Source organism: Mycobacterium sp. PTI7, from assembly GCF_056679845.1.
The window spans coordinates 1,876,691-1,932,688 of the sequence record NZ_CM155252.1 but is presented as its reverse complement, the minus strand read 5'-3'; the positions used below and the strand labels follow the sequence as shown (position 1 = coordinate 1,932,688).

Below are 55,998 nucleotides of genomic sequence, written 5' to 3'. Positions count from 1 at the left end.
AACGCCAGGGCCGCCGGCGAGGTCGAACTCGGGCCGCGCTGGCGTCGTCGGGTCGTCGCCGTCACCGAGCTGTCCGACGACGCCAAGCCGGCGATCCTGCAGCCCTACCTGCGGCGCTGGTACTGGGAGGTCAAGGGCCACGTCGGCGGGCTGTCGCCGACGTCGAGCGCCGACCACCTGCGGGCCGTCGCACCGTCGATCCCGGTGTTCGAGCTGGCTCAGGACCCGTCGCGCAGCATCTGAGCGATCGTGTCGGCGGTGGCCTTCGTCATGTCGCCCGACAGCTGGATCGACTGACCGTCGATCGGCGCGGTGATGCCAGGAGCGGCCAGCACCAGGCCGTCGCGCACGAACGCCACCTGCCTGCCGACGTGTGCGGCCGTGTACTGCGCGAAAGCCGCGCTCGACGGGGAGTCCATGACGAGTTGCACGCTGTAGAACTCGGACGTCGGCAGCTTGAGCGCCTTGGCGTTGGTGAGCCCGATCTCCATCGACACCGGTTCCAGTTGGTAGTGGGCCTTGCGCTCCACGTCGCACGCCGGCTGCGGCTCGGTGGGCGGCAACGGGGGTGGCGGCGGGTCGCACTGGCCGGGCTGCGCCTGAAAGGCCTCGACGACCAGCCGCACCGCGAGCGGCTTGATCACCAGCCGCGGCTCGGTGGGAGTGGGCGCGGCCGACGCCCGCGACGGCACGTCGCGCGGGTCGGGCTGCAGGAACGGCATCACCATCGCCGCGACCGTGGTGCCGATCATCGCGAGGATGCCGATCGACGCCAGGATCGCGATGGTGATCTTGCGGCGCGACCACCGGCTCGTTGACGTTGCCACCCGGCGAATCCTAGGAGAGCCGGCGTGACGGTGCGTCCGTCGACACGCTAGGCGGCGGGAACGGCGCCCGAGGCCGCCGAGACGACGCCCCCGCGACTCTGCTGGTCGATCGTCGACCAGGACACCGCGGCGGGCAGCGCACCCCAGGTGCTGTTGAACATGCCGACGATCACGGCCCGCCCGTCGTCCATGGGCACGTACACCGGGCCGCCGGAGTCGCCCTTCTGGCTGACGACGCCGTTGGTCATGGTGAACCAGCCGTTGTTGACCGACTCGATGGTGCCGCAGCTCTCACCGGTGACGACGCCGAAGTGGCAGACGCGCTGCCCCTGCTGGGGAACCACGCCGCCGTCGACGACGAGGGGCCGCCCACTCGGGAGCACGTCGTTGATCGCCACGTCGGGGGCGAAGGAGATGGTCTCCCAGTCCGAGATCACGTGGTCGGTGGAGACGGTGGCGCCGTCGGGGGTGTTGTCCGAGAACTGATTCTGGTTTCCGACGAAGACGCCACCGCGGTCGGTGACGGCGCCGGAGCCCCGGCAGTGTCCCGCGGTGTAGCCCGTCCGGGTCTGCATGTCGACGAAGCCCAACGTGCACAGGCTCTTGTCCTGCCTGATCTCCATGCCCGGGAACACCGGGGTGCCGGGATCGGCGAGGGCATTCGTCGTCGGCGCGAAGATCGCGGCGATCACTGCGGCGGTGGCGAGAGTCGACACTCGCAAACTCGGCTGACGCATCGCCGGCTCCGATCCGTGAGGTAGGGGGCTTTCCTACCCTACCCATAGCCAATCGAGACCTCAGCGTTACAGAAAAGATGCACGACCCGTCGGCGACCGGCCGGGCGCACCCGTCGCCGCAGGTCAGGAGTCGAAGCCGAGTCCCAGCGCGTCGAGGGTGCGCAACAGCGCATTCCGTCGCCCCGCGGAATGGTCGGCACGGTCGAGCGACCACCGGGTGGCCTGAATCCCGATGCTGGCCAACGGTTCCGGCGGGAACGGCAGCGGCTTGCTCCGGACCATCTCCAATTCGGTGCGCGGCGTCGGGGCGCCCGCGAGCAGATCCAGGCAGACGTCCGCGCCGAAGCGGGCCGCGCCGACGCCGAGTCCGGTGAACCCGTTGACGTAGGCCACGCGGCCCTCCCGCGCCAGACCCCAGTGCGCGCAGAACCTGGTGTTCGTGTCGATGGGCCCGGCCCAGCGATGGCTGAAGTGGACGTCGTCGAGTTGCGGGAACGTCAGGAAGAAGTGCTCGGCGAGCCTGCGGTAGGACTCCGGCCGCTCCTCGTACGCGGGATCCACCTTGCCGCCGAAGTTGTAGATCGCGTCGTAGCCGCCCCACACGATGCGGTTGTCCTCGGTGCGCCGGTAGTAGTGGAACTGGTTGGCGGCGTCGCCGATGCCCTGGCGGTTGCGCCAGCCCACCCGGTCCATCTGCGCGTCGGTCAGCGGTTCGGTGGCGAGGACGTAGTCGTAGACGGGCACGGTGTACAGCCGGTTGCGGCGCAGCAGGCTGGTGTAGACGTTGGTGGCGAGGACGGCCTGCCCGGCGGTCACGACGCCGTCGCCGGTGTCGATGCGCAGGTCCGCGCCGCCGGAGTCGAGGGCGCGGGCGTTGGTGTGCTCGAAGATCTGGACGCCGGCCTCGACGCAGGCACGGGCGAGTTCGAGCGCCAGCTTCGCGGGGTGGACGATCGCGCACGTGTCGGGCTCGAACAGGCCGGCCCGGTACGTCGGGGAGTCGATCTCGGCGCGGAGTTCCGCGGTGTCGAGGAAGGTGCCGTCACCGTCCGCGGCGGACGTCTCCAGCCAGGGCACCTGGTGCGGTTCGGTGGCGACCAGCAGCATGCCGCTGCGCTGCCACTCCACGTCGAGGCACAGTTCCTCGATCTCGGCCTGCATGCCGTCGAGGTTCTCCAGGCCCATCGCGGTGAGCACGTCGAACTCGTCGGGCCACCGGGTACGGCCGTTCTGCGCGCCGTGGGTGATGCTGGCCTCGACGAATCCGCCGTTGCGACCCGAGGCCGCCCAGCCGATCCGGTTGGCCTCGAGGAGCACGACGCGCCGGCCGGGATCGCGGCGCGCGGCGTGCAGCGCGGTCCACAGCCCGGCGTACCCGCCGCCCACCACGACCAGGTCGCACGCGAGGGCGCCCGTCAGCGTGGGGTGACGGGGACGGTCGACGTCGAGCCACACCGCCCCGGCGGCGCTGCCGGCCAGTGACCGTTCGACGAGACCGGGGTCGACATCGCCGTCGAAGACCGTTTCCACACCCCGAGACTACCGGCAGGTGCGTATTCCTGATCGAATCGGGGGATCGGCGACGGATTCCGTCGCTAGCCGGTCGTGGCGGGTGCGGCGATGTCGGGCTGGACGGTGGCGGGCGGCGCCCAGCCGGGCGGGCCGAACGCGTACCCGAGCCGGTCGCGCCACCGCGTGGCCCGCCGGACGTCCCGGGCGATCGATGCGTATTCGTGCGTCTGCAGCGTCCAGACGTTGAACGTGTCGATCTGCTTGGTCAGCCCGTAGTGCGGCCGGAACAGTTCGTCCTGGTACGTGCCGAACATCCGGTCCCACAGGATGAGGATGCCGCCGTAGTTCTTGTCCAGGTACTCCGCGTCCATGCCGTGGTGCACCCGGTGGTGCGACGGGGTGTTGAAGACGAACTCCAGTGGGCGCCACAGCTTGTCGATCCGCTCGGTGTGGACCCAGAACTGGTAGATCAGGTTCAGCGAGAAACTCGCGAACACCATCCACGGCGGGACGCCGAGCAGCGGCAGCGGAACCCACATCAGGATCTCGCCGCTGTTGTTCCACTTCTGCCGCAGCGCGGTGGCGAAGTTGAAGTACTGGCTGGAGTGGTGGGCCTGGTGGGTGGCCCAGATCAACCGGACCCGGTGGGCCACCCGGTGATAGGCGTAGAACAGCACGTCCACCCCGAGGATCGCGATCACCCACGTGTACCAGGCCGTCGACGGCAGCTGCCAGGGCGCGACGTAGGTGAACAGCGCGGCGTAGCCGAGCAGCGCGACGAACTTCCAGAACGCCGTCGTCGCGATCGAGACGAGGCCCATCGACAGGCTGGCCCACGCGTCGCGGCGCAGGTACGCCCCCGACGGCGCGCGATCGTCCTCGAGCTGGTCGAGCTTGCGCGCCGCGGTCCACTCGACGATCAGCAGCAGCAGGAAGAACGGGACGGCGAACAGCACGGGATCCCGCATCTGCGGCGGCAGCACGTCGAGGACGTCCCGGATTCCGGCCAGAGTGTCCACGTCGTCACCTCCGAGGGCAGAGCTTAGCGATCGGCGCTCACCGGAAGCTCAGAACGTCCTCGCCCCAGGCGGTCCGCAGCGATTCGTCGGGATCGTCGAGGACGGCGTCGCGCTTGTCGATGACGAGTGTCGCGCGGTCGTCGGGACGATACGGCCGCCAGACCGGGTCGTCGTCGCCGCCCGACGGCTCGCCGCTCGTCGCGAAGCTCAGCCAGCGCCGGCGGATCCGCTCGGACACCGCCATCCCGGCCTTGAGACCGCCGAGCTTGAACGTCGGGTCCCGCGGACCCATCACGAGGTTGCCCCACACGTAGGGCAGTTCGGTCGCGTGCGCAGCGCCGAGGCGGACCAGCCGCAGCATCGGGGTGGCCCAGTCGAAGCGGTACAGGTACACCGGCGCGACGGCCGCATGACCCTGGGCGAACCAGATGGACGGCATGCGGAAGCCGATGTCGCGTGCCACGCCCATGCCCGGCGTCTTGCCGCGGCCGCGGTAGGTGGACCCGAGTTGGGCCTCGGTGGGCAGACGCAGATCCGGTTGTTCGGCGCCGATCTGGTCGAACATCCGCTTGATCGCCTCCGGGGTGATCGGCATCAGCGGCGACTTCATGAAGCGGAAGAGTGCGGCCTCGTTCTTGTTGGTGCCGATGATCAGCGGCACCGGGTGCGTGCGGCCCGCGCGGGCGGCCTCGACCGGATACTCCGGAACCAGGTCACCGTCGACCATCGGTGCGAAGCCGAGCGTCCCGGGTGTGTCGACGGGCACCTCGTCGAAGACCCGCTTGCTCGCGGCGAGCACCTCGGCCAGCGGTACGTCCGGCAGGCGATCGGCCTCGTCCTCGCCGATGCCCAGCGCGTCGAGGAACCGGCGGCCCACGGTGCGGCCGCGCGCCGCGTCGTAGATGGACGTGACCGGTGAACTCTGCGCGATCGCGCCGTGGAACAGGCCCGCGGCAGCGGGACTGGCGAGCAGCGTCGTCACAACGCCCCCGCCGGCGGATTCACCGAACAGCGTCACCCGGCCCGGGTCTCCCCCGAACGCCCCGACGTTGTCGCGCACCCACTGCAGCGCGAACACCACGTCGCGCAGCCCGAGGTTCGTCTCGAACGTGGTGTCGGGCGTGCTGAACGCGGACAGGTCGAGGAAGCCGAGTGCGCCCAGCCGGAAGTTGACCGTGACGACGATCGCCTCGCCACCGCGGGCGAGTGCGCCGCCGTGGTAGAGGGATTGGGCGGCCGACCCCAGGATGTACGCGCCACCGTGCACCCACACCATGACGGGCTTGCGGTCGCCCGGTTCGGTGTCGGAGGACGCCCAGACGTTCAGCGTCAGGCAGTCGTCGCCCTGCGGCGCGCCGAGGTCGATGGGGATCCGCGGGTCGGTCGGCTGCGGACAGGCCGGCCCGACCCTGGTGGCGTCGGCGGGCTCGGTCCAGGGGTCCGGCGGCCGCGGTGCCCGCCAGCGCAGCGCGCCGACCGGGGGCGCCGCGTACCGAACGCCCTTCCAGGCCTTCACCGTGCAATCGTCGACGCCGCGCACCGGTCCGTACGCGGTGTCGATGACCGGGCCGCCCGCCGTCACCGGTTGCGACCCAGCGACGCCTCGCGATCGTCCGGCGAGAAGCCCGGCGCGGCCAACCCGGCGCTGCTGCGCCGCTGGCGCGACACGTAGGCGGTGGTCGCGCTCATGGCCGATGCGACACCCTGGTCGTTCGCGCCGTACGTCATCGAACGCGACTGGTCGAAGCCCATCTTCGCGGCGACGGCGACCGCGTCCATGTTGGCGCCGAGGAAGACGAAGTACCAGGAGTACTCCTTCTCCTGCCGCGCGATGGCGGCGCTGATCGCGTCGTGGGTCCACTCGACGCTCGAGTTCTCCATGCCGTCGGTCATGACGACCACGATCACGTGCCCGGGCCGCTCGTCCTCGGGACGGGCGGCGAGTTCGGCGCCGACGTCGGTGATCAGCTTGCCGAGCGCGTCGTACAGCGCCGTGGCGCCGCGGGGCTGCAGTTCGAGCGGCGGCACGTCCGCGATGGGCCGGTCCTGGTAGACGACGTCGTAGTGCGTGTCGAACTGCGCGAGCGTCACCGTGGCCTCCCCCGGTTCCTTGCGCTGGTCGGCGATGAAGGCGTTGAAGCCACCCTCGGTGTCGGTTCTGATGGACTCCATCGACCCGGAACGGTCGAGCAGGACGGCGACGAGGGTGCGCTGGGGATCGGTCATCGGGACTCCTTCGCAAGACGTGGACGGGGTGCCGTTCACTGAGACCCAGGTTACTCGCGGGCACCGACAACACCGCTGAACAGCACGTTCGCGGCAGCGGCCGGGCAAACACCTGGCGGCCGGCGGCGATGCGTGCCGACCGGTCGCCGCGACTAGGGGTCTAGGTTGGTGCGGTGCGGAAGTGGGTGCTGCTGGCCGCGGCCATCATCAGTGAGGTCGCCGCCACCCTGTCGTTGCGGGCGTCGCAGGAGCACGGCGCGTGGCTGGTCGTGGTGGTCGTCGGATATCTCGCGTCGTTCGCCTTCCTGACCCTCGTGCTGCGGGCGGGCATCGCGATCGGCGTCGCCTACGGAATCTGGGGCGCCGCGGGCACGGCCGCCACCGCGGTGCTGGCATCCCTGGTCTTCGGCGAGGCGTTCACGTGGGTGATCGCCGCCGGCATCGGGCTGATCATCGTCGGCGTGCTGTTCGTCGAGCTGGGCTCGCATCCGGCGGCCGAGGAGACGGCACCGTGACGTGGGTCGTGCTGTTCAGCGCCATCGGCATCGAGGTGTGCGCGACGCTCGCGCTGCGCGCCTCGGACGGGTTCCGCAAGAAGGCGTGGATCGCACCGGTCGTGCTCGGCTACCTGGCGTCCTTCTATCTGCTGTGGCTGACGCTGTCGCTGGGCCTGCCGGTGGGCATCGCCTACGGCATCTGGACGGCGTGCGGCGTCGCCCTGGTCGCCGTGGTCGCGCGCTACCTGTTCGGCGATCCGCTGACCGTCAAGATGCTGATCGGGATCGGCTTCATCGTCGCCGGCGTGCTCGTCATCGAGCTGGCGAGCGCCGGCCACTGAGTGCGCCGGACGCGGCGACCACCAGGATGCCGCAGATCGGCACGATGAGCAGCGCCCACCGCAGGCTGATGGCGTCGGAGACCGCGCCCACGAGCGGCGGTGCGCCGACGAAGCCGATCCGCATCAGCCAGGCGAGCGCCGTCAGCCCGCTCCCCGGCCGGAGTCCGGGCAACCGGTCCGCGCCGTGCATCGCCGCGGGGATCACCGTGGCGATGCCGATGCCCGCCGCGGCGAACCCGGCGATCGTCGACGGCACGCTCGGGAACAGCAGTGCCGCCCCCATGCCGGCCGCGACGATCAGACCGCCGACACGCGCGACGGCGCGTTCGCCGAAGCGGTCGACCACCCGGTCGCCGGCCAGCCGGCCGATGAACTGGAACGACAGCAGCGCGATGTAGCCGAGCACGGCGACGGCGCCGGCCGCCCCGAGGTCGTCGCGCAGGTAGAGGGTGGCCCACGAGCTGCCTGCGTCCTCGACGACGGCACCGGCCATCGCGAGGAGCACCAGCAGCAGCAGGATCCCGTACACCTTCGCCCCCACCCTGCCGGTTCGCTCCGCCGCGGCGGCCTGCTCGCCGTCGGCGTCGACGCCCTTGAGCAGGAAGCGGTAGGCGACGGCCGCGACCGAGGTGAAGACGACGGCGGTGACGGCCAGGTGGATCTCGCGCGGCAGGTGCACCGCGATCGCGCCGGCCGCCGTCGCACTGCCCAGGACCGCGCCCACCGACCAGATGGCGTGCAACGAGTTGATGATCGAGCGGCCGTAGGACCGCTGCACCCGCAGTCCCTGGGTGTTCTGGGCGACGTCGGTGACCGCGTCGCACGCCCCGCCCAGGAACAGGGCCACCGCCACCAGCACGGCCGACGGCGACACCGCCGCCACCGCCGTCGTCACCGCGATCCCCGCCGTGCCCGCGAGCGCCATCCGCGCCGAGGTGAACCGGCGGATCAGCGCACCCGCGGTGAGACCGGCGGCCAGGGCGCCCGCCGGGAACGCGGCGACGACGATGCCGTACGCGGTGTTGGACAGCGCCAGGTCGGTCTTGATCTCCGGCAGGCGTGGCGCGAGGTTCGCGAACAGGGCGCCGTTGGTGAGGAACAGCGCGGCGGTGGCCATCCTCGCCCGGCGGGTGGTCCGGTCCTGCGTCGATTCCACCGTGCCGCCGACCATGTGCGACGACGATACTGGGGCGGTGACCGATCAGCTCGCCCCGGCCGACGACGACCTGCTCGGCCTCTTCCCGCCGGGTTCGCGGCTCGCGGACGACGGCACGCTCGTCGTCGGAGGGTGCCGCCTCGACGAGATCGCCGACGAGTTCGGCACCCCCGTGATCGTCGTCGCCCGTGACGCGCTTCGGCAGCGCGCCCGTGACTACCTGTCGGCGTTCCGCAGCCGCTGGCCGAGGGCCGACGTCGCCTTCGCGTCGAAGTCGTTCCCCTGCACCGCCGTTCAGCGGGTCATGGTGGACGAGGGTCTGCACCTCGACGTGGCGGGCGGCGGCGAGGTCCTCAGTGCGCTGAAGGCGGGCGCGGACCCGGCCCGGCTGATCCTGCACGGCAACGCCAAGACCGACGAGGAGATCGCGCTGGCGGTCGACGTCGGCATCGGCCTGGTCGTGGTGGATAACTTCGACGACGTCGACCGCCTGGAACGCGTCGCCACCGCCGACCGGCCGCAGGCCTGCCTGGTCCGCGTCATCCCCGGTGTCGAGGCCACCACGCACGCCTCACAGGCCACCGGCCACGCCGGTTCGAAGTTCGGGCTGTCACCGGCGCAGGCGCGGATTGCGATCGACCGGATCGAGCGCAGCGCCGTGCTGCACATGGCCGGCGTCCACACCCACGTCGGTTCCCAGTTGCTCGACGTCGACCAGCTGGCGGCGGCGGTGCGGCCGATCGCCGAACTGGGGACGTTCGACGTGTACGACCTCGGCGGCGGGCTCGGCGTGCGCTACACCTACGGCGAGACGGCCCCCGACCTCGACGCGTACGCCGACGCGATGATCGGACGGGCGCGCGAGCTGCTGCCCGCCGGCGCCCGGATCATCGTGGAGCCAGGCCGCAGCATGGTCGGGTCGGCGGCGTGCACGGTGTACCGCGTGACGACGGTCAAGCGCGATGTGCTCACCCACGTCGCGGTCGACGGCGGCATGGGTGACAACCTCGAGGTGTCGCTGACCGGTCAGCGGTTCGAGGCGGCGATCGTGAACCGGGTTCGGCGCGGCGGCGAGAGGGTGTCGCTGGTGGGCCGGCACTGCGAGTCGGGCGACCAGCTCATCGACGGCATCGAACTCCCGGAGCCCGCCGTCGGCGACCTGCTCGCCGTCCCCGTCACCGGCGCGTACGTCTACACGATGTCCAACCAGTACAACGGCGCCCGGCGGGTGCCCGTGGTCTTCGCGAGCGACGGCGACGCCCGGCTGGTGGTCCGTCGCGACACCTGGGACGACCTGCTGGCCCGCGACGTCGAACCCTAGGTGCGGCCCGTACGCCCGCGAACCGGCAAGATCGTCTCCCATGAGCGAACTGCCCCCGACGTTGGTCGACCTGGCGAACCGGTACGGCGTGGCCACCGGCTTCGACGACTGGGTGGGCCGGCACCGCACGGTCGCCGAGTCCACGCTGGTCGCGGTGCTCGGCGCGCTCGGCGTGCCGGCCGCCGACGAGTCGGAGCGGACCGCGGCACTCGACGCCCACATCTCCGATCACTGGCGGCGGTGCGTCCCGCCGACCATCGTCACCCGGTCGGACCGGCCGTCGTCGTTCTGGGTGCACGTCGACCACGGCGCGCCGGTGGGCGTGTGGATCCGACTGGAGGACGGGTCCGTGCGCACGGGCCTGCGGCAGCTGGTGAACGACACGCCGCCCTACGACCTCGACGGTCGGGCCGTCGGCGAGGCCACCTTCGAGCTGCCCGCGGACCTGCCGCTCGGCTATCACCGGCTGCACGTCCAGGCCGGCGACCGCGAGGACGCCGCAACCCTGGTGGTGGTGCCCTCGACGCTGCGTCTGCCGCCGCGGCTCGGCGCCGGGCGGGCCTGGGGGCTGGCGACGCAGCTCTACAGCGTCCGCTCCGAGAGGTCCTGGGGCATCGGCGATCTCACCGACCTGACCGATCTCGCGGTGTGGTCCGCCGGGGTGCACGGCGCGGGCTTCGTGCTGGTCAACCCGCTGCACGCGGCCGCGCCGACGGCACCGATGGAGCCGTCGCCGTACCTGCCGACGTCGCGTCGCTTCGTCAACCCGATCTACCTGCGGGTCGAGGCGATCGCCGAGTACGCCTACGCCCGCAATCGCGGCAAGTTCCAGAAGTCGCGGATGGCCACCCAGGCCCGCGCGGGCGCCGCCGACCTCGTCGAGCGTGACGCCACGTGGAAGAGCAAGCGCCGCGCGCTGGCGAACGTCTACCGCGTGCCGCGGTCGGCGGGCCGCGAACTCGCCTACGCGGCGTACCGCCGGCGGGAGGGGCAGAGCCTCGACGACTTCGCGACGTGGTGCGCGCTGGCGGAGCGGCACGGCAACGACTGGCATCACTGGCCCGAGCCGCTGCGGCACCCGTCCAGCCCGGCCGTGGCGAACTTCGCGTCGGTGCACGCCGACGCCGTCGACTTCCACCGCTGGCTGCAGTGGCAGCTCGACGATCAGCTGACCTCCGCGCAGGCCACCGCCCTGCAGGCCGGTATGGCGCTGGGCGTCATGCACGACCTCGCCGTCGGCGTCGACCCGAACGGCGCCGACGCGTGGGCGCTGCAGGACGTGCTGGCCCTCGGCGTCTCGGCCGGGGCGCCGCCCGACGAGTACAACCAGCTCGGCCAGGACTGGTCGCAGCCGCCGTGGCGGCCCGACCGCCTCGTCGAGACGGCCTACGAACCGTTCCGCGCCGTGGTCCGCTCGGTCCTGCGGCACGCCGGCGGGGTGCGGATCGACCACATCATCGGGCTGTTCCGGCTGTGGTGGATCCCGCGTGGCGTCCTCCCGACGGAGGGCACGTACGTCCGCTACGACCACGAGGCGATGATCGGCATCCTCGCGCTCGAGGCGCAGCGCGCGGGCGCCGTCGTCGTCGGCGAGGACCTGGGCACCGTGGAGCCGTGGGTGCGCGACTACCTGTCCGACCGCGGGCTGCTGGGGACGAGCATCCTGTGGTTCGAACTGGACCGCGACGGTGGCGGTTCGGGCGGGCCGCTCGCGGCGGATCGGTGGCGGGAGTACTGCCTGTCCTCCGTCACCACGCACGACCTCCCGCCGACCGCCGGCTACCTGGCCGGTGAGCACGTCCGGATCCGCCGCGAACTCGGCCTGCTGGCCCGCCCGGCCGAGGAGGAACTCGCCGACGACCGCGCCGAGCAAGCGGCGTGGCTGGCCGAGCTGCGCCGCCTCGGGCTGCTCGGGGGGACGGAGGCGGACACCCCGTCGGTCGACGACGTGGTGCGGGCGCTCTACGCGTATCTGGGCCGCACGCCGTCACGGCTGCTGGCGCTGGCGCTTCCCGACGCCGTCGGGGACCTGCGCGCGCAGAACCAGCCCGGAACGGTCGACGAGTATCCGAACTGGCGCGTGCCGCTGGCCGGGCCGGACGGCCGCACGATGCTGCTGGAGGACGTCTTCGCCGACGCCCGCGCTGCGATTCTGGCCGGGGTGATGCACGATCAGGTAACGCCTGCGCACGAGTGACCGAAGTTCTCGTTGGGACTCAACTGCGATAGGTTCGCAGCGCATCGCGATACTCGGAGGTCACGTGAAGAAACTCGCCGTTCTGGGCGCAGGCGCCATCGCCGCGGCCACGGTCGCGCTCATCAGCCCCAGCATCGCGGAGTCCGAACCCGCCAGCGCGGCGTCGCTCAACGTGGTCGGCGAGCCGTTCGGCCGCGCCATGGCGATCCTCAAGAGCCAGGGCGTCAAGGCGTTCTTCGGCGGATCGGTGGGCAGTGACTACCCGCAGCAGGAGTGCATCGTCTCGCAGCAGAAGATCACCGGCGGCGGCCGCATGTACCTCAACGTCGACTGCACCGAGGCCGCCGTGCTGAACGCCACGGACAACACCCCCGCCGGCGCGGGTGCCGGTGGTGGCCCCCGGGTCGGCGGCAACGGCGTCACCACGGTGACGGCGACCCCGGTCGGCCCGCAGCCGGGGATGCCCGTCCCCGGCGCCTAGCCACGGCTCGCCCGCAGGTATCCGCTACCTGCGTTCCCAGATAACGTCGTAGACTCCGATCGTCCGTTCATCCGACGAGGAGTCTCACCATGCTGCGTCCCCAGCGGTTCGCCACCGAGATCGATCCCGGTCCGGTACAGATCCAGGCCAGGCAGGTCCAGTTCGACGTCGCCGGCACCGCGCTCGACTGGATCCCGGGCCATCCGGTGGCCTCGCACATGATCAGCCTGCTGAACATCGTCCTACCCGCGGCCGAGCGGTGGTTCGTCCAGACATACAACGAGGCGCTGCCGCTGGTGAAGGATCCGAAGCTCGCCGAGGACATCCGCGGCTTCATCGGCCAGGAGGCGACGCACGCCGACACGCACGAGCTGGTACTGCGCGAGTTCATGGAGAAGAGCGGCCTCGACGTCGCCCCCATGCTGGAACTGGTCGACTACATCTTCGAGAAGATGCTCGCCCCCACCGACAACCCCGACCCGAAGCGCCGCATGAACGACCTGTGTGACCGACTGTGGCTGATCGCCGCCATCGAGCACTACACCGCCGTCCTCGGTGACTTCTCCCTGAACTGCACGTGGGACGACTTCGACGCGGACCCGACGCTGGTGGACCTGTTCCGCTGGCACGGCAGCGAGGAGGTCGAGCACCGGATGGTGGCGCACGACGTCGCCGCCTACTTCCACGACAGCTACGTCGACCGCATCCGCGCGATGTCGATGGCCGTCGTCATGATGATCGCGTTCTTCCAGCGCGGCACCTGGTACCTGGTCGACAACGATCCGACCGCCCACGTCAGCTGGTGGCGCATGCAGCGCGAGCGCATGCGCGACTCCAAGCTGGGCCTGCTGCCGCGCTACCGGAAGCTGTTCGGCGCCAACACCTTCACCTACTTCCGGCCCGGTTTCACCCCGGAGCGGATGGGATCGACGGCGCAGGCGGTGGCCTACCTGGCGAGTTCGCCGGCGGCCCGGGCCGCCCACCTGTGATGGGGCTGCGCGACCGCCTGCGCGACCTGCCGTCCTCCCCCGGTGGCGACGGCCGGGCCTGGTCCATGGGATTCGCCCATGCCGCCGTGCACGGGCTGTTCGCGCTGTCCGGCGCGATCCGCAACATGGCGCCCCCGGCCGAGATCGACAGGGACATCCCGCTCGTCGTGGCCGACCGCACTGTCGTCGCCCACGACCAGGACGTGATCGCCCTGCGGCTCACCGCACCCGACGGGACGGAGGTGCCGCCGTGGCATCCGGGCTCCCACATCGACGTCCGGCTCCCCAGCGGGCGGCTCCGGCAGTACTCGCTGTGCGGCGATCCCGCCGACCGGCACGCCTACCGGATCGCGGTGCGCCGCATCCCCGCCGGCGGCGGCGGGTCGATCGAGATCCACGACGCCCTGCACGTCGGCGCCCGGATCACCACGAGCGGACCGCGAAACGCGTTCCCGCTCAGCGTTCCCGGTTACGGCTCGCCGACCCGTCGGGTCCGGTTCGTCGCGGGCGGCATCGGCATCACGCCGATCCTGCCGATGCTCGCCGCCGCCGAGGCACTGGGGGTGGACTGGTCGATGATCTACGTGGGGCGCAACGTCGACAGCCTGCCGTTCCTCGACGAGGTCGCACGTTTCGGCGACCGCATCCAGATCCGCACCGACGACGACCACGGGGTGCCGACCGCGGCCGACCTCGTCGGCGACTGTCCGGACGGCACCACGGTCTACGCCTGTGGGCCCGCCGCGCTGCTGACCAGCGTGCGCGCGCACCTCGTGGGCCGCGACGACGTCGAGCTGCACTTCGAGCGGTTCGCCGCGCCACCGGTGGTGGACGGCCGCCCGTTCAGCGTGGCCGTCCCGACGACCGGCGGCCGGGTGGCCGTCGCCGCGGACGAGACGCTGCTGTCGGCGCTGGTGCGGTCGGGCGTACACGTGCCGTACTCGTGCCAGCAGGGGTTCTGCGGCACCTGCCGGACACGGGTGATCGCCGGCGCCGTCGACCACCGCGACACGCTGCTCACCGAACCCGAGCGCGAGGCCGGGATGATGCTGGTCTGCGTGTCACGGGCGTCCGACGACGACGAGCTGGTGCTGGACCTCTGAGGCCGGGCCGGCCTCAGAGCCGCTCGAGCAGCCCGTCGAGCACCGGCAGCTGGCCCTTGAGCAGCTTGACTCGGGCCGCGTCGGCGGAAAGCCATGCGACGCGGTCGATCTCGGGGTACTCGCGGATGCGCCCCGAACCCTTCGGCCACTCCAGCTCGAACGTGTTGCTGACGCTGTCGGTGACGTCGAGGTCGCCGCGCACCGCGAATGCCGTCACCACCTTGCCGCCGGGCTGCCTGACGGGCGGCAGGTCGATGCGCGGCCCGTCCGGGGCGTCGAAGCCGATCTCCTCGCGGAACTCCCGCCGGGCCGCCGTCCACGGGTCCTCGTCGGGGTCGTACTCGCCCTTCGGGATCGACCACGCGCCGTCGTCCTTGCGCGCCCAGAACGGTCCGCCGGGGTGGCCGAGCAGCACCTCGACCCCGCCGTCGGCGATCCGGTACAGCAGCAGTCCCGCACTCAGCTTGGGCACGTCCACCCGTTCCTTCCCGTTGCGCCGAAACTGCGGTGGGACCGAGGTTTCGGCGTCCGACACGATCTCACAGCAGGCTCGGCGTGGTCAGTATCGCCCTCACCTGCGCGGCTTGGCACTCCCCTCCAGATACCGGATGCTGGAGGGGTGACGAGTCCGGGACCGTCCCGCCGCCGGGAGTCACTCCGGGCGCTCGACCTGCTGGCCCACACCGGTGTCGCCGCTGCGCATCTCGGCGTCTTCGCCACCGTGCGCCGGCTGATCATCGGCAGGCGGCTGACGGTGCGCACGGCCGACGGCGACCTGACGCTGACCGTCACCGAGCTGATGTCCCGCCCCGGGTTGCGCAGCATCGCCGCGGGCCGGCTGGGCGACGTCCGGCTGACCGCCCGCGACGTCCGGTGGCAGGGACACCACGTCGACCGGGCGACCGCCGTGCTGCGCGACGTGCGCCTTCGCACCACGATGCCCCCGGTCCTGGTCGCCGAGCCGGTCGAGGTGACGGTGGACGTCCCCGCGCCCGCCCTGACCGACCTGTTCCGGTGGGCCGCGCCGCGATGGTCCGGACGGGTCGACGACGACGGGATCGCGACGGTCGGGTTCGCCCGCGGCGCGACCGCAGGCCGGGTGGAGGTCGAGACGCGGCTGGACGGCACGACCCTGTGGCTGCTGCCCCGCGCGGTCGTCCGGCGCCGCCGCTGGTCGCTGCCCGCCCGCACCCCCGGTTATCCGATCCAGCTGCCGGAACTGCCCGGCGGCACGACGATCTCGGCGGTCGAGGTGCTGCCCGGCACGGTCCGCATCAGCGGGGTCCTGCCGCGGTGGCAGGCCGACGTCCCGCGGACCCGGCTGGACGACCTCGTCGCCCAGCTGAGTGCGGTCGGCCGTCCGCTCACGCTCATCTGGCCCGCCCGGGAGCGGTGAGCGCGGCTCGCTAGAGTTTCGGCGTGACGCAGACCCCCCGCGCCTACACCCGGTACGTGGCGCTCGGCGACAGTCAGACCGAGGGCCTGTGGGACGGGAGCGACGCGACGGGATTGCTCGGCTTCGCGGATCGACTCGCCGTCCACCTCGACACACTGCACCCGGGGCTGCTGTACGCCAATCTCGCGGTGCGCGCCAAGCGGATTCGCGACGTCATCGACGAGCAGCTGCCCGCGGCGCTGGCGATGCAACCGGACCTGATCACGACGTGCATCGGGATGAACGACGTCACCCGACCCGGGCGGACGTTCGAGCGTGCCCTGGCCGACCTCGACCTGCTGCACCGGGAAGTCGCCGGGTCCGGGGCGACGGTGGTGACGACGACGTTCCCCGATCTGGCCCGCATCCTCCCGGTCGGCCGGTTGATCGCCGACCGCGTGAAGTCGATCAACGCCGCCATCCGCAGCGCGGCCCGCGAGCACGGCTTCCGCCTGGTCGACCTGTACGGGGCGCCGTCGATGGTCGACACCGACACCTGGAGCGCCGACCGCGTGCACGGGTCACCGCGGGGGCACGCCCTGTTCGCGGCCGCGGCCGCCGAGTCACTGGAGCTGCCCGGCAGTGATCACGGGTGGGCCGTGATGCGGCCGGACGTGGTGATGCCGGGCCTGGGCTCGCGGATGGTCTCGCAGGCCATGTGGGGGCGGAACCTGTTGATGCCGTGGGTGTGGCGGCATGCCCGCGGCAGGTCCGGCAGCGACGGCAAGGGACCGAAGCGGCCCGAGCTGGCCGGCGTGCGGGACCTGGCGGCGCGCGCCGAACGGTCAGAAGCCGCCGAGTAGGCCGAACGGGATCGGGTTCTGGCCGTTGCCAATCGCGGCGACGGCGCCGGGGCAGAACATCGAGATGGCGAGGCCGGTGAACATGGTGGCGGGACCCATCGACATGCCCGCGGCGTTGGCGACCTGCGAGGCCGCGTCGGCGGCGGTCTGACCGGGCTGCGACAGCATCGGGCAGACCGACTGGCCGAGTGCGACGGCGTCGCCCGGGTTGGTCTCCGTCATCGCGACACCGGCACTGCCCAGCGCGTCGAGGAACGCGTCGTCCATCGGATCGGCGTGCGCGGGTGCGGCGGCCAGGACGGCGGCGGCGGCGATGCTGGTGGCGGCGACGGCCAGACGGGCAGACGAGATTCGGCGAGACACGAGGTGAGCGTACGGGCGTTCGGGGCGGACCGCCCAATCAGACGCCGGTCCACGTCTCGTCGAGTTGCTCGGAGACGTCGATGACCTTGGCCCGGTGCGACTCGGGGCTGTCGATCTCCCCGGACACGTGCGCGGCGATGAAGCGCTTGATCTCGGCGTCCACCCCGCCGACGATGCGGACCACCTCGGCGCGCAACGACTTCGACGTCACGTGGATGGCGATGTCGGCGGCGCGCGGCTTGTGCACGTCGAGGATCAGCAGCAGCGGCTCGGCGGCCAGGGCTTCGGCGCGCAGCGCGATCTCGCCGAACACCATGAACCGGGGCTTGTCGATGCGCAGGTCGACCACCATGTCGATCTCGAGCGGGATCCGGATCGCGAACGTGATCAGCTCCCCGACGTGCCGGGTGACCTGGGGCGTCTGGATCTTGACCCGGGCGGTGACCTTGGCGATCTTGCCGGGACCCTGGGCGATCGGGCCCATCTGGAACTCGTCACCGGCGATGGCGGCGATCGCATCGCCGACGCGCTGCTCGGACACGGCGACCTCGAAGAACTTGCGGCCGAATTCCTCGTAGGTCAGATACTGGTGGTCAGGCATGGTCCTGCTACGTTCTCACGTCCGCGTGGCCAGTCAACCCAACCCGCCGGAAACGTCACGCCGTCTGCGTGAACAGCCGGATGCTCCCGATCGTCGCGGGCCGCCCGGTGACGTCGGCGACGAGGATTGCCCGGCGGCCGTCGGAGTCCACGGTCACCGCGACGCAGTTCCCCGCCGCGATCGGTCGCGACCATCGACCTCCGGCGAGGCGTTCCACCAGTCCGGAGCTGCCGATCCGGGTGTCGTCGCCCAGCGTGACGGACGCCGCGTCGCAGAGTCGGCGCCGCACCGCCACCTCGTCTCCGGCGCACGCGTCGTCGAGCAGGTCGGTCACCGCGCGGGCGCCCCGGGCGCCGACGCCGCGAAAGCCCGACGCGAAGCCCGCGGCACCGCCGACACCCTGGTTGCGCAGCAGGCCGACGGCGAGCGCCGCACCGGCCGGCACCGCCGCGAGTCCACCGCGTGCGAACCGGGCCACCATCGCCGGCAGCTCCCAGTGCGCCCGGAGGCGGCCGATCGCGAGGTCGGAGCCCACCAGGTCGTAGCGGAGGTAGGCCGGGATGGTCATGGTGAGCGCCGCCGCCATGGTGACCTCGAGGTCGAGGGCACGGACGACGGTCGGTCCGGCGACCACGTCGAGGTCGCGGTGGAAGACGATGTCGCGGGGCCCGATGAAGGTGTCGTAGAAGCGGCCGATCTCGACGTGCCCGCGGTGAGGTCTGGACCCGACGGGGTCCTCGACGCTGCCGTCGGGCGCGAACAGTCCCACCCAGCCGGACCGGTCGTGCGCCCCGGCCGCCGCGGGCGAGCGTTCGACGGCGGCGAGCAGGTCGGCCGCGGTGTGATCGGACACGGGCTCATCGTCCCTCGTGGTGGTGCGCCGCAGGTCGGTCGTGGCGAAGTTCGCCGCCGACGCGCACACTGGGAGAAACGTCCACGTCGGCTGGACGATCAGTACGAGGAGGACGGCGATGAGCCAGAACGGACCGTTCGGCATCAACCCGGAGGACTTCGACCGGGCCATCCGCGAGGCCGGCGAGGGCCTGCGCGACGCGATGGACAAGATCGGGCGCGGCGCGAACTGGGCGACGCTGCTCGACGACTTCACCCGGACGTCGCGGCCGAAGCCCCAACCGGAGACCACGGGCGACAAGGGCGACGGCGTCTGGGCCATCTACACGATGGACGGCGAGGGCGGCGCGCACATCGAAGAGGTCTATCCCGACGAGTTGGAAGCGTTGCGCGCCAACAAGAACAACACCGATCCGACGCGCAAGGTGCGCTTCCTGCCCTACGGCATCGCGGTGAGCGTCCTCGACGCCAACGAGTGACGCGCGCGAAACAACCCGATACTCCTCGACCGGCGCCGCCCACCCGTTAGGCTTTGCCACGACGTCGAGGAGGCACCACATGTTTCGCGAGTTGACCGTTGCCGCAGCAGCCCTGGCTGCGGCCGTCACGCTGGCCCCCACCGCCTCCGCGGATCCGGGACCGATGTTCCCGGACGATCCGGGCCGCTACCCGTCCGACCCGCCGGGCACGGTCTACGGCGCTCCGCTCAGCGGCCCCTGCGACAACTATCAGCTGTTCACGTTCGGCCGCGGCCGCGGCGGTCAGCCGATGGTGTGCCACTACATCCCGAACCAGTGGCCGCCCGTCTACACGGGCTTCTGGGTCGCGTCCTACCCGTTGCACGGCCAGCAGGACATCGGTGCGCCGTGCCCCGGACCCAAGTCCGCGGCGCAGGCGCCGGACGGCCGGCCCATGGTGTGCCTCGGCGCGAAGGGGTGGCAGCCGGGCACGCTGACGGGCGCCGGATTCTTCCCGGGCTGACCCCGCCCAACCTCGACCATACGGTGACCGCCGGGATGTATGGTCGTGCTCGTGAACGGTGACGTGACCTTCAACCTGTCCGACGTGTTCGGCTCGGTCGCCCGGGCCATCCCCGACGAGACGTTCCTCGTCTGGCGGGACCGCCGGATGACGTACGCCGAGATCGACGGACGCATCACCGGGTTCGCCAACTACCTGGCCTCGCTCGGGCTCGGTGCCCACACCGAGCGCGACGGCCTCGCCGGTCACGAGTCGGGCCAGGACCACCTCGGCATCTACCTGCGCAACGGCAACGAGTACCTCGAGGCCATGATCGGGAGCTTCCGCGCCCGCGTCGCCCCCTTCAACGTGAGCTACCGCTACGTCGAGGAGGAACTGCTCTACCTGCTCACCGACTCGAACGCGCGGGCGCTGGTGTACCCGTCGGAGTTCGCGCCGCGCGTGGCGGCCATCCGCGACCGGCTGCCCAACCTGTCGGTCCTGATCCAGGTGGCCGACGACTCGGGCAACGACCTGCTGCCCGGGGCCGTCGACTTCGAGTCGATCATCGCGACGCCCGCCCCGGACGGCGGCCTGCCTGCGCCCACCGGCGACGACCTCTACGTGCTCTACACCGGCGGCACCACCGGCATGCCGAAGGGCGTGCTGTGGCGCCAGCACGACATCTTCCTGTCGTCGATGGGCGGCCGGCCCTGGGGCAGCGATCAGCCGCTGCGGTCCTACGACGAACTCGCCGTCAAGGCGAGCGCCTCGCCGGGCGCGATGTCGCTGCTGATGATCCCGCCGCTCATGCACGGGGCGGCCCAGTGGGCCACGTTCAACATGGTCACGATGGGCGGCCGGGTGGTCATCCCCGACGACGTCGAACGGATGCGCCCCTCGGCGGTGCTGCGGTTGGCGGAGCGGGAGGGAGTGCTGTCCATCCCCGTGGTCGGCGACGCGATCGCCCGGCCACTGGTCGACGAGATCGAGCGCGGCGACTACGACCTGTCCGGCCTCCTCACCATCTCCAACGGCGGCGCACCCATGTCGCCGACGGTGCGTGCCCGCATCCTCGCCGCACTCCCCCACGTCATGGTCATGGACGCGGTCGGCGCCTCGGAGTCCGGCGCGCAGATGAGCACGTTCAACGCCGCGGGGTCGGAGTCCGCGCCCGCCACGTTCACCCCACAGTTCGACACCGCGGTCGTCTCGGCAGACCTCGATCGGGTGTTGCAGCCGGGCGAGGGGCCGGGCTGGCTGGCCCGCCGCGATCTCATCCCGCTGGGCTACCTGGGCGACGCCGAAAAGACCGCGCGCACCTTCCCCACCGTCGACGGCGTCCGCTGGTCGGTGCCGGGTGACCGGGCCAACGTCCTCGACGACGGCCGGATCGAACTGCTCGGCCGCGACTCGGTGACCATCAACTCCGGCGGCGAGAAGATCTTCGTCGAAGAGGTGGAACGCGCGGTGGCCGCACACCCCGCCGTCTACGACGTCGTCGTGGTGGGCCGGCCCTCGGAGCGGTGGGGCAGCGAGGTCGTCGCCGTCGTCCAGTTCGCGGACGGCGCGTCCGCCACCGACGACGAGCTCGCCGAGGTCTGCCGTACCGCGATCGCGCGCTACAAGATCCCCAAGGCGTTCGTCCGGGCGGAGACCATCGTGCGATCGCCGGCGGGGAAGGCCGACTACCGCTGGGCCAAGGGCGTCGCGACGGAGGCGGGCGCGGCGGCCGGGTAGCTCCGTGGGCTACCCGAAGTGCCCGCGGATGCCCGCGAACAGCTCCGCGTGCGCCGCGACGGCCCGGCGGGCGGTGATGCCCGACAGCGGTCTGGGGGCGTGGATCCGCAACCGCTCCACGAGTCGGGTGCCACCGGCGACCGCGACGAACGACACCGTGCCGTACAGGCGGACCGCGGGGAACTGCCGAGCCTCGGTGCGCACGTCGCCATCCCGCGGAACGGTCACCACCGCGTCGTAGACGATCGGCAACCGCAACGGACCGAACGGGATTCGGTCGCGCACGCGGTATGTGCGTTCGTAGCCGTCGGCGGTCTCCCGCCGATGCGTCGTCCGCACGGACACCACGAGGGGATGGAGTTCGGCGACCTCGTCGAGGTCGACGTAGAAGTCGCGCACCACGTTCGGCGCGGCGGGCACGACCTCGGCGACCACGTGATCGCTGCTGCTCGTCCATCGTCTGCGCGTCACCACCCGAATGTATCCGTGCGTTGGATAGCCTCGTGTCGATGACGGAGTACTCGCATTCCTCGTCCCTGGCCGGCAAGGCCGTCATCGTCACGGGCGCCGCCCGCGGTGTCGGCCGCGGCATCGCCCAGGCACTGGTGACCCGGGGTGCGTCGGTGCTCGGCATGGACCGGGACGCGGACGGACTCGCCGCCACGGCCGAGGGGTTCGCCGCCGCGGGCGCGACCATGGAGTGGTTGGTGGCGGACCTCCGGGATCCGGCCACGCCGGCCCTCGTGGTCGAGGCTGCGACGAGCAGGTTCGGACGGGTGGACGCGCTCGTCAACAACGCGGTCGCCACGAACGAGCCCAAGCCGCTCGTCGACATCACCGCCGAGGATTACGACCTGGTGTTCGACACCGCTCCCCGCGCCACCTTCTTCCTGATGCAGGCCGTCCACCCGGTGATGGCGGCGGCCGGCGGTGGAGCGATCGTCAACCTGGGCTCGGCCTCGGGCACGGGTGGCCAGTCGAAGTTCGCCGCCTACGCCGCCGCCAAGGAGGCGGTGCGCGGCATGTCGAAGGCGGCCGCCCTGGAGTGGGGCCGCGACAACGTACGGGTCAACGTGGTCTGTCCGTTCGCGAACTCCGAAGGCGTTCAACTGTGGGAAACGTTGGCGCCGAAGGACTTCGAGCGGGCCGTTCGATCCGTGCCGCTGCGCCGTGTCGGGAGGACGGTCGAGGACGTCGGTGCCGTCGTGGCGTTCCTGGTCAGCGACGACGCGGATTACATCACTGCGCAGACCATCCACGTCGACGGTGGCTCCGGCGTACACCGCTGACGTCCTGACCGTCGACCCGTCTGGATCGATTCACCACGCGCGCCACTCGCCCGGAAGTGCAGAACGGGCAACGCCTTCGAGTACCGGACGCGACGAAGACCCCGGCCGCCGTGGCACGTCGACCGGTAACCCATCTAACATCGCCGTGAACAGCGGTTTTCGCCGCGATATCGACGCGGTCGTCGAAAAGCTGGGTACGGCACCGGGAGCCGGATCCGTCGCCGAGTCGGACGGCGAAACCGCAACGCGGCCAGCAGAATCTGTCGCCCAGGGCACTGAAAGCCGTCAAACGTGACCGCAGCCACAGATTTTGGTGTGCCGCAAAGGTCGTTGCTAGCGTCCGGCCGCATGATTGGTTTAGCGACCGCAGCGTTGATGACGCTCGTCAATCAGGTCTCGGGGACGCCGTACGTCTCGGGTGGCGACTCCCCCGCCGGCACGGACTGCTCGGGTCTCGCATCGTGGGTGGCCAACGCCGCCACCGGACGGCCCGTCTACGGCGACAGGTTCAACACCGGAAACCAGGAGTCGGCACTGCTCGCCCGCGGCTTCAGGTACGGCTCGGAGCCCGGCGCCCTGGTGATCGGCTGGAACGGCGGCCACACGGCCGTCACGCTGCCCGACGGCACGCCGGTGTCCAGCGGCGAGAGCGGCGGAGGCGTCCGCGTGGGCGGTGGCGGTGCCTACCAGGCGCAGTTCACCAAGCACATGTACCTGCCCGTCGAGGCGCTCGACCCCCCGGTCGACGCGCCCCCGCCACCGCTCGACCCGTTCGCGCCGCCCCCGCCGCCCGCCGGCGTGCCCGCCCCCGATCCGGCCCTGGCACCGCCGCCTCCCGGCGTGGAACTCCCGCCGGTGCCACCCGAGGCCGTGCCGGCGCCGGCACCCGATCTCGTGCCCCCGCCACCTGCGCCGCCCACCGCGATCTGAACTACTCCTCGACACCGCCGCCCCAGCAACGTGATTCGTCTCGCACGCCGGCACTCGCAGCCCGCCAACCGGTAGGCGCCGCCCCACGGCACGACCCTCAACCCCGAGATCCATTGTCCGCGCGCCGCGCACCGATCCGCGCGACGGAGCAGGCGACGCGGTCCTGCGCGTAAGGCCCCGAAACCGGTTACTCGGGCGTCTATTTCGCCGTGCCCGGCAAACCGAGGGGTTTACACTCGGGTCGCTCCGGGTAATCCGGGCGACGCAACGAGGCGCAGGAGGAGTCAGTAGTCCATGAGCTTCATCGACTTCATCCGGGACCGATGGTCGGTGCTGTCGTTCCTGGCCTATCAGCACATGAGCCTCGTCGTCCAGACGCTCCTCCTGGCGACGCTCGCGGCCGTGCTGATCGGGGTACTGATCTACCGGTCCCGCTGGGGACTCGCCTTCGGCAACGCCCTGACCTCGGTCGGCCTGACCATCCCCTCGTACGCGCTGCTCGGCGTCCTCGTGGGCATCGTCGGCATCGGCGTCCTGCCGTCGGTCGTCATGCTGGTGTTCTTCGGGTTCCTGCCCATCCTCCGCAACGTCGTCGTCGGACTGACCGGCGTGGACCGCACCCTGGTGGAATCGGCCCGCGGCATGGGCATGAGCCGCCTGACCACCCTGGTCCGCCTCGAGATCCCCCTCGCCTGGCCGGTCATCATGACCGGCGTGCGGATCTCCGCGCAGATGCTGATGGGCATCGCCGCGATCGCGGCCTACGCCCTCGGCCCCGGGCTCGGCGGCTACATCTTCTCCGGCATCTCCCGCACCGGCGGCGCCAACGCCACCAACTCGATCGTCGCGGGCACCGTCGGCATCCTCATCCTCGCCGTCGTCCTCGACACCATCCTGAACGCCGTCACCCGGCTCACCACCCCGAGGGGGATCCTTGTCTGATTCAGCGACCGTCGCGTCCGACTCCGAGACGAGCGACGCCGGTACGGGCGGGGCCCGGATCCTGCTCGACGGCGTCACCAAGCGGTACGGCCCTCAGGACGACCCCGCGGTCGACGACGTCACCCTGGAGATCGCCGCCGGTGACATCGTGATGCTGGTCGGCCCGTCAGGCTGCGGCAAGACCACGACGATGAAGATGATCAACCGGCTCATCGAGCCCACCAGCGGGCGCATCCTCATCGGCGACGACGACGTGACGAAGCGCAATCCCGACGAACTGCGCAGGCACATCGGGTACGTCATCCAGGGCGCCGGCCTGTTCCCGCACCTGACCGTCGGGGACAACATCGCGATCGTGCCGCGGCTGCTCAAGTGGGACAAGAAGCGCATCGCCGCCCGGATCGACGAACTCCTCGACCTGGTCAACCTCGACCCCGCGCAGTATCGGGACCGCTACCCGCGCGAACTGTCCGGCGGGCAGCAGCAGCGCGTGGGCGTGGCGCGTGCGTTGGCCGCCGATCCGCCGGTGCTGCTGATGGACGAGCCGTTCGGCGCCGTCGACCCCATCACGCGGCAGCGACTGCAGGACGAGCTCCTGCGGCTGCAGGAGGAACTCCGCAAGACCATCGTGTTCGTGACCCACGACTTCGACGAGGCGGTGAAGCTGGGCGACAAGATCGCGATCCTCGACAAGGGCTCGAAGATCGTCCAGTACGACACCCCCGAGGAGATCCTCGCCAACCCGGCCAACGACTTCGTGCGCGGGTTCGTGGGGCACGGTGCGGCGCTCAAGCAGCTGACGCTGACCCGGGTCCGCGACGTCGAACTCAACGAGGCCGCGGTGGCCCACGTCGGTGGCGACGCCGCCGAGGCCGTCCGCGCCGCGGAGGCGATCGGCAGGCAGCACGTCATCGTGCTCGACGAGCAGGACCGCCCGCAGCGCTGGCTGTCGCTCGACGAGTTGCGGGCACCGGACGCGCTGACCGCGGTGACCCGCGACGAGGGCGTCGAAGTGGTCAGCCTCGCGTCGACGCTCAACGACGCACTGGACTCGATGCTCACGTCGTCGCACGGCGTCGTCGTCGTGACCGGCCGGCGCAACGCCTACCAGGGAGTCATCCGCGTCGAGACGATCATGGACGCGATGGCAGACCTCCGGGGCGCCCCGGCACGGGACGGCTCGTGACCGCGGCACTGCCCGACGTCGTCATCGTCGACGCACCCGGAGCGCCCGGCGCCACGCCCGGTCGGCTGCGGTGGTTCCTGCAGCCCACGCTGTGCGTCGCCGCCGTCGTCGCCGCGCTGCTGTACGTCAACGCCGCCGACGTCTCGGAGTCCGAGAAGCGCTCGCTGGCCATCCCGTCACTGCTGACACTGCTGGGCGAGCACATGCAGGTCAGCCTGGCGGCCACGGTGCTCACCTGCCTCATCGCGATCCCGCTGGGCATCGTGCTCACCCGCGGGCCGATGCGCCGCTTCGCCAAGCCGATCATCACCGTCGCCGGCTTCGGCCAGGCGGCCCCGGCCATCGGGCTCATCGCGCTGGGCGCCGTGCTGTTCGGCATCGGCAAGATCGGCGCGATCGCCGCACTCACCATCTATGGGGCGCTGCCCATCATCGCGAACACCGTGGTCGGCCTGAACGGCGTCGACCGCCGGCTCGTCGAGGCGGCCCGCGGCATGGGGATGTCGTCGTTCTCGACGCTGCGACGCGTCGAACTGCCGCTCGCCCTGCCGGTGATCATCGCCGGCGTCCGCACGGCGCTGGTCCTGATCGTCGGCACGGCCGCACTGGCCTCGTTCACCGGTGCGGGCGGCCTCGGCCAGCTGATCACCACCGGCATCAAACTGCAGCAGAGCACGACGCTGATCGTCGGCGCCATCCTCGTCGCCGCCCTCGCACTGGCCATCGACTGGCTGGCGCGGGTGGTCGAGATGGTCGCCTCGCCGAAGGGGCTGTGATCGCGTGAGCCGAAAGACGATGCGCCGCTTCACCGCTCTGATCGCCGGAGTCGTCGTGGCATCCGCCGCGGTCTCGGGCTGCGGCCTGCGCTCCGCCAGCGGCGCGGTGCTCGAGGCGCGACCCGGCAGCATCGGCCACTACTCGTCGCTCGACGGCGTCGAGATCACCGTCATCGCCAAGGACTTCACCGAGCAGCTGATCCTGGGCAACATGGTGTCGATCGTGCTGGCGGCCGCGGGCGCGGACGTCACCAACCTGACGAACACGCCCGGCAGCTTCGGCGTCCGGCAGGCGATGCTGACCGGCCGGGCGAGCGTCTCGCCCGAGTACACGGGCACCGGCTGGATCAACTACCTCGGCAACGAACAGCCGATCAAGGGTGCGCGCGAGCAGTGGCAGGCCGTCAACGACGCCGACCGCGCCAACAACCTCACCTGGCTTCCGCCCGCCCCGATGAACAACACGTACGCCTTCGCGATCCGCGAGTCCGAGGGTCAACGTCTCGGCGTGACGAAGCTGTCCGATCTCGAGCGCCTCCCGAAGCAGGACCTCTCGTTCTGCGTGGAGAGCGAGTTCGCCAGCCGCAACGACGGTTTCGTCCCCATGCTGGCCACCTACGACCTGACCCGTGCGGACCTGGGCCCGGTGACGAACCTCGACACCGGCGTCATCTACACGGCGACCGCCAACGGCGACTGCAACTTCGGCGAGGTGTTCACCACCGACGGTCGCATCCCGGCGCTCGGCCTGCGGGTGCTGGAGGACGACCGCCAATTCTTCCCGCTGTACAACCTCACCGAGGTGATCAACGGCGACCTGCTGACGGCGCATCCCGAACTCGCCGAGATCTTCGGCCAGCTGAACCCGAGGATCACCAACGAGGTCATGCTGTCGCTCAACGCCAAGGTGGACAGCGACGGCGACGATCCGGCGCTCGTCGCCCGCGACTGGCTGATCGACGAAGGTTTGCTGAGCTAACCGATGCGCGATCGGTGACGGATCGTTCACGAATGCGGAAGCCGGTGCGATGCCGGGTACGATCGGTGCCGTGAGCGACAGGTCAGAAGAGGTCCGTCCGAGCCTGCGCGAGCGGAAGAAGCAGAACACGCGCCGCATGCTCGTCGATGCGGCAGTTGATCTTTGCCTCAAGCAGGGCTACGAGAGCACGACCGTGGAACAGATCGCCGCCACCGCCGAGATCTCCACCCGCACCTTCAGCCGGTACTTCGCCACCAAGGACGCGGTGTTCATCGCGGTGCTCGACGACCTCGCCGCCGAAGTCGTAGCCGAGCTGGAGGCCCAGGAGTCCGACCTCAGCCCCATGGAGGCCCTGCGGGCGGCCCACATGTCGGTCCTGATGCGCGTGGTCAGGCGTCCGCTGGCCGGCCTGACCACCGAGCGCGTCGCGCTGATCTTGCGGGTCGTCAACTCGTCGGACGTACTGCGTCAGGCGGCGATCGACTACCGCAACACCGCGGCCATCGAACTGCTCGCGCGCAAGATGGGCGTCGCAGCCGACAACCGGGAACTCGACCTGGCGGTGGCGCTGTTCTCCACGACGCTGGTCAGTGCGTGCCGCGATCTCGTCGAGGACCGTGACGGCGTGCCTCTCGGACCGGAGGTGGTCATGGAGCGCCTCGACCACGCCATGGTCCACGTCGCGCAGTTCGCCGCCGACATGGACGTCAAAGCCGAAGGCTGACAGCCGTATTCGCTATCGGCGGATGCGGGACCCGGCCACCGCCACGGCGACACCCACCAGCAGGATCACCGGTCCGAGCACCGACCACGTCGTGGTGTTGCTCATCGGGCTGCCCCCGACCACGCCGAATCCCTGCAGGGTGAACAGCAGACCGAACAGCGCCACGACGACGCCCACACCGATGATCGAAACGCGCATGCCTCGACGGTAGTCGCTACCCCTCGGGAGCGGGCCGGCGCAGGGCGCCCCAGAGTCCGACGCCGATCCCGACGACGGCCCCACCCAGGCCGATCACCCGCTGCCCGCGGGTCAGATCGTCGTGCACGCTCATCCCGCCGAGCAGGTCGGCGGCGTCGGCGCCGCCCGAGGCGAGGAACCACCCGCGGGTGTCGCCGCCGCGCAGCCCCGCCGCGACCAGCAGGCCGCCGATGAGGGCGTCGCGGTATCCCATGGACCGCAGCAGCAGACGCGCCGAGGGACCCGGGTCGTTCGGCTCGCCCCACAGCCGGTTGGCACGCAGCGGATCGACGAGGAACGAGACGCCGGAGGCGAGACGGATGCTGCCCGCGACGAGCGCGGCGCGATCGGTCGGCATGGCAGGCAGCCTAGGTCGGACGGTCGACGCGCCGGGCCGGAATCCCCGACCGCGACGATCAAACTGAGACGTCGCTCAGCAGTCCTCGCTACACACTTACCTAGTCTGCTTTACTAAGGGCGTCCTAACCCCGTACCGAGGAGTTCCAACGCCGTGAGCGCTCCGACCGTCGAGCCCTCGCCGGCACCCGATCGTCGACGTCGCGGCGGCCTCGCGCTGTGGATCCGGCGGCTGGCGATCCCGATCATCCTCGGCTGGATCCTGCTGGTCGCCGTCCTCAACCTCACCGTCCCGCAGCTCGAGATCGTCGGCCAGGAGCGGTCGGTCTCGATGAGCCCGGCCGAGGCGCCGTCGGTGATCGCGATGAAGCGCACCGGTCAGGTGTTCGAGGAGTTCAAGTCCGACAGCTCGGCGATGATCGTGCTCGAGGGTGACCAGGCGCTCGGGGACGACGCGCACCGCTTCTACAACGACATGGTGGACAAGCTCGAGGCCGACACCACCCACGTCGAGCACGTCCAGGACTTCTGGGGCGATCCGCTGACCGAGGCGGGCGCCCAGAGCGACGATCACAAGGCGACCTACGTCCAGGTGTACCTCGCCGGCAATCAGGGCGAGACGCTGGCCAACGAGTCGGTGAAGGCGGTCCAGGAGCTCGTCGAGGGGCTCACTCCCCCGCAGGGCGTCGAGGTCTACGTGACGGGCGGGTCGGCGCTGGCCGCCGATCAGCAGATTGCCGGCGACGACAGCGTCCGCATGATCGAGATGGCGACGTTCGGCGTCATCATCACGATGCTGCTGCTGGTCTACCGCTCACTGAAGACGGTGTTCCTCACCCTCGTCCTGGTCGTCCTCGGATTGGCGGCGTCACGCGGGGTGGTGGCCTTCCTGGGTCACCACGAGCTGATCGGCCTGTCCACGTTCGCCACCCAGCTGCTGGTGACGCTCGCCATCGCCGCCACCACCGACTACGCGATCTTCCTCGTCGGGCGATATCAGGAGGCCCGCACCCTCGGCGAGGACCGGGAGTCGGCCTACTACACGATGTTCCACGGCACGGCGCACGTCGTGCTGGGTTCGGGCATGACCATCGCGGGCGCCACGTTCTGTCTGTCGTTCACCCGGCTGCCGTACTTCCAGTCGCTGGGCGTCCCGCTCGCCGTCGGCATGACGGTCGCGGTGATCGCGGCGCTGACGCTGGGCCCGGCGCTGATCACCGTCACCACCCGCTTCGGCTGGCTGGAGCCCAAGCGCGCCATGCGGATCCGCGGATGGCGCAAGATCGGCGCGGTCATCGTGCGCTGGCCCGGCCCGGTGCTGCTGGGCACGCTCGCGCTGTCCCTGATCGGACTGCTCACGCTGCCCGGCTACGAGCCCAACTACAACGACCGCAACTACCTGCCGGCCAGCTTGCCCGCCAACCAGGGATTCGCCGCGGCGGAGCGGCACTTCGACCCCGCCCGGATGAACCCCGAACTCCTGATGGTCGAGACCGACCAGGATCTGCGCAACTCGGCGAGCTTCCTGGTGATCGACAAGATCGCGAAGGCGGTGTTCCGGGTGCCGGGCATCGGCAGCGTCCAGGCCATCACCCGTCCCGACGGCAAGCCCATCGAGTTCAGCACCATTCCGGCGCAGATGGGGTTGAGCGGCGTCAACCAGGACCTCAACCGCAGCTACAACCAGGACCGCATGGCCGATCTGCTCGCGCAGGCCGACGACCTGGAGAACACCATCGGCACGCTGACCAAGATGAACTCGCTGATGGGCGAGATGAACGCCGTCACGCAGGAGATGGTGATCAAGACCAAGGCGATGTCGGTCGACGTCGCCGAACTCCGGGACAGCATCTCGAACTTCGACGACTTCTTCCGCCCGATCCGCAGCTACTTCTACTGGGAGCCGCACTGCTACGACATCCCCGGCTGCTGGGCCTTCCGGTCGGTGTTCGACACCCTCGACGGCATCAACACCACCAGTGACGACATCCAGCAGCTCGTTCCCGACCTCGAACGGTTGGCCGAACTGCTCCCGCAGCTGCAGGCGCTCATGCCGGGGCAGATCGAGACCATCAAGTCGCAGAAGACCATGCTGCTCACCCAGTACGCCACGCAGTCCGGCATCCAGGATCAGCAGGCGGCGGCCGGGGAGAACCAGACCGCGATGAGCGACGCGTTCAACGACGCGTGGAACGACGACTCGTTCTACCTGCCGCCGGAGATCTTCGACAACGCGGACTTCCAGCGCGGCATGGACAGCTTCATCTCCCCCGACGGCAAGTCCGTGCGCTTCATCGTGTCCCACGAGGGCGACCCGCTGTCCGCCGACGGCATCGACCGGATCGACGCGATCAAGCAGGCCACGACCGAGGCCATCAAGGGCACGCCGCTCGAGGGATCGCGGGTCTACCTGGGCGGTACGGCGTCTGCGTTCAAGGACATGCGGGACGGCAACGGCTACGACATGCTGATCGCCGGCATCGCCGCGCTGTCCCTGATCTTCATCATCATGCTGATCATCACCCGTAGCCTGGTGGCCGCGGCCGTCATCGTCGGCACCGTCGTGCTCTCGCTGGGTGCGTCGTTCGGCATCTCGGTGCTGGTGTGGCAGCACGTCCTCGGGATCCCGCTGCACTTCATGGTCATGGCCATGGCCGTCATCGTGCTGCTCGCCGTCGGCGCCGACTACAACCTGCTGCTGGTGGCGCGCCTCAAGGAGGAGATCCACGCCGGGGTGAAGACCGGCATCATCCGCGCGATGGGCGGCACCGGCTCGGTCGTGACGGCCGCCGGTCTGGTGTTCGCGTTCACGATGATGGCGATGATGGTCAGCAAGATGACCGTCGTGGCGCAGGTGGGCACGACGATCGGGCTGGGTCTGCTGTTCGACACGCTGGTGATCCGCGCGTTCATGACACCGTCGATCGCCGCCCTGATGGGCCGCTGGTTCTGGTGGCCGCAGGTGGTGCGCGAGCGTCCGCTGTCGGCGTCGCCGCTACACCGGTAGCTACCGCCCGAAGCCGGCGTCGCGCAGCGCCTGAGCCATCGCGCCCGCCGCGGGTGCGGCGTCCTTGCGGTCGGATCGCTTGCCCGCGTTGGCATTTCGTTTGTCGGTCTGCCCCTGGCCGGGACGGTCGCGACGCGGCGCGCCGCCGGGGCCGCCCCGTTCGGTGCGCTCGGGCTTGCGGCCCTGTTCGCGCTGCGGCGCGTCCTTGAGGCGCAGGGTCAGCCCGATGCGCTGCCGGTCCACGTCGACCTCGAGCACCTTGACCCGCACCACCTGACCGGACTTCACCACCTCGTGGGGGTCGGAGACGAAGCGCTCGGCCATCGCGGACACGTGGACCAGACCGTCCTGGTGCACGCCGACGTCGACGAACGCCCCAAACGCGGCCACGTTGGTCACCACACCCTCGAGGATCATCCCGACCTTGAGGTCGGACACCTTCTCGACGCCCGCGGCGAAGGTCGCGGTGGTGAAGGCGGGCCGCGGGTCACGGCCCGGCTTCTCGAGTTCGGCGAGGATGTCGGTGACCGTCGGGATGCCGAACCGGTCGTCGGCGAACTCGGCGGGCCGCAACGACCGCAGCGACCGTTCGTCGCCGATCAGTTCGGCGAGCGTCACGTCCGCCCGGTCGAGGATGCGACGCACCACGGGGTACGACTCCGGGTGCACGCCCGACGCGTCGAGCGGATCGTCGCCGTCGGTGATCCGCAGGAAGCCGGCGCACTGCTCGAATGCCTTGGGACCCAACCGCGGAACGTCGAGGAGCGCCTTGCGGCTGGGGAACCGGCCGCTCTTCTCGCGGTGCGAGACGATGGCCTCGGCGAGTGAGTCGGTGACGCCGGAGACGCGTGCGAGCAGCGGCACCGATGCGGTGTTGAGGTCGACGCCGACGGCGTTCACGGCGTCCTCCACCACGGCGTCGAGGCTGCGGGCCAGCGTGCCCGGGGTGACGTCGTGCTGGTACTGCCCGACGCCGATCGACTTCGGTTCGATCTTCACCAGTTCGGCCAGCGGATCCTGCAGCCGCCGGGCGATGGACACCGCGCCGCGCAGCGTGACGTCGAGACCGGGGAGCTCGTGCGAGGCGTAGGCCGACGCCGAGTACACCGATGCGCCCGCCTCGCTGACCATCGCCTTGGCGGGCGGGGCGGCACCCGCGGTGCGGATGTCGGCGACGAGTTCGGTTGCGAGCGCATCGGTCTCACGTGAGGCGGTGCCGTTGCCGATCGCGATCAGCTGCACGCCGTGGCGGGCGACCAGTGCGGCGAGCGTGGCCTTGGCGGCGTCCCACTGCCGCTGCGGCTGGTGCGGGAAGATCGCGCAGGTGTCGAGCACCTTGCCGGTGCCGTCGACGACGGCGACCTTGACACCGGTGCGGAAGCCGGGATCCAGGCCCAGCGTGGTGCGCGTCCCCGCGGGCGCGGCGAGCAGGAGGTCCTTGAGGTTGCGGGCGAAGACCGCCACCGCGTCCTCCTCGGCGCGCTGCCGCAGCCGGATCCGCGCGTCCACCGACGCCGACACCATGAGCTTGACCCGCCACGCGAACCGCACGGTGGTCGCCAGCCACGGCGTCGCCGCGCCGGGTCCGCTCAGGTCGATGCCGAGCGCCTGGGCCACCATGGCCTGGTAGACCGCGTCGTCGCCGCCGTCGAACGTCAGGGACAGCACCTGCTCCTTCTCGCCGCGCATCACCGCGAGCACGCGGTGCGACGGCATCTTCTCCAGCGGCTCCGAGAAGTCGAAGTAGTCGCGGAACTTCTGCCCCGCCGCGCTGGCCGCGACCTCGTCGGAGAACGGCGTCGTGCGCACGGCGCCGTCGGCCCAGAACTTGGCGCGCACCGCCCCGACGAGTTCGGCGTCCTCGGCCGCGCGCTCGATCACGATGTGCCGGGCGCCGTCGAGGGCGGCGGCGGTGTCGGCGACGTCGCCGGTGACGAACTCCCCCGCCGCGTCCTCGGGGTTCAGCGTCGGGTCGGCGAGCAACCGCTCCGCGAGCGGCTCCAGGCCGGCCTCCCGCGCGATCTGCGCCTTGGTCCTGCGCTTGGTCTTGTACGGCAGGTACACGTCCTCGATGCGCGACTTGGTCTCGGCGGTCAGCAGAGCGGTACGGAGTTCGTCGGTGAGCTTGCCCTGCTCCTCGATGGACGCGAGGACGGCGGTCCGGCGCGCGTCGAGTTCGCGCAGGTATGCCAGCCGTTCCTCGAGGGTCCGGAGCTGCCCGTCGTCGAGGCTGCCGGTGACTTCCTTGCGGTAGCGCGCGATGAACGGAACCGTCGACCCCTCGTCGAGCAGGCGGACGGCTGCGGCGACCTGCGACTCGGCAACGGCGAGTTCCGCAGCGAGACGGGCGTTTACGGTCTTGACGGCGGGGGTCGAAGTCACGCGGGAACCCTACCGAACGACCCCGACGCGGTGACGCGCACCGACCGCGCGTGTCCGGTCGCGCCGCCGCGAAGCCTGGTCGCCGACGCGATCGGACGATCGGTCAAAAACCGCACCGGAGCAGCACGTGCAGTGTTAGCCTACGACCGTTAGTGAGCTTGCCCGTGACGATGCCGGCCGGTCTCGAGTGGACCAGGACGCGGCACCCATCACCCGGACCGGGGACCCCGTGAGCACTGCAGCCGACCGCGCCGCGCAACTGGACCTGGTTGCCCGCCTGAAGTCCGCGTATCCGGAATTGCCGGACGCACCGACCCCCGACCTGCTGGACCACGACCGCTTCGTCGCGTACATGAAGCCGGTGCACGACGTGGGTGGCGAGCCCGACGTCCCGATGAAGTACGAGAACAAGGACTACGAGTACTGGGAGCACATGACCTACGTGCTCTCGAAGGTCCTCGCGTGGCGCGGCATCTGGCTGTCGGAGGAGCGACGCCGGATGGGCAACGTCGACGTGGGCCGTGCGATCTACCATGGCCTGCCGTACTACGGGCGGTGGCTGTGGGCGTGCGCTCGGATCCTCGTCGAGAAGCACCACATCGGCCTGACCGAACTCACCGAGCGGATGGCGGAGGTCCAGGAGCGCTACCGGGGTGGGCTCGACGGCACCAAGCTGGAGGCTCGTCCCACGGGCGAGGGAGACGGCTCGCAGGTCGTCCGCAACGCCCACCACCTGCACGCCGTCGGCAAGGGCGACCCGCAGGTCTACGCGGGGAAGGCCGGGACCCCGCGCTTCGCGGTCGGCGACGCCGTGACGGTGCGGGAGCTCCCCGTGCTGTTCTACACGCGCACTCCCGAGTACGTCCGCGGGGCGACCGGTGAGATCGCCGCGGTGTCCTACGAGAGCCCGGCCGCCGAGGACGAGACCTGGGACATCCCCGACGCGCCGCCCGAATGGTTCTACGTCGTCAGCTTCAGACAGGCCGACCTCTGGCACGGCTACACCGGAACCGCGAGCGACACGCTGCGCACCGAGATCCCCGAGCACTGGCTGACCCCGGCCGTCTGAGCCCGCCACCACGACGACGATTGGAACCGATGGACATGTCAGACCACGGACACGACCACGACCACGACCACGACCACGACCACGACCGCACGGTGAAGCCGATGGTCGACGAGGTCACCGACTTCGAGGTGCTCGAGATCGCCGTGCGCGAGCTGTGCATCGAGAAGGGCATCTTCACCGCCGAGGAGCACCGCCGCTTCACGGAGTTCGCCGAGCAGATCGGTCCCACCCCGGCCGCCCGGCTGGTGGCCCGCGCCTGGCTCGACCCGGACTTCAAGACATTGGCACTCGCCGAGCCCATGACGGCGAGCAAGGAGGTCGGCGTCGACTGGATGGAGCCGACGGGTTTCGGCACGCCCAGCGACTTCACCGCCTTCCAGATCCTCGCCGACACCCCGCACGTCCACCACGTCATCGTCTGCGCGCTCTGCTCCTGCTATCCCCGCCCCATCCTGGGCAACAGCCCGGAGTGGTACCGCACGCCCAACTACCGCAGCCGGCTGGTCCGGTACCCGCGTCAGGTGCTGTCCGAGTTCGGGCTCTATCTGTCCGACGACGTCGAGGTCCGCGTGCAGGACTCCAACCAGAAGCACCGCTTCATGGTCATGCCGATGCGGCCCGAGGGCACCGACGGCTGGACCGAGGACCAGCTGACGGAGATCGTCACCCGTGACTGCGTCATCGGTGTCGCGCTGCCCAAGCCGGGAGTGACGACCAACGTCATCGTCGACACCCGTCGCGCCGTCCACCCGGTCGGCGAATGACCGGGCACGCTCCGCTCACCGACATCGTCGCGCGGAACCAGGTGTGGCCGGAGATGGCGGCCAAGTACGGGGTGGAGAACCCGGTCCCGCCGTGGAAGACCAGTCTCGACGGACTGTGCGACGCGCTCGACCACGCGTCCTGTGACGCCGACGTACCCAGTTTCAAGGAGCGGCGCGACGAGGAGGACTCTCTCGCGGCGACGGTCTACGCCGACCTGCCGTATCCGGAGAGCCAGCTGGTCTCCCTCGCCCATTCGCTGCTGGAACGCGGTGTGATCACGGAGTCGGAACTTTCGCAACGGCTGTCGGCGGTGCGGGCTCGACTCGAAGCCTGACCGGCTTCACCGTCGGGGTCAGTGACACGATGAGACGATGGCACGACCCCGGACCGCGACCCTCACCAGGGACAAGGTCGTCGACGCCGCGATCGACTTGATCGGCGCGCACGGTCTGGAGGCGTTCAGCCTGCCGAAGCTGGCCTCGACCCTCGGCGTCCGCGCACCGTCGCTCTACCACTACTTCACCGACAAGGACGATCTGTTGGCGTCGGTCGCGCGGGTCGTGGCCACGCCGACCGTCGACCCCGGCGCGCCCACCGGCGACTGGATGGACGTGCTGGTCGGCCAGGCCGTCGCCCTGCGCAGCAGGATCGTCGCGCACCCGCACTGCGCGCCTCTGCTGGTCCGCTTCATGCCGCGTGACGACATGTTCGGCGAGTACGAGCAGACCTGCCAGTTCCTGTCCGCCGCCGGGGTTCCCGCGCGCCTGCACGTCTCGATCGTGGACGGGCTGACGGCGCTCACGATCGGGGCCGCCTTCCTCCGCGAGAACGCCGCGGACTACGCCGACAGCGGGCCGGGTCCCTCGCCCGACGCGGCCACCCATCCCGCGCTGCGCGACGCCCTCGACGCCGTCGAGGGGCAGAGCCCCGACGAGTTGTTCGCGGGCTTCCTGCGCTGCTACCTGGCGGGTGTGCTGCGCGACGCCTGACCTGCGCTGACCCGGGCCGCCGCGGCGGCGCCCACGAAGCAGGCCAGCGAGGTCCAGCCCTCGACGCCGTCGAGGCCGTTCTTCGCCATCAGCACCAGCGCGACGCCCGCGGCGCAGATCAGCGCACCGGCGACGACCGAGCGGACACCGGTCGACGTCACCGAGGCGTCCCACCACGGCAGGCGCCGGTGCTCGAGCGGTGAGAGCAGCCAGAACGCCGCGGCCATGACGACCGCGAAGACCACTGCCCGCAGCGCCAGCAGACCCCAGAAGCCGGGGGCGTCGACGTCCCAGGCGTCGAGGCCGACGGCGTGCAGGGCGAAGGTGGCGACGGCGATGGCCGGGATGTGCCACAGGTAGATGGTCATCGCGCCGCCGTTGCCGACCTTGACCACGTGCCACACCCGGGGCCGCTGAGCCCATCGCCGGATCGGGTCGGCTGCGGCGACGAACAGGCAGGACATCCAGGTGCAGTGCAACGCGAGCAGCAGCGTGGGCGGCGAGACGTTCGACAGGCGTTCGGCACCGGTGACCACCAGCGACACCTCGTAGGGGCCGGCGATCACGAGCGCCACCTGCGCCGCCAGCGCGGTGGCTGCGACGACGAGCGCGGCACGGCGGCTGATCAACGACTTCGCGTAGGCGACGCCGATCACCACGGGGATCAACCAGACGACGACGAAGTTGAGCGCACCCGCCTCCGGGGTGCCGACGGCGATGCGGACGGCGTCGATGCCGGCGGCGCCCGCGAGCAGTCCCGCGACCACGGCGGCGACGGCCCGGCCGGTGCGCAGCCGGGTCAGTGCCGGCACGAAGGCCAGCGCCACCAGGTAGACGCCGAGGAACCACAGCAGCGCGACGGATTCCCGGCCGATCCCGGCGGCGGACTCGGCGCCGAGGACGAGCCGCACGACCAGCAGGCCCACCGACCAGGCGGCGAGGTACCAGAACACCGGCCGGCACAGTCGCTGCGCCCGCGCGAACAACCAACTGCCCCAAGCAATTCCGTTCTGCCAGCCGTAGGCACCCGCGGCACCCCCGGCCAGGAAGAACAGCGGCATCACCTGCACCACCCACGTGATCGGTGCCAGCGGTGGCACCTCCCCGAGCAGGTTCCCGATCCGCAGGCCGCGGGTGTCGATCGTGGCCAGCAGCAGTGCGCAGTGCCCGAACATCACCACCACGAGGGCGGCGATGCGGGCGACGTCGACGGCGCGGTCGCGGCCCAGGCGCGTGCCGTCGGCGGCGACGCGCGGGTCCGACGTGGTCTCCGAGAGCGGCATGTCTCAAGCATGCCGGGTTCGCGTGCGCCGGGCCACGAGTAGGACTACGCGTTCGCCGACTACGGGGGCGATGCCCCCACCTGCGGAAACCGACGTTTCGGTCCCACCGTTACCTTGCTGTTATCGTGCCATTCATGGGACGGCACTCGATGGCCAAGCCCCGGCGCCGCCGCCGCTGGTCGGTCGCCGTGGCTGCCGTCGTCGTTCCCGTCGCCGCGTTCCTGTCGTCGGGCACCGCGAGCGGCCCCTCGACGGCCGGTGCGACGGCCGCACTCCAGGCCAGCGGGGCCGAACTCGTCGCCGCACCGGTGCCGGTGCGCGCCATGCGGAACGCCGCGTTCGTGTTCAACCCCGATGCCGGCGAGTCGGTGGTGCTCAGCGCCAGCGCCGCGAGCCGCAGCCACCGGCGCGTACTGCCCCAGGGTGTCGCCCCCGAGACCGGCCTGCAGGTCAAGACCATCTTGGCGGCACGGTCCGTCAGTGCCGTGTTCCCCGAGGTCACGGCCATCGGCGGGCTCCGACAGGACTATCTGAAGTGGCATCCCAACGGTCTCGCGATCGACGTGATGATCCCGGGGTGGGACACCGATGCCGGCAAGGCACTAGGCAACGAGGTGGTGGCCTACGTGCTGGCCAACAAAGAGCGGTTCGGCCTCGACCACGTCATCTGGCGGCAGATCATCTGGTCGAAGAGTCGTGCGGCCCCGCACGTGATGACGCACTCCGGGTCCGCCGACGCCGACCACTTCACCCACGTGCACATCGCCACCGAGGGCGGCGGTTACCCGACGGGCCTCGAGACGTACTTCGGCTGACGGTGTCGCTCGTCATTCGGGGACACGGCGCACCGTGCGTTACGTTGCACTCGATGCGTTCCACGATGACCCTGCTCGCCGTCCTCCTGGGGATCGCGCTGACGATCGCGGCGCCGCCCGCGGGCGCCCAGCCGCCGATGCCCGACCTCGGCGGTTACGACCAGGTGGCCCCCGAGCCGTTCCTCTCCCCCGTCGGCGAGGCCTACTTCCAGACACCCGACGGGCTGCTGTGCGCGATCCTGCCGGCCCGCGGCACCGCCGGCTGTGACGGACAACTCCCCGCCACGCTGCTCGGCGTCAACGAGATCGCGATGGCCGACGACGTCGACTCCCGAGGTCTGCGCGCCACCGCCAACTCACGCTTCGTGAAGACGTCCGGCGACGCCGCCCCGGTGCTGCACGACGGTCAGAAGCTCGTGGTCGGCGACATCGAGTGCGCCGTCGGCCCCGGGCCGCGGACCGCGTGCACGAAGGGCGCCCCGGTGGCGCAGTGGATGGTGATCTCACCCAGCCGCACCGGCATCGGTCCCGCCACCGACGGCCTGCCCGCGGGCTTCCCCGACCCGAACGACTACGTCGTGGGCGACGACACCTACGTCGTCGGCTCGGGCCCCAAGAACCTGTTCCCGGTCTTCACCGTCGACGGCGGGCTGACCTGTTCGATCGTCGTGTTCAGCGGCGGCGAGATCGGTTGCGACGGCCCGCTGCCACGGGTCACCGGCGGCGAGAACGAGGTCTTCACCCAGCTGCCCGGCCCCAGCGGCATCCGCCGCGTCGACGACGGCAAGTTCGACACCCCGGCGTACCCCGGGAACGTCCGGAAGCTGCCCGTCGGATACCGCATCAACGGCATCGGATCGACGTGCATGGCCATCACCGGCGGGGTCGCGTGCTACGGCGCGATCGGCGGTCCCGCACAGGGTTTCAAGGTCACCCCGGAGGGCACGACGACGTTCGGCGGCTCCGCGCCCGTGCCCGTGCCGGCCGTCCCGCCGGGCCGCTGACGTCCCTTCCTGCGCCAGTAGTGCCCGACACGGCCGATCGGTGCCGGCTCCGTCGCCGGTGACGGGGACCCCCGTCGCAATCGCACCCATGTCGGACCGCGTGGCTAACCTGTCCCCAGGGGAAAGTCGATCGGCGCCCGTCCTCCGGGTCGGTGGCGATCGGTGGGTGACGGCGGCCGGCACGTCCGCCGAGGCGGCGGCAAGGGGGGCACGATGGCGAACGACTCCAATGACGGTGTGGGCAAGGTCGTCGGTGGTGTCATCTTCGGGGCCTTCGTCATCGTCTCGCTCATCCCGAAGGAGGTCTGGATCGCCCTGGGCGTGCTCGCCGTCGTCGCGATCCTGATCGCCGGAACCTCCTGGGCGGTATCCGCGAACGCGAGGCGTCGTGAAGAGGCGGCGGCGCGGGCGGAGGAGGAACGCCGTGAACGGGCCGCCACGGAGAAGCGCGAGCGTGAGGAGAATGCGTTGCGGCAGAAGCAATTGCGTCTCAAGCTCCTCGGCCGACAGAACGCGACGCGAGTCGAGACCGCGCTCGCCGCGATCAAGCAGGTGAAGGCCTCGGAGGCCGCTCGAGCCGGATGGCTCGGCGACGTCGACTTCACCTCCGACATCCGCGAGATCACCGACAAGTTCCAGAAGGCGTACGCGCTGCAGGACGTCGCGAGCCAACTGTCCGCCCTGAGCAAGCCGAGTCCCGACGATCGCAAGATCCTCAAGGAGGCGAAGGACACCGCGGCGGAACTCGAACACGCAGCCAGGCAGCGGGTCGAACTCATCGGCCAGTGCGCCACCGAGGCGCGCCGCATCGACGAGTCGTTGCGCACCGAGCGCGAGGACGCACGCGTCGCCGAGCAACGCGCCAAGCTGCACGGAAAGCTGGGCGGCATGCTGTACGGCATCGAGGCGGCGCCGACGTCGACGCCGACCGACTCCGCGGCCGATGCGGTGATGGCGCGAGTGCAGGCCTACCGCGAGATCAAGAGTCAGATCGCGCAGGCGCGGGGGCACTGACGCGGTGGGGCGAGCGGCTACGACGCCCCGAGCCGCGGCTGCTGCTGGGTGATGCAGTGGATGCCGCCGCCGCGCGCGAAGATGGGCCGCGCGTCGACGCTCACCACCCGCCGGCCCGGATAGGCGTCGCCGAGGATCTCGCCGGCGCGCCGGTCGGCCGACTCCTCGCCGAAGCCGCAGGCGATCACGCCGCCGTTGACGACGTGGTGGTTGACGTAGCTCCAGTCCACGAAACCGTGGGCGTCACGCAGCGTGGCGGGCGCGGGCACGTCGATGACGTCCCACGCGCGGCCCGCGGCGTCCGCCGTGGTCGCCAGGGCCGCCCGCAGCTCCCGCATCACCTGGTGGTCGGGGTGCTCGGGGTCGGCCTGAGCGTGCAGGAGCAGACGGCCCGGCGACGGGATGGTCGCCACGATGTCGACGTGGCCGTTGGTGCCCAGATCGTCGTAATCCCTTGTCAGACCACGGCGTAACCAGATGGCGTGCGTGGCACCGATCGTGCGCGCCATCTCCGCCTCGACCCGCTGCTTGTCGGCGTACGGGTTCCGCCGCGGGTCCAATTGCACGGTCTCGGTGAGCAATACGGTGCCCGCGCCGTCGACGTGGATGCCGCCGCCCTCATTGACCAGGGTCGAGCTGACGATCTCGGCGTCCACCAGGGGCGCGACGGCGCGGACCACCTCCGCCGACTTCGTCCACTCCGCCCAGTCCGGTGACCCCCACCCGTTGAAGGTCCAGTCCACCGCCCCGAGCACGTCGGGGCGGTCGTCGTCGACGACGAACGTGGGACCGAAGTCACGCATCCAGAATTCGTCGAGCGGCACCTCGACGACGTCGATCTCCGCGGACAGCATCCGGCGCGCCCGCTCGATCTCGGAGGGATCGACCACCATGCTCACCGGTTCGAAGTCGAGGACGGCGTGCGCCACGTCGGTCCACGCGGTGTAGCACTCCTCGCGAGCCGCGGTGGTGTCGCCCATCGTGTAGCCCTCACGGGGGAACGCCATCCACGTCCTGTCGTGTGGAGCCGTCTCTGATGGCATGCGCCAAGACATCGGTACCGTCCTTCTTCCTGGAACACCGTCCGTGCCGGACTGCGCGCACGGTACGTCACCGTCGGCAGCAGGGCGCATCCGACGTGAGTATCACCCAAGGCGCTCCCGGCCGACGACCGATGCGGAATGATCGCGCAGGCGCCACCCGACCAGTCGAAGGAATCCGTGCCCGACAGCGAATCGCAGGACCACGACGACGTCGAGAACCTCGCCGACGCACTTCTGTCGGCGATGGAGGAGGACGCCGAGGCCGAGGACACCTCGACGGACCTCATCGGCGCTGCGGCGGGCGCCTTCCGCCGGCTCGCCATCGAATTCGTCCGCCGCTACAACCGCCTCGAGGTGACCACCGAGCTGACGGCGCCCGACGGACCCGTCCTCTTCGTGGCGAACCACGGCTTCGGCGGGATCTTCGACCTCAACGTCTTCGCGGTGAGCGCCACGCTCGAACAGCTCGAGCTTGGAGCGCGAGGTGATCATCCTGACCCACCAGCTGGCGTGGACGCTGGGGGTGGGCAGCCTGATCGAACCCCTCGGTGCTCGGCCGGCCAGTCAGCAGTCCGCCGAGGAGGCGTTCGCGCGGGGCGACCACGTCGCCGTGTTCCCCGGCGGGGACGTCGAATCGGCCAAGGCGTTCGACGAACGCAACCTCGTGAAGTTCGACGGACGTTCGGGCTTCGCCCGGCTCGCCATCGACGCCGGCGTCCCGATCGTCCCCATCGTGACCGCCGGCGCGGGCGAATCCCTGCTGGTGATCTCCAGCGGCGAACGTCTGGCCCGGGCTCTCCGCCTGGACAAGCTCCTCCGCCTCAAGACGGCCCCGATCAGCGTCTCGCTCCCGTGGGGTCTGAACGTCGGCGCCGTCGGCCTGCTTCCCTACCTCCCGTTGCCCACCAAGCTGCTCACCCGCGTGCTGCCCGCCATGCCCGCGGCCGACGGCGAGGACGCCGAGCAGTATGCGGCCCGCGTCCACACCGCGATGCAGGCTGCGCTCACCGACATGACCGCAACGCGAGTGCCCCTCATCGGCTAGCGGGGAATGAATCCCCGACGCCGACCGCTGACCACAGGTGGCGCCGTCACGACGCCGACCGACTTCGCCCACGCACCACGAGGAGACGCCCGTGCCGGAAGCCATCGACTTCGACGAGATGAATCGCAAGGTCATCGCCGAGTTCCGCGAGAACGGCGGCACGGCAGGCGGCGTGTTCGAGGGCAAGCCGCTGGTGCTCGTGCACCACACCGGCGCCAAGTCCGGCACCGAGCGCATCGCGCCGCTGGTGCCCTACGTGGACGGCGATCGCCTGTTCATCTTCGCCAGCAAGGGCGGTACGGACACCAACCCGGACTGGTACCACAACCTGGTGGCCCACCCCGACACCGTCGTCGAGTACGGCACCGAGACGTTCAACGTGACGGCCCGGCTGCTCACCGGTGCCGAACGCGACGAGGTCTACGCCAAGCAGGTCGAGGTGGAGCCCCAGTTCGGGGACTATCAGCGCAAGACCGAGCGCGTCATCCCGGTGTTCGAACTGCAGCGCGTGGGAGGCTGAACCATGGCGATCACCGTGCTGCTGGAATTCACGCTCAAGCCCGAATCAGTCGCCGAGGCACGGGAGTTGATGGGGCGCGAGCTCCAGACGACCCGCGGCTTCGAGGGCAATCTCGCGACCGACGTCATCGTCGACGAGGACGATCCGGCCCACTGGGTCATCTACGAGCGCTGGGAGTCCGTCGAACACGACGAGGCGTACCGCGCGTTCCGGGCCGGCGAGGGCAAGATCGCGGGACTCCCGCCACTGCTGGCGGCCCCACCCGTGAAGATCCGGTACCTCGACACCGACGTCTGAACCCAGACCGACGCGGACCGACCCGAGTCGGGGTCAGTCCGCGTCGGTCGCCGGCCCCGGGTGGAACGACGCCCACGGACCGAGGGCGAATTCGTCGCCGCGCCGACGGATCTCGAGCGCGCCCGCGCCGCCGAAGTGCGCCGGTATCAAGGTCGCCGGCGAAGACGGCCCGATCGCCGCGGGACGACAGCAGGAGCACCGAGTTGCCGGGCGTGTGGCCGGGGGCCGACTCCAGGACGAGGTGTTCATCGATGGTGTACGTCTCGTCCCAGAGCACGGCCTGCCCCGCCCGGTGGATCGGGGCGACGCTGTCGGCGTAGACCAGGCGATCCACCTCCTGCAGACCGTCGCCGCCGTCGGGACCGAAGTGCGCATCGTCTGCGGCGGGGATCAGGTACTGCGCGTGGGGGAATGCGGGCACCCACTGACCGTCCCGGTCGACGGTGTTGCCGCCGACGTGATCGACGTGGACGTGGGTGTTGACCACCACGTCGACGTCGGCGGGATGGACGCCCGCCACCGCGAGCGCGGCGAGCAGGTCGCTCGGCCGCCTGTCGAAGTACGGCGCCATGCCGGGCCGGTCACGATCACTGCCGGCACCCGTGTCGACCACGATGGTCCGCCCGGCGCTCCGCAGGACCCACGTCTGCAGCGCGATGACCACGCGGTCCGTATCGGGCTGCCAGTGGTCGGGCGCCAGCCACTCGGCGTTTCGCGTCCAGGTCTCGGACGGCACGTCCGGCAGGAAGTCGGCAGGGGGCAGGAACGGTTCGTGCCATTCGACGACGCGGATGACCTCGACGTCACCCAACCAGATGCTCTGCACGCGATCGTCGGCGTTCACGCCTCCATCGTGGACGCTCCGCTCGTGGGAGGGCTGGAAGCGCGCCGGACGGCCGACGGGGTCGGCACTACACTTCGGTCAGCGAGACACTGCGCCGGCGAGGGGAACGTCATGTCGAACATCCCGCCGCACCTGCCGGAGCGGTTCCAGCATCCGCCGGGGCCGCCGCCACCGCGGAGCGGGTTCACCGTGACGCGGACGTCGCTGCTGATCACGGGTGCCGTGGTCGCCGTCCTGCTCGCGCTTCTCGTCGTCCTCATCGTGGCCACGACGTAGGACTCCCCGCCGTCGTGTCCGATCGGGAGACTCGCTCGGCGCACGGGCCGGACGTCGCCGGCGTCGCCGCTATGAGTCTGCTCATACCCCCGCCGCGGCTGCACGACGATGTCCGATCGGCCGTCTACCATTCCTGCGGCACACCCATGACCGATGGAAGGGGCGAGCAGTGAGTTATACCGCCGCCGACATCACCGAACTCGACGATGTCCAGCACACACGCCTGCGACCGGCGGTCAACCTCGGGCTGGACGTCCTCAACACCGCACTGCGCGAGCTGGTGGACAACGCGATCGAAGAGGTCGCCGACCCGAGCCACGGCGGATCCACCGTCACGATCACCCTGCACGCCGACGGATCCGTCAGCGTCGCCGACGACGGCCGCGGACTGCCCGTCGACTCCGACCCCGTGAACGGCAAGAACGGCATCGTCAAGACGCTGGGCACGGCGCGAGCGGGCGGCAAGTTCTCCGTGCACGCCGACGCCGCGAGCACCGGAGCGGGCCTGAACGGGATCGGCGCCGCTGCCGCGGTCTTCATCTCCGCGCGTACCGACGTGACCGTGCGCCGCGCGGGCAAGACCTACGTGCAGAGCTTCGGCGGCGGCTACCCGGGCACGTTCGAGGGCAAGGACTTCGACGCCGCCGCCCCGTTCACCCGCGCCGACGCCCAGAAGCTACGCGGCGCCGCCAACCGCAAACCCGACGCACATGGCACGGACGTGCGCATCCTCTTCGACGCGACCGTGGTGCCGGACTCGACCGTGGACGTCAACGAGGTGCTGCTGCGGGCGCACGCGGCGGCGCGCATGTCCCCCGGCGTGCACCTCTACGTCGTCGACGAGGGCTGGCCGGGCGACGAGGTGCGGCCCCAGCTGCTCGAACCGTTCAGCGGCCCCTGGGGAACCGACACGCTGCTCGACCTCATGTGCGTCGCCGCCGGCACCCCCGTGCCCGGCGTGCGCGCGGCGGTCGACGGGCGCGGCGAGTACACCACCGGCCGCGGGCCGACCCCGTTCCGCTGGTCCCTGACCGCCGGCCCCGCCGAACCGGCCACCGTCTCGGCGTTCTGCAACACCGTGCGCACGCCCGGCGGCGGATCGCACCTGACCGCAGCGGTGAAGGGACTGTCCGAGGCGCTGGCCGACCGGGCGTCACGCATCCGCGACCTGGGACTGGCCAAGGGCGAGGACGGCCCGGAGGCACAGGACTTCGCGGCGGTGACCGCACTCGCCGTGGACACCCGGGCGCCCGACGTGGCGTGGGACTCCCAGGCCAAGACCGCCGTGTCGTCCCGGTCGCTCAACGTCGCGATGGCGCCCGACGTGGCCCGCAGCGTCACCATCTGGGCCGCCAACCCGGGCAACGGCGACGCCGTATCGCTGTGGACCAAGCTCGCGCTCGAGGCCGCCAGGGCGCGGCGCAGCGCGGAGGGCGCCAAGGCCCGATCCCGTGCCGCGTCGAAGGCGAAGGGGCTCGGCACCAACCTCTCCCTGCCGCCGAAGCTCCTGCCCAGCCGCGAGACCGGACGTGGGTCGGGCGCCGAACTGTTCCTGTGCGAGGGCGACTCCGCGCTGGGCACCATCAAGGCTGCCCGCGACGCCACCTTCCAGGCGGCCTTCCCGCTGAAGGGCAAGCCGCCCAACGTGTATGGGTTCACGCTGAGCAAGGCGCGGATCAAGGACGAATTCGACTCGATCGAGCGGATCCTGGGCTGCGGAGTCCGCGACAACTGCGACCCGGAGTCCTGCCGGTACGACCGGATCCTCTTCGCATCCGACGCCGACCCCGACGGCGGCAACATCAACTCCAGCCTCATCTCGATGTTCCTGGACTTCTACCGGCCGCTGGTCAAGGCCGGGATGGTCTACGTGACGCTGCCGCCGCTGTTCGTGGTCAAGGACGGCCAGGAGCGGATCTACTGCCAGGACGAGTCCGAGCGCGACGCCGCCGTGACCCAGCTGCGCGCCACCTCGCGACGCAAGGTGGAGGTGCAGCGCAACAAGGGCCTCGGCGAGATGGACGCCGACGACTTCTGGAACACGGTGCTGGATCCGCAGCGGCGCACCGTCATTCGGGTGCATCTCGACGACGGCGACCCGAAGCTGCATCACACCCTCTTCGGCGGGCCGCCCGAGGGTCGGCGGACGTGGATGGCGGACGTCGCCTCCCGCGTCGACACCGCTGCTCTCGATCTGACCTAGGAGAACGACGACCGTGACCGCCACCCTGGACGTCCCCGAGCAGAACCCGGACCTGGTGCTCGACCAGAGCGCCGACGACTACTGGAACCACTACCAGCTGACGTTCGCGCTCTACAGCGTCAGCGACCGTGCCATCCCGTCGGCGTTCGACGGGCTCAAGCCCGGCCAGCGTCGCCTGCTCTACCAGATGCACGAGTCCCGGCTGCTGCCCGGCAACAAGCCGCAGAAGTCGTCCAAGGTCTGCTCGGCGGTAACCGGCAACCTGCACCCGCACGGCGGGGCGTCGATGTACGGGGCGGCCGCGCTGATGGCCGCGGAGTTCCAGCGCGTGAAGGTCATCGACGGACAGGGCGCGTTCCCCCGCATCCAGGGCGACATCCCCGCCGCCGACCGGTACACCGAGATGCGGCTGTCGGCGCCCGGCGCCGCGTTGACCGCCGAACTCGACGACCACGCCGTACCGATGGTGCAGACGTTCGACGGCGAATGGGTCGAACCGACGGTGCTGCCCGCGCGGTGGCCGGTCCTCCTGTGCAACGGCGCCGTCGGCATCGCCGAGGGGTGGGCCACCAAGGTGCCGGCCCACAACCCGCGCGAGATCATGGCCGCCTGCCGGGCACTGCTGAAGACGCCGAACATGACCGACGACCGGTTGGTCAAGATGATCCCCGGCCCCGATTGGGGCTGCGGCTCGACGGTGGTCGGCACCGCCGGCCTGCGCGAGTACATCACCACCGGCCGCGGGCTGTTCACCGTGCGCGGCACGGTCTCGGTGGACGGCAAGAACGTCATCGTGACCGAGCTGCCGCCCGGAGTCGCGAGCAACACCGTGCAGGAACGGATCCGGGCGCTGGTCGAATCCGGCGAGCTGGCCGGCGTCGCCGACATGTCCGACCTGACCGACCGCCGCAACGGCCTGCGGATCGTGGTGACCGCGAAGCGCGGCCACAGCGCCGAGCAGATCCGCGAGCAGCTGCTCGCCCTCACGCCGCTGGAGTCTTCGTTCGCCGCCAGCCTCGTCGCGCTCGACGAGGACCGGGTGCCGCGCTGGTGGTCGGTACGGGAACTGATCTCGGCGTTCCTGCACCTGCGTGACTCGGTGGTGTTGCGCCGCAGCGAGTATCGGCTGGAGAAGGTCGCGGCGCGGCGCCATCTGGTGTCGGGTCTGATGACGATTCACCTCGACATCGACGCCGCGGTCGCCGTGATCCGCGGCTCCGACACCGTCGACGAGGCCCGCCAGGGCCTGCAGGACCGGTTCGCCATCGATGCCGTTCAGGCCGATTACGTTCTGGCCCTGCAGTTGCGACGGTTGACCAAGCTCGACGTCATCGAACTGCAGGCCGAGGCCGAGAAGCTCGACGCCGAGTTCCTGGAGTTGACGGAGCTGGTGTCCAATCCCGAGGCACGCCGGGTGGTGATCGACGAGGAACTCGTCGAGACCGCGAAGCTGTTCAAGGGTCCCGAGTTCGACCGCCGAACCGTGCTCGACTACGAGGCCACCCCCACCGTGACGGCCGGCGACGAGGACGGCGCCAAGGAGCGCAAGGTCAACGCCGCGTGGCGACTCGACGATCGCGGCGTCTTCTCGGACAGCCACGGTGATCTGCTGAACTCCGGGCTCGGCTGGGCGGTGTGGACCGACGGCCGGGTGAAGTTCACCAACGGCAGCGGACTGCCGTACAAGATTCGCGACATCCCTGTCGCACCCGACATCACCGGCCTCCTTCGATCCGGCGTGATGGCGCCCGGTTCGCACCTGGCGCTGGTCACGCGCCGCGGCAAGGTGCTGCGCATCGATCCCGCCGCCGTGAACCCGCAGGGCGCCGCGGGCAACGGCGTCGCCGGGGTCAAGCTGGCCGCCGACGGCGACGAGGTGATCGCTGCCCTGCCGCTCACCTGCGGCAACGGCGAGGCGATCCTCTCGGTCTCCGAGAAGGCCTGGAAGGTCACCGAAGTCGCCGACATCCCGGTCAAGGGTCGCGGTGGCGCCGGCGTCGGCTTCCACCCGTTCGTCGCAGGCGAATCGGCGTTGATGGCGGCCGCAGTGTCGGCGACCGGATTCGTCCGCGGCACCAGGGCCGTCCGGGCCGAGAAACGCGCCAAGGCGTCGATCAAGGGATCCGGTGCGGACGTGACGCCGGCGGAGTAGACCCGCTCCCCTCGCGCATCACCCGGACGTGTCGGACCCCTCTGGAATGATGGGGTCATGTCCAGCACGGCAACGGCTTTGGCGCCACCGGCCACCCCGGCCGAGCGCCTCGACGCGCTGTTCGACCAACTGGCCGAGCTGACCGGACAGCGCAACGCCATCGACGGCCAGATCGTCGACATCATCGCCGAGATCGACGGCGACCAACTCTGGGGAGCCACCGGCGTCCGCTCCATCGCCGCCCTCGTCGCCTGGAAGACCGGCGCCGCACCCCGCACCGCCGAAACCTTCGTCGCCGTCGCCCACCGCGCCGACCAGTTCCCCCGCTGCGTCGACGGACTCCGCGAAGGCCGACTGTCTTTGGATCAGGTCGGGGTCATCGCCGAACGCGCCGCCGACGGGTCCGACGACCACTACGTCGACCTCGCCGCCGTCGCCACCGTCACCCAACTCCGCAGCGCCGTGAAACTCGAACCCCGCCCCGACCCCACACCCAAGCCAGAACCCACGTCCTTCATCACCAAGACCGTGGGACCCAACGAGGACTACGTCACCTGGAAGATCCGCCTGCCCCGCCTCGACGCCGCCAGATTCGACGCCGCCCACCAGTCCCACCGCGACGCGCTGATCGCCGACTGGAAGGCCGACCACGATGCGAACTCCGACTCCGGCCAGGCTCCGCCGTTCCCCGACGGCGTCGACGCCTTCATGTCCCTCATCGAGGCCGGCTGGGACACCGACGTGGCCCGCCGCCCCCACGGGCAACGCACCACCGTCGTCGTGCACGTCGACGTCGACAAACCCGCCGCCACACTCCATCTCGGTCCGCTGCTCACCGACGACGAACGCCGCTACCTGCTCTGCGACGCCACCTGCGAAGTCTGGTTCGAACGCCAGGGCCGGCCCATCGGCGCCGGACGGACCACCCGCACCATCAACCGCCGGCTACGCCGCGCCCTCGAGCACCGCGACCAGTGCTGCGCGGTCCCCGGCTGCGGTGCCACCCGCGGTCTGCACGCCCACCACATCGTGCACTGGGAGGACGGCGGCGCCACCGAACTCGACGACCTGATACTGCTCTGCCCCTACCACCACCGGCTGCACCACAGCGGCCGGCTCGGCATCACCGGCACAGCCCACCAACTCGTCATCACCGACGCCGACGGCCGTCACCTCACCGGCGCATCCCTGGCCCGCCCACCCACCACAGCACCACCGGACGTCCCACCCTGCCCCGGCCCACTCGGCGAACGCGCCCAATGGTGGTGGTACACCCCGTTCGAACCGCCACCCACCAACGACAACTAGCGCCCGTCGGTGGCGTCGAGCGCCACCTGATCCCCACCCGACTACGGTCGGACTGGTGAGAAAATCGCGCACCCACCTAGGAGCCGCCGGCGTCGTCGTGTGCACGCTGGCAGCGGCGGCGTGCGGGCAGTCCCCGGTTCTGCCGTCGGGGACGGGTACGTCGACGGTGCGAGCCGAGACCACCACCGCACCGCCGCCCGTGGTCGTCGAGGTGACTCCGACCGGTGACTTCTCCGCGGTGTCGCGTCTCGTCGACGACGCGATCGCGGCGCGACGCCTGCCCGGCGCCGTGGTGCAGGTCGGTCACGCGGGCAAGGTCGTCTTCCGGCAGGCCTTCGGGTCACGCAAGCTCGACGGCGAACCCGGACTCGACGGCGTCCCCGCGCCCGCGGAACCGATGACCGAGGACACCATTTTCGACATCGCCTCGCTGACGAAGAGCGTCGCCACCACGACCGCGATCATGCAGCTCGCCGAGCGAGGGAGGATCCAGGTCGACGACCCGGTGCAGGCGTACTTCCCCGACTTCAACCCGTCCGGCGATCCACGCCGGGCGGCGGTGACGCTGCGCATGCTGCTCACCCACACGTCGGGGATCGCGGGCGATCTCAGCCTGGACGGTCCGTGGGGCTTGCAGAGGGCCGAGAAGGAAGAGGGCGTGCGCCGGGCCCTCGCCGCGTGGGTGGTCTTCGAACCCGGCGCGGGCTTCCACTACTCCGACATCAACTTCATCATCCTCGGCGCGCTGCTGGAGAAGATCACCGGCGAGCCGGAGGACGTCTACGTGCAGCGCAACGTCTTCGAGCCACTGCGCATGTCGGACACCCACTACCTTCCCGCCACGAAGGCGTGCGGACCGCACGACATTCGGGGCACGGCGATTGCGCTGGATGTCCGGGCATCGGTGCCGGAGAACTGCCCGGCCGGGTCCTGGAGCACCGACCTCCTCCAGCGCGTCGCGCCGACGGCCATCGACGAGGACACCCCGGGTATCAACCCCGACATCGGACACCCGCTCCGCGGTACCGTCCACGACCCGACGGCACGGCGCATGGGCGGGGTGGCGGGAAGCGCCGGCGTGTTCACGACCGTGCACGACGTGGGCCTCTTCACGCAATCGCTGCTCGACCGGCTCGCCGACCGGCCCAGCACCTTTCCGCTGACTCGAGCCACCTCGCTGACGATGACGACCCCGCAGCAACCGGGGCACGATCCCGGTCAGGTCGACGCGGCGAACGCCGCCGGAGCGGGTGCCGTGAGCGCCACCGATCCGCTACTGGCCGCCAGTTATCCGGCGATACCGGGCCAGGATCTGCGCGGGTTCGGCTGGGACATCGACACCCCGCACTCCCGGCCGCGCGGCGCCGTCTTCCCCGTCGGCAGCTTCGGCCACACGGGGTTCACCGGCGTCACGTTGTGGATGGACCCGGGATCGGACACGTACGTGGTCATCCTCGCGAACGTGATTCATCAGCGCGGCGGTCCGCCCATCGCCGGGCTGAGCGGTCGTATCGCCACCGAATCCGCACGCGCGCTTCACCTCTACGGGTCGTGAGTCAGCCAGCGGCCGATCCCGATGCCAACGAGCGGGCGTACTCCGTGGGCGAGCATCCCGCCACCCGGCTGAAGGCCGTGGTGAACGCGGTGGCGGACTGGTAGCCGACGCGCTGCGCCAGGTGCGCGACGGCCGGTCGCTCGGTCCTGAGCAGGTCCTTGGCCAACGCGACCCGCCACTCCAGCAGGTACTGCATCGGGGTCAATCCGACCGTGCGGGTGAATCGTTGCGCGAAGACAGCGCGAGACATTGCGGCGACGCCGGCGAGTTGCTCGACGGTCCAGCCGCGTGCGACGTCGGCGTGCAGCGCTCGAAGTGACGACGCGAGCACCGGGTCGGCGAGCCCCGCGATCAATCCCCTACCACCGCAACTCAACTCCTGCGCCGCAGGAACCCGGGTGGCCTCAATCAACAGAACCTCGACGAGGCGTTTGAGGATCACGTCGCGCCCGGGGCCCGTCGTGTCTGCTTCCTCCACGATGAGTTCGACGAGCCGTGTCAGCCTGCCCGCACCGGCCTGGCCACCTCGAACGACGACGACCGGCGGCAGGAGCGCCACCAGGAGGGCGGCGCTGGCCGGGTCGAATCGGAAGTACCCGCCGAGCATCCGCATCGCCACCGGTTCCGACGCGGAGCCGTGGTGGACGTCGCCGGAGTGGTCGAGTGGTGTGAAGATCGGGACGGCGGCCGTGCCGCTCCCCATGGTGAACTCCGGCGTCTGGGGAACAGCACGAAGTCACCACGACGGAGTTCGAGTACGCCGAGCCCTTCGGGATCGAGCACGCACGATCCCTCCAGCATCAGGCAGAACGCCGGGTCGCCGTAGCGAGGCTTGCGAATGCCCCACTGCCCGCTGCCGGTGATGACCTTCGCCAGGACCGCCTCGGGACGCAGCAGCGACACGAGCTCCTCCAATGGTTCCGTGTCGCCCATGCCGCAGACGCTAGCCGGACGACCGTCGGTACGGGTCCCTAGCAGGCGGATCCACTCAGACCGACTGGGCCAACGCCACGGCATCGGCGCCGGCGGGGTACCTCAATCGGTCCGAGGCGTCGGTGGCGGCCTCGAACACCACGTCACTCACGTCGTCGGGGGTGGTCACCGCATCGGGCCGGTCGAACGCACCCATGACGGGTGCGGCGAAGGGGAGGTAGTCCTCGGGGATGAGACCCGACATCCGTTGAGCGCCATTGTCACCGAAGGCCGTCGTCGGTCCGTAACCCGGTTCGACGAGCTTGACCCGCACGCCGAAGAACGCCAACTCGAACGCCACCGACCCGGAGAATCCCTCGATCGCCGACTTGCTCGCGGTGTAGACCGCGGCGAGCGGCATGGCTGCCAGCGTGGTGCTGGAGGTGACGTTGACGATCACGCCCGAGCGACGCGTCCGCATCTGCGGGACGACCGCCTGGGTCATCGCCATGACGCCGAAGGTGTTCGTGTCGAACAGCTCTCGGGTGGTGGCCATCGGAGTGGCCTCGAACGCACCGACGACTCCGATGCCCGCGTTGTTGACCAGGACGTCGATCGGCCCACTGGCCTCGATCACGGCCGCGATGCTGTCCGGATCGGTCACGTCGAGCGCACGTACCTGCAGCCGGCTCGACGGTGGAAGGAGGTCCTGACGGGGGGTTCGCATGGTCGCGACGACGTCCCACCCCTCGTCGAGGAACCGACGCGCGGTGGCGAGGCCGTAGCCGGAGGAGCAGCCCGTGATGAGCACTGTTGTCATGATCAAAAGCTAACGAGCAGGGCCTCCCCGGACAACGCCGATGCGTCTCGAAATGCTTCGCGATCGTCTTGACGGATCGCCGATCCCTAGGGGTGCAGGCAGTCCGGTCGACCACCGCTACCGTCGGGCGAGCGGGCCGTCGACCGCGAACGCCGTGCGGGCGAAACGCTCGGCGATCAGCAGGTGCGTGTCCGCGTCGGGATGCAGGTTGTCGGGTAGCGGATGGTCGGCGATGTCATCGGGTCCGTAGAGGTCCAGACCGTCGAGGTAGTGCAGGTGTGGATCATTCGGGATCCGAACGCTCATCAGGCCGGCGAGCTGCTCGCGGATGACCGACAGCGTGAGGCGGCCGCTGCTCACCGAGGCCGGATCACCGGTCGCCATGAAGCGCACCGCACCGTGGGTGAGCGCGGTCGGGTCGAAAGCGCCTGGCCCAGGGGTGTCTTCGTGTATCGGGCAGTACAGCGGTCCGACGACGAGCAGCGGCGTCTCGGGGTGGCCGTCGCGGATCGTGTCCAGGAATCCGTGGACGGCGGGGCCGAAGGCACGCAGCCGCATGACGTCGGCGTTGACCAGGTTGATGCCGATCTTGACGCTGATGACGTCGGCCGGCGTGTCCCGCATCGTGCGTGCGGTGAAGGGGTCGAGCATGGCGCTTCCCGCCAGCCCGAGATTGACCAGGTCGACCCCGCCGAGCGTCGCGGCGACCGCGGGCCAGGTGGTGCTCGGGCTGGAGGCGTTCGATCCCTGGCTGATGGAGCTGCCGTGGTGCAGCCAGACCGGGCGAGTTCCCGTCGGGGTGGGGGTGATCGGCGCATCGGTTCGTAGCGCGACGATCTCGGTGCGCTCGTGGAAGGGCAGCCAGATCTCGACGTCCTCGTCCTGGCCGGACAGGCCGTCGAAGCGCACGGTTCCCGGCGCGCCGGGCTCGAACTCGGCCCGTCCCGTGGCCATGTCCACGCGGATGACGTTGCCGCCCGTCGTGGTGGCCTGGCCGACGAGGCGACCGCCGACGGTCACGTCGACGGTGCCCGCCGGCCGGTCTGGGACACCCACCAAGACCGTCCGCGTGCGGAGGAGGTCGAGTTCGATTGTGGTGGAACGGGTTCGGACGGCGATTCGGACACCCGAGGGTTGCGCCTCCGCCGACGCCAGTTGGGGATCCGCGATCTGTGCGCGGGCCCGGGCGGGGAGCCGGTGCGGCAGCCACCCGGCGTCGGTGCGTTCCAGCTCGCTCAGGCCGCGAAAGAGGGCGGCGTCGATGGTGTGCGTTCTCATCATGGGCGCCCACCCCTCGCGACTCGGCTCGTCACAGCGCGCCGCGGGCGCCGTTGATGGCGTCGACCACGCCGTTCGGATCGTCGACCGTGATCACGAGACGGTCGAATCGTTCCGCGGGATCCAGGGTGACTACGACTGCGCGGTCGTACCCGGAGACGTTCCAGAACTGCTTACTTCCGTCGGAGTGAAAGGTGCCGGACTTCTTGCCCGGGAGGCCGAGTCCGGGGCCGCGCCACCCCTTCGGTTCGTCCTTCATGCCCGGGTCGAAGGTGGCTCCCCGAACGTGGGCCAGCGGAATCTCGAGGCGGCGGGTGAACGACCACAGTTTGTCCAGGCCCAGTGGCTCGACCACCAGGCGGTCTGCGGTGACGGTGACTCTGTTGCTGCTCATCATGGCTTCCCTTCACTGTGGACTTCTGCACGGGCGAGCAGGCGCTCACCCAATTGTTCTGCCGTCAAGCCATATTCGTCGATCATGCCCGCGGCTCGATCGCGGACTCGGACGTCGACGGCGGCGAGTTCGAGCAACGCCACCAGCAAGACGTCGAGCCGATCGCCGGGATCCGCGTCGGGATCCGCGGCGGCGTCGAGGACCCGCAGGAACAGTCCGTGCTTGCTTCCGAAGGCGTTGTACAGGCTGCCCCGGTGCATGCCCGTCGCCTCGACGAGGTGATCGACCGATGCCGCCGCGTATCCCCCGCGTCGGAACACTTCCGCAGCGGCGTCCACGGCGATGGCCTCGTCGAAGCCACGCGGACGACCCATGATTTGAGAATAGTCGTTCAAGAACGATCGGTCAAAAATGGCGTCCGCCGCTGCGTCTGCCGAGGTGAG

Annotated in this window: 58 protein-coding genes and 2 pseudogenes (1 of these 60 running past the window's edge); 36 read left to right on the top strand and 24 right to left on the bottom strand. The window is 70.5% G+C overall.

From position 1 onward, the window contains the following. A protein-coding gene (locus tag AC1MEY_RS09340) for a PNPOx family protein (RefSeq protein WP_480230369.1) crosses the window boundary here: on the top strand, positions 1-243 show its 3' portion. It extends 222 nt beyond the left edge of the window; only the last 243 of its 465 coding nucleotides appear in the window; the start codon falls outside the window, past its left edge; it ends in the stop codon at positions 241-243. On the opposite strand, the gene AC1MEY_RS09335 is transcribed toward AC1MEY_RS09340, so the two are convergent. The 6 genes from AC1MEY_RS09335 to AC1MEY_RS09310 all read right to left on the bottom strand — a co-directional run bounded on the left by AC1MEY_RS09335 (position 219) and on the right by AC1MEY_RS09310 (position 6,321). After that, positions 219-827, bottom strand: coding sequence for a SecDF P1 head subdomain-containing protein (locus AC1MEY_RS09335; RefSeq protein WP_480230368.1), 609 nt, complete (start codon positions 825-827; stop codon positions 219-221). The genes AC1MEY_RS09340 and AC1MEY_RS09335 overlap by 25 nt on opposite strands. Before the next feature lie 47 nt (positions 828-874). After that, the gene (locus tag AC1MEY_RS09330; RefSeq protein WP_480230367.1) at positions 875-1,564 is read right to left on the bottom strand and encodes an Rv1815 family serine proteinase; all 690 of its coding nucleotides are present in this window, start codon (positions 1,562-1,564) and stop codon (positions 875-877) included. 123 nt (positions 1,565-1,687) lie between these two features. Beyond that, positions 1,688-3,094, bottom strand: a complete 1,407-nt coding sequence (locus AC1MEY_RS09325; protein WP_480230366.1) for an NAD(P)/FAD-dependent oxidoreductase — start codon at positions 3,092-3,094, stop codon at positions 1,688-1,690. 65 nt (positions 3,095-3,159) lie between these two features. Continuing rightward, positions 3,160-4,086: a sterol desaturase family protein gene (locus AC1MEY_RS09320; protein WP_480231388.1), complete on the bottom strand. Its 927-nt coding sequence runs from the start codon at positions 4,084-4,086 to the stop codon at positions 3,160-3,162. Positions 4,087-4,132: 46 nt separating this feature from the next. Next, entirely contained in the window at positions 4,133-5,677 is a 1,545-nt protein-coding gene (locus tag AC1MEY_RS09315; protein WP_480230365.1) for a carboxylesterase/lipase family protein, read from the bottom strand. Continuing rightward, positions 5,674-6,321, bottom strand: a complete 648-nt coding sequence (locus tag AC1MEY_RS09310) for a vWA domain-containing protein (protein ID WP_480230364.1) — start codon at positions 6,319-6,321, stop codon at positions 5,674-5,676. The genes AC1MEY_RS09315 and AC1MEY_RS09310 overlap by 4 nt, the downstream gene beginning before the upstream one ends. A gap of 173 nt (positions 6,322-6,494) precedes the next feature. Between AC1MEY_RS09310 and AC1MEY_RS09305 the strand changes: the two genes are divergently transcribed. Together AC1MEY_RS09305 and AC1MEY_RS09300 are read left to right on the top strand one after the other, a co-directional pair. Then, entirely contained in the window at positions 6,495-6,836 is a 342-nt protein-coding gene (locus AC1MEY_RS09305) for a DMT family transporter (RefSeq protein WP_480230363.1), read from the top strand. After that, a complete protein-coding gene (locus AC1MEY_RS09300; protein ID WP_480230362.1) occupies positions 6,833-7,159 on the top strand; it encodes a DMT family transporter in 327 nt (108 codons plus the stop codon). Before AC1MEY_RS09305 ends, AC1MEY_RS09300 begins: the two co-directional genes overlap by 4 nt. Here the strand turns inward: AC1MEY_RS09300 and AC1MEY_RS09295 are convergent. Beyond that, positions 7,131-8,330, bottom strand: a complete 1,200-nt coding sequence (locus AC1MEY_RS09295) for an MFS transporter (protein ID WP_480230361.1) — start codon at positions 8,328-8,330, stop codon at positions 7,131-7,133. The genes AC1MEY_RS09300 and AC1MEY_RS09295 overlap by 29 nt on opposite strands. Positions 8,331-8,352: 22 nt before the next feature. On the opposite strand from AC1MEY_RS09295, the gene lysA reads away from it, so the two are divergent. From lysA to AC1MEY_RS09270, 5 genes are all read left to right on the top strand, one after another. After that, positions 8,353-9,636, top strand: coding sequence for a diaminopimelate decarboxylase (gene lysA, locus AC1MEY_RS09290; protein ID WP_480230360.1), 1,284 nt, complete (start codon positions 8,353-8,355; stop codon positions 9,634-9,636). Positions 9,637-9,676: 40 nt separating this feature from the next. Continuing rightward, positions 9,677-11,833: a 4-alpha-glucanotransferase gene (gene malQ, locus AC1MEY_RS09285; protein ID WP_480230359.1), complete on the top strand. Its 2,157-nt coding sequence runs from the start codon at positions 9,677-9,679 to the stop codon at positions 11,831-11,833. A gap of 64 nt (positions 11,834-11,897) precedes the next feature. Further along, positions 11,898-12,314, top strand: a complete 417-nt coding sequence (locus AC1MEY_RS09280; protein WP_480230358.1) for a hypothetical protein — start codon at positions 11,898-11,900, stop codon at positions 12,312-12,314. Between the two features lie 89 nt (positions 12,315-12,403). Continuing rightward, on the top strand, positions 12,404-13,303 hold the full coding sequence (locus AC1MEY_RS09275) for a metal-dependent hydrolase (RefSeq protein ID WP_480230357.1): 900 nt from the start codon (positions 12,404-12,406) through the stop codon (positions 13,301-13,303). Beyond that, positions 13,303-14,406, top strand: a complete 1,104-nt coding sequence (locus AC1MEY_RS09270; protein WP_480230356.1) for a PDR/VanB family oxidoreductase — start codon at positions 13,303-13,305, stop codon at positions 14,404-14,406. Before AC1MEY_RS09275 ends, AC1MEY_RS09270 begins: the two co-directional genes overlap by 1 nt. A 13-nt stretch (positions 14,407-14,419) precedes the next feature. Here the strand turns inward: AC1MEY_RS09270 and AC1MEY_RS09265 are convergent, their stop codons facing one another. Continuing rightward, complete coding sequence (locus tag AC1MEY_RS09265; protein WP_480230355.1) at positions 14,420-14,878, bottom strand: NUDIX hydrolase; 459 nt, start codon at positions 14,876-14,878, stop codon at positions 14,420-14,422. Positions 14,879-15,025: 147 nt separating this feature from the next. Here AC1MEY_RS09265 and AC1MEY_RS09260 point away from each other — a divergent pair, with 147 nt between their 5' ends. Together AC1MEY_RS09260 and AC1MEY_RS09255 are read left to right on the top strand one after the other, a co-directional pair. Beyond that, positions 15,026-15,802, top strand: coding sequence for a hypothetical protein (locus tag AC1MEY_RS09260; RefSeq protein WP_480230354.1), 777 nt, complete (start codon positions 15,026-15,028; stop codon positions 15,800-15,802). A gap of 23 nt (positions 15,803-15,825) precedes the next feature. Further along, the gene (locus AC1MEY_RS09255) at positions 15,826-16,644 is read left to right on the top strand and encodes an SGNH/GDSL hydrolase family protein (RefSeq protein ID WP_480230353.1); all 819 of its coding nucleotides are present in this window, start codon (positions 15,826-15,828) and stop codon (positions 16,642-16,644) included. Here the strand turns inward: AC1MEY_RS09255 and AC1MEY_RS09250 are convergent. Genes AC1MEY_RS09250 through AC1MEY_RS09240 form a run of 3 tightly spaced genes read right to left on the bottom strand, consistent with a single transcriptional unit; the run spans position 16,627 to position 18,461 of the window. Next, a complete protein-coding gene (locus tag AC1MEY_RS09250) occupies positions 16,627-17,007 on the bottom strand; it encodes a DUF732 domain-containing protein (protein ID WP_480230352.1) in 381 nt (126 codons plus the stop codon). The two genes, AC1MEY_RS09255 and AC1MEY_RS09250, sit on opposite strands and share 18 nt — an antisense overlap. 37 nt (positions 17,008-17,044) lie before the next feature. Beyond that, positions 17,045-17,608, bottom strand: coding sequence for a hypothetical protein (locus AC1MEY_RS09245; RefSeq protein ID WP_480230351.1), 564 nt, complete (start codon positions 17,606-17,608; stop codon positions 17,045-17,047). A 55-nt stretch (positions 17,609-17,663) separates the two neighbouring features. Further along, positions 17,664-18,461, bottom strand: a complete 798-nt coding sequence (locus AC1MEY_RS09240; RefSeq protein WP_480230350.1) for a nuclear transport factor 2 family protein — start codon at positions 18,459-18,461, stop codon at positions 17,664-17,666. 118 nt (positions 18,462-18,579) lie between these two features. Between AC1MEY_RS09240 and AC1MEY_RS09235 the strand changes: the two genes are divergently transcribed. The 3 genes from AC1MEY_RS09235 (at position 18,580) to AC1MEY_RS09225 (ending at position 21,160) form a co-directional block, all read left to right on the top strand. Further along, positions 18,580-18,939, top strand: coding sequence for a hypothetical protein (locus AC1MEY_RS09235; RefSeq protein WP_480230349.1), 360 nt, complete (start codon positions 18,580-18,582; stop codon positions 18,937-18,939). Between the two features lie 79 nt (positions 18,940-19,018). Beyond that, complete coding sequence (locus AC1MEY_RS09230; RefSeq protein ID WP_480230348.1) at positions 19,019-19,441, top strand: hypothetical protein; 423 nt, start codon at positions 19,019-19,021, stop codon at positions 19,439-19,441. 39 nt (positions 19,442-19,480) lie between these two features. After that, positions 19,481-21,160, top strand: coding sequence for an acyl-CoA synthetase (locus tag AC1MEY_RS09225; protein ID WP_480230347.1), 1,680 nt, complete (start codon positions 19,481-19,483; stop codon positions 21,158-21,160). Positions 21,161-21,169: 9 nt separating this feature from the next. Here the strand turns inward: AC1MEY_RS09225 and AC1MEY_RS09220 are convergent, their stop codons facing one another. Further along, positions 21,170-21,631, bottom strand: coding sequence for an SRPBCC family protein (locus tag AC1MEY_RS09220; protein ID WP_480230346.1), 462 nt, complete (start codon positions 21,629-21,631; stop codon positions 21,170-21,172). A gap of 38 nt (positions 21,632-21,669) precedes the next feature. Between AC1MEY_RS09220 and AC1MEY_RS09215 the strand changes: the two genes are divergently transcribed. From AC1MEY_RS09215 to AC1MEY_RS09185, 7 genes are all read left to right on the top strand, one after another. Next, on the top strand, positions 21,670-22,449 hold the full coding sequence (locus AC1MEY_RS09215) for an SDR family NAD(P)-dependent oxidoreductase (protein ID WP_480230345.1): 780 nt from the start codon (positions 21,670-21,672) through the stop codon (positions 22,447-22,449). Between the two features lie 348 nt (positions 22,450-22,797). Further along, positions 22,798-23,379, top strand: a complete 582-nt coding sequence (locus AC1MEY_RS09210; protein WP_480230344.1) for a peptidoglycan endopeptidase — start codon at positions 22,798-22,800, stop codon at positions 23,377-23,379. 294 nt (positions 23,380-23,673) lie between these two features. Beyond that, positions 23,674-24,321 carry an ABC transporter permease gene (locus AC1MEY_RS09205; protein ID WP_480230343.1) on the top strand — a complete coding sequence of 216 codons (648 nt, stop codon included), beginning with the start codon at positions 23,674-23,676 and terminating at the stop codon, positions 24,319-24,321. Continuing rightward, on the top strand, positions 24,314-25,507 hold the full coding sequence (locus AC1MEY_RS09200; protein WP_480230342.1) for an ABC transporter ATP-binding protein: 1,194 nt from the start codon (positions 24,314-24,316) through the stop codon (positions 25,505-25,507). Before AC1MEY_RS09205 ends, AC1MEY_RS09200 begins: the two co-directional genes overlap by 8 nt. A gap of 8 nt (positions 25,508-25,515) precedes the next feature. Next, a complete protein-coding gene (locus AC1MEY_RS09195; protein ID WP_480231387.1) occupies positions 25,516-26,283 on the top strand; it encodes an ABC transporter permease in 768 nt (255 codons plus the stop codon). Positions 26,284-26,302: 19 nt separating this feature from the next. After that, complete coding sequence (locus tag AC1MEY_RS09190; protein ID WP_480231386.1) at positions 26,303-27,262, top strand: glycine betaine ABC transporter substrate-binding protein; 960 nt, start codon at positions 26,303-26,305, stop codon at positions 27,260-27,262. A gap of 70 nt (positions 27,263-27,332) precedes the next feature. Next, a complete protein-coding gene (locus AC1MEY_RS09185) occupies positions 27,333-27,986 on the top strand; it encodes a TetR/AcrR family transcriptional regulator (RefSeq protein WP_480230341.1) in 654 nt (217 codons plus the stop codon). A 12-nt stretch (positions 27,987-27,998) separates the two neighbouring features. Here the strand turns inward: AC1MEY_RS09185 and AC1MEY_RS09180 are convergent, their stop codons facing one another. Next, entirely contained in the window at positions 27,999-28,184 is a 186-nt protein-coding gene (locus AC1MEY_RS09180; protein ID WP_480230340.1) for a hypothetical protein, read from the bottom strand. A gap of 16 nt (positions 28,185-28,200) precedes the next feature. Then, positions 28,201-28,581 carry a DUF4267 domain-containing protein gene (locus tag AC1MEY_RS09175; RefSeq protein WP_480230339.1) on the bottom strand — a complete coding sequence of 127 codons (381 nt, stop codon included), beginning with the start codon at positions 28,579-28,581 and terminating at the stop codon, positions 28,201-28,203. A 153-nt stretch (positions 28,582-28,734) separates the two neighbouring features. Between AC1MEY_RS09175 and AC1MEY_RS09170 the strand changes: the two genes are divergently transcribed. After that, positions 28,735-31,587, top strand: a complete 2,853-nt coding sequence (locus AC1MEY_RS09170) for an MMPL/RND family transporter (RefSeq protein ID WP_480230338.1) — start codon at positions 28,735-28,737, stop codon at positions 31,585-31,587. Here the strand turns inward: AC1MEY_RS09170 and AC1MEY_RS09165 are convergent, their stop codons facing one another. Beyond that, positions 31,588-33,969 carry a Tex family protein gene (locus AC1MEY_RS09165; protein WP_480230337.1) on the bottom strand — a complete coding sequence of 794 codons (2,382 nt, stop codon included), beginning with the start codon at positions 33,967-33,969 and terminating at the stop codon, positions 31,588-31,590. Between the two features lie 229 nt (positions 33,970-34,198). Here AC1MEY_RS09165 and AC1MEY_RS09160 point away from each other — a divergent pair, with 229 nt between their 5' ends. The 4 genes from AC1MEY_RS09160 to AC1MEY_RS09145 are packed head-to-tail and all read left to right on the top strand — an operon-like array spanning position 34,199 to position 36,792. Beyond that, positions 34,199-35,038 (top strand): SH3-like domain-containing protein, encoded by an 840-nt coding sequence (locus AC1MEY_RS09160; RefSeq protein WP_480230336.1) that lies wholly within the window; start codon positions 34,199-34,201, stop codon positions 35,036-35,038. 35 nt (positions 35,039-35,073) lie between these two features. Then, entirely contained in the window at positions 35,074-35,802 is a 729-nt protein-coding gene (gene scnC, locus AC1MEY_RS09155; RefSeq protein ID WP_480231385.1) for a thiocyanate hydrolase subunit gamma, read from the top strand. After that, entirely contained in the window at positions 35,799-36,137 is a 339-nt protein-coding gene (locus tag AC1MEY_RS09150; protein WP_480230335.1) for a thiocyanate hydrolase, read from the top strand. Before scnC ends, AC1MEY_RS09150 begins: the two co-directional genes overlap by 4 nt. Positions 36,138-36,174: 37 nt before the next feature. Next, a complete protein-coding gene (locus AC1MEY_RS09145; RefSeq protein ID WP_480230334.1) occupies positions 36,175-36,792 on the top strand; it encodes a TetR family transcriptional regulator in 618 nt (205 codons plus the stop codon). Here the strand turns inward: AC1MEY_RS09145 and AC1MEY_RS09140 are convergent. Further along, positions 36,762-38,075 (bottom strand): acyltransferase family protein, encoded by a 1,314-nt coding sequence (locus AC1MEY_RS09140; RefSeq protein WP_480230333.1) that lies wholly within the window; start codon positions 38,073-38,075, stop codon positions 36,762-36,764. The two genes, AC1MEY_RS09145 and AC1MEY_RS09140, sit on opposite strands and share 31 nt — an antisense overlap. Before the next feature lie 134 nt (positions 38,076-38,209). On the opposite strand from AC1MEY_RS09140, the gene AC1MEY_RS09135 reads away from it, so the two are divergent. The 3 genes from AC1MEY_RS09135 to AC1MEY_RS09125 all read left to right on the top strand — a co-directional run bounded on the left by AC1MEY_RS09135 (position 38,210) and on the right by AC1MEY_RS09125 (position 40,908). Beyond that, positions 38,210-38,890: a VldE C-terminal domain-containing protein gene (locus tag AC1MEY_RS09135; RefSeq protein ID WP_480230332.1), complete on the top strand. Its 681-nt coding sequence runs from the start codon at positions 38,210-38,212 to the stop codon at positions 38,888-38,890. A 53-nt stretch (positions 38,891-38,943) separates the two neighbouring features. After that, positions 38,944-39,894, top strand: a complete 951-nt coding sequence (locus AC1MEY_RS09130; protein ID WP_480230331.1) for a hypothetical protein — start codon at positions 38,944-38,946, stop codon at positions 39,892-39,894. A gap of 213 nt (positions 39,895-40,107) precedes the next feature. After that, complete coding sequence (locus AC1MEY_RS09125; RefSeq protein WP_480230330.1) at positions 40,108-40,908, top strand: hypothetical protein; 801 nt, start codon at positions 40,108-40,110, stop codon at positions 40,906-40,908. A 17-nt stretch (positions 40,909-40,925) separates the two neighbouring features. Here the strand turns inward: AC1MEY_RS09125 and AC1MEY_RS09120 are convergent, their stop codons facing one another. Beyond that, entirely contained in the window at positions 40,926-41,963 is a 1,038-nt protein-coding gene (locus tag AC1MEY_RS09120; RefSeq protein ID WP_480230329.1) for an agmatine deiminase family protein, read from the bottom strand. A gap of 90 nt (positions 41,964-42,053) precedes the next feature. Then, complete coding sequence (locus AC1MEY_RS09115) at positions 42,054-42,443, bottom strand: hypothetical protein (protein WP_480230328.1); 390 nt, start codon at positions 42,441-42,443, stop codon at positions 42,054-42,056. Here AC1MEY_RS09115 and AC1MEY_RS09110 point away from each other — a divergent pair. The 3 genes from AC1MEY_RS09110 to AC1MEY_RS09100 all read left to right on the top strand — a co-directional run bounded on the left by AC1MEY_RS09110 (position 42,436) and on the right by AC1MEY_RS09100 (position 43,813). After that, entirely contained in the window at positions 42,436-42,996 is a 561-nt protein-coding gene (locus AC1MEY_RS09110) for a 1-acyl-sn-glycerol-3-phosphate acyltransferase (RefSeq protein WP_480230327.1), read from the top strand. The genes AC1MEY_RS09115 and AC1MEY_RS09110 overlap by 8 nt on opposite strands. Before the next feature lie 91 nt (positions 42,997-43,087). Beyond that, a complete protein-coding gene (locus tag AC1MEY_RS09105) occupies positions 43,088-43,516 on the top strand; it encodes a nitroreductase family deazaflavin-dependent oxidoreductase (protein WP_480230326.1) in 429 nt (142 codons plus the stop codon). A gap of 3 nt (positions 43,517-43,519) precedes the next feature. Continuing rightward, complete coding sequence (locus AC1MEY_RS09100; protein ID WP_480230325.1) at positions 43,520-43,813, top strand: putative quinol monooxygenase; 294 nt, start codon at positions 43,520-43,522, stop codon at positions 43,811-43,813. A 199-nt stretch (positions 43,814-44,012) separates the two neighbouring features. On the opposite strand, the pseudogene AC1MEY_RS09095 reads toward AC1MEY_RS09100, so the two are convergent. Beyond that, positions 44,013-44,426: pseudogene (locus AC1MEY_RS09095) on the bottom strand (MBL fold metallo-hydrolase); the annotation flags it as partial. Between the two features lie 342 nt (positions 44,427-44,768). Here AC1MEY_RS09095 and AC1MEY_RS09090 point away from each other — a divergent pair. The 5 genes from AC1MEY_RS09090 (at position 44,769) to AC1MEY_RS09070 (ending at position 52,151) form a co-directional block, all read left to right on the top strand. Continuing rightward, a complete protein-coding gene (locus AC1MEY_RS09090) occupies positions 44,769-44,933 on the top strand; it encodes a hypothetical protein (RefSeq protein WP_480230324.1) in 165 nt (54 codons plus the stop codon). A 169-nt stretch (positions 44,934-45,102) separates the two neighbouring features. Then, a complete protein-coding gene (locus AC1MEY_RS09085) occupies positions 45,103-47,136 on the top strand; it encodes a toprim domain-containing protein (protein WP_480230323.1) in 2,034 nt (677 codons plus the stop codon). A gap of 13 nt (positions 47,137-47,149) precedes the next feature. Beyond that, the gene (locus AC1MEY_RS09080) at positions 47,150-49,288 is read left to right on the top strand and encodes a DNA gyrase subunit A (protein ID WP_480230322.1); all 2,139 of its coding nucleotides are present in this window, start codon (positions 47,150-47,152) and stop codon (positions 49,286-49,288) included. Between the two features lie 57 nt (positions 49,289-49,345). Next, entirely contained in the window at positions 49,346-50,596 is a 1,251-nt protein-coding gene (locus tag AC1MEY_RS09075; RefSeq protein WP_480230321.1) for an HNH endonuclease signature motif containing protein, read from the top strand. Positions 50,597-50,651: 55 nt separating this feature from the next. Next, positions 50,652-52,151: a serine hydrolase domain-containing protein gene (locus tag AC1MEY_RS09070; RefSeq protein ID WP_480230320.1), complete on the top strand. Its 1,500-nt coding sequence runs from the start codon at positions 50,652-50,654 to the stop codon at positions 52,149-52,151. 1 nt (position 52,152) lies between these two features. Here AC1MEY_RS09070 and AC1MEY_RS09065 read toward each other — a convergent pair. From AC1MEY_RS09065 to AC1MEY_RS09045, 5 genes and pseudogenes are all read right to left on the bottom strand, one after another. Next, a pseudogene (locus AC1MEY_RS09065) lies at positions 52,153-53,084 on the bottom strand (AraC family transcriptional regulator). 55 nt (positions 53,085-53,139) lie between these two features. Then, on the bottom strand, positions 53,140-53,883 hold the full coding sequence (locus tag AC1MEY_RS09060) for an SDR family oxidoreductase (RefSeq protein ID WP_480230319.1): 744 nt from the start codon (positions 53,881-53,883) through the stop codon (positions 53,140-53,142). Positions 53,884-54,000: 117 nt separating this feature from the next. Further along, positions 54,001-55,161: an SGNH/GDSL hydrolase family protein gene (locus AC1MEY_RS09055; protein WP_480231384.1), complete on the bottom strand. Its 1,161-nt coding sequence runs from the start codon at positions 55,159-55,161 to the stop codon at positions 54,001-54,003. A gap of 31 nt (positions 55,162-55,192) precedes the next feature. Further along, a complete protein-coding gene (locus tag AC1MEY_RS09050; RefSeq protein WP_480230318.1) occupies positions 55,193-55,555 on the bottom strand; it encodes a hypothetical protein in 363 nt (120 codons plus the stop codon). Continuing rightward, a complete protein-coding gene (locus AC1MEY_RS09045) occupies positions 55,555-55,929 on the bottom strand; it encodes a helix-turn-helix domain-containing protein (protein ID WP_480230317.1) in 375 nt (124 codons plus the stop codon). The genes AC1MEY_RS09050 and AC1MEY_RS09045 overlap by 1 nt, the downstream gene beginning before the upstream one ends. Positions 55,930-55,998: the final 69 nt, after the last annotated feature.

Coding starts and splice junctions, on each gene's coding strand:
- AC1MEY_RS09330 (WP_480230367.1), bottom strand. CDS start 1,564: ATGCGTCAGCCGAGTTTGCGAGTGTCGACTCTCGCCACCGCCGCAGTG.
- AC1MEY_RS09310 (WP_480230364.1), bottom strand. CDS start 6,321: ATGACCGATCCCCAGCGCACCCTCGTCGCCGTCCTGCTCGACCGTTCC.
- AC1MEY_RS09295 (WP_480230361.1), bottom strand. CDS start 8,330: ATGGTCGGCGGCACGGTGGAATCGACGCAGGACCGGACCACCCGCCGG.
- malQ (WP_480230359.1), top strand. CDS start 9,677: ATGAGCGAACTGCCCCCGACGTTGGTCGACCTGGCGAACCGGTACGGC.
- AC1MEY_RS09275 (WP_480230357.1), top strand. CDS start 12,404: ATGCTGCGTCCCCAGCGGTTCGCCACCGAGATCGATCCCGGTCCGGTA.
- AC1MEY_RS09270 (WP_480230356.1), top strand. CDS start 13,303: ATGGGGCTGCGCGACCGCCTGCGCGACCTGCCGTCCTCCCCCGGTGGC.
- AC1MEY_RS09245 (WP_480230351.1), bottom strand. CDS start 17,608: ATGCCTGACCACCAGTATCTGACCTACGAGGAATTCGGCCGCAAGTTC.
- AC1MEY_RS09235 (WP_480230349.1), top strand. CDS start 18,580: ATGAGCCAGAACGGACCGTTCGGCATCAACCCGGAGGACTTCGACCGG.
- AC1MEY_RS09230 (WP_480230348.1), top strand. CDS start 19,019: ATGTTTCGCGAGTTGACCGTTGCCGCAGCAGCCCTGGCTGCGGCCGTC.
- AC1MEY_RS09225 (WP_480230347.1), top strand. CDS start 19,481: ATGGTCGTGCTCGTGAACGGTGACGTGACCTTCAACCTGTCCGACGTG.
- AC1MEY_RS09215 (WP_480230345.1), top strand. CDS start 21,670: ATGACGGAGTACTCGCATTCCTCGTCCCTGGCCGGCAAGGCCGTCATC.
- AC1MEY_RS09210 (WP_480230344.1), top strand. CDS start 22,798: ATGATTGGTTTAGCGACCGCAGCGTTGATGACGCTCGTCAATCAGGTC.
- AC1MEY_RS09205 (WP_480230343.1), top strand. CDS start 23,674: ATGAGCTTCATCGACTTCATCCGGGACCGATGGTCGGTGCTGTCGTTC.
- AC1MEY_RS09190 (WP_480231386.1), top strand. CDS start 26,303: ATGCGCCGCTTCACCGCTCTGATCGCCGGAGTCGTCGTGGCATCCGCC.
- AC1MEY_RS09180 (WP_480230340.1), bottom strand. CDS start 28,184: ATGCGCGTTTCGATCATCGGTGTGGGCGTCGTCGTGGCGCTGTTCGGT.
- AC1MEY_RS09175 (WP_480230339.1), bottom strand. CDS start 28,581: ATGCCGACCGATCGCGCCGCGCTCGTCGCGGGCAGCATCCGTCTCGCC.
- scnC (WP_480231385.1), top strand. CDS start 35,074: ATGTCAGACCACGGACACGACCACGACCACGACCACGACCACGACCAC.
- AC1MEY_RS09150 (WP_480230335.1), top strand. CDS start 35,799: ATGACCGGGCACGCTCCGCTCACCGACATCGTCGCGCGGAACCAGGTG.
- AC1MEY_RS09145 (WP_480230334.1), top strand. CDS start 36,175: ATGGCACGACCCCGGACCGCGACCCTCACCAGGGACAAGGTCGTCGAC.
- AC1MEY_RS09140 (WP_480230333.1), bottom strand. CDS start 38,075: ATGCCGCTCTCGGAGACCACGTCGGACCCGCGCGTCGCCGCCGACGGC.
- AC1MEY_RS09135 (WP_480230332.1), top strand. CDS start 38,210: ATGGGACGGCACTCGATGGCCAAGCCCCGGCGCCGCCGCCGCTGGTCG.
- AC1MEY_RS09130 (WP_480230331.1), top strand. CDS start 38,944: ATGCGTTCCACGATGACCCTGCTCGCCGTCCTCCTGGGGATCGCGCTG.
- AC1MEY_RS09125 (WP_480230330.1), top strand. CDS start 40,108: ATGGCGAACGACTCCAATGACGGTGTGGGCAAGGTCGTCGGTGGTGTC.
- AC1MEY_RS09120 (WP_480230329.1), bottom strand. CDS start 41,963: ATGTCTTGGCGCATGCCATCAGAGACGGCTCCACACGACAGGACGTGG.
- AC1MEY_RS09115 (WP_480230328.1), bottom strand. CDS start 42,443: ATGATCACCTCGCGCTCCAAGCTCGAGCTGTTCGAGCGTGGCGCTCAC.
- AC1MEY_RS09100 (WP_480230325.1), top strand. CDS start 43,520: ATGGCGATCACCGTGCTGCTGGAATTCACGCTCAAGCCCGAATCAGTC.
- AC1MEY_RS09090 (WP_480230324.1), top strand. CDS start 44,769: ATGTCGAACATCCCGCCGCACCTGCCGGAGCGGTTCCAGCATCCGCCG.
- AC1MEY_RS09075 (WP_480230321.1), top strand. CDS start 49,346: ATGTCCAGCACGGCAACGGCTTTGGCGCCACCGGCCACCCCGGCCGAG.
- AC1MEY_RS09060 (WP_480230319.1), bottom strand. CDS start 53,883: ATGACAACAGTGCTCATCACGGGCTGCTCCTCCGGCTACGGCCTCGCC.
- AC1MEY_RS09055 (WP_480231384.1), bottom strand. CDS start 55,161: ATGAGAACGCACACCATCGACGCCGCCCTCTTTCGCGGCCTGAGCGAG.
- AC1MEY_RS09050 (WP_480230318.1), bottom strand. CDS start 55,555: ATGAGCAGCAACAGAGTCACCGTCACCGCAGACCGCCTGGTGGTCGAG.
- AC1MEY_RS09045 (WP_480230317.1), bottom strand. CDS start 55,929: ATGGGTCGTCCGCGTGGCTTCGACGAGGCCATCGCCGTGGACGCCGCT.